This is a genomic window from Rhizobium sp. M10 (genome assembly GCF_002531955.1).
Taxonomy (GTDB): Bacteria; Pseudomonadota; Alphaproteobacteria; order Rhizobiales; family Rhizobiaceae; genus Rhizobium; species Rhizobium etli_C.
The window spans coordinates 114,542-172,212 of sequence record NZ_NWTA01000017.1 but is presented as its reverse complement, the minus strand read 5'-3'; the positions used below and the strand labels follow the sequence as shown (position 1 = coordinate 172,212).

The following is a 57,671-nucleotide window of genomic DNA, read 5'->3' as shown; positions in this document are numbered from 1 at the left end:
ACCGCGTCGATCGACAGGACACGGATAGCGTTCGCGAGATCGCGGATCGAAACTGCTGCTGTCAATTCTTCCTCCCTCATAAACCGCGACTAATGTGGCGCACTTTTCTGGATATCACAATATCGAAACACAAAATAACGTACTATATACGGCCAACATAACAATATCACATTCCGCTGCAAAAAGTCTGCCCGTCGACATCATACCTCATACCTTATACCTCTCTATTTGCGCAATAGCTTTTATTTGACTACCGCGTCGATCGGGAGCCGTAAGGATCGTTCCGGGTCGATTTCATGGGGGCGGTCTGGCTCGATCCGTTTGGTGGCAAACGGACAAGACGACCACCGTGATGACTACCGCGTTGGGCACTCACGGTGGTTGAAGCCATCCCAAATGCGGGATGCTCAATTCGGCTCGCCGATGTTTCCCGACATTTCTTCAGTTGACAGCTTTTACAAATGCATTAACGTATACGTTATTGAATTCGAGGAACTCAATAGGCCTTAAAGGGAGGAACCGAAATGCCTATGACGATGCGCAAGTCCCTACAGATGATCGCCCTTGCCACTGCCCTCGGCGGCAGCGCTGCCTATGCGCCGAGCGCCTTCGCGATCGATGTCGATAAGCAGATCAAGGATATTGAAAGTCACCCGGCAAGCGGGCCCAACGGCGAAAAAGCGACCCTCGCGAGCGACCTGAAGCTATCCGCCGAAGAGATCGAAAAGATCAAGGCGAAGCATGCCAAAGCGGCCATTGTGATGCACTACACGGCGTCTGACTGGGCCAAGGCCCAGATGGCCGGGCAAAAGAAGGCCCTGGAAGAGCTCGGCGTCGAAATCGTTGCGACGACTGATGCTGGATATCGCGCGGAGCAGCAAGTTTCAGACATCGAAAGCGTCATGGCGCTCAAACCTGACGTCATGATCACCGTTCCCGCCGAGCAGTCAGCCACGGCCGCAGCATACAAGAAAGCTGCTGCCGCTGGCATTAAGATCATCTTCCTTGACCAGACCGGCGCCGGGATGAAGGCTGGCAAAGACTATGTGAGCCTCGTCTCTTCCGACAACCGCGGGATGGGAAAGGTCGCCGCACTGCTCATGGCCAAGGCGCTCGACGGCAAGGGCGAAATCGGTCTCATCCCGCATGCGTCCGACCTTTTTGCCACCAAAGAACGCGTGGTCGGCTTCAAGGAAGCGATCAAGGATTATCCGGATATCAAGATCGTCCAGGAGACCGGTGTCGGAGGCCCTGATTTCTCAAGCGAATCCGAGCGCGTCGCCTCCGCAATGCTGACGGCCCACCCCAACCTCAATGGCATCTGGGCCGTGTGGGACGTTCCAACAGAAGGCGTCCTGTCAGCGGCGCGCGCAGCGGGCGCGTCCAAGAGCCTCGTCATCACCACTTGCGACCTTGGCGTCAACATCTCGATCGACATGGCTAAGAAGGGTTACGTCAAGGGAACCGGATCCCAGCGTCCGTACGGCGCCGGTTATGCCGAGGGCATCCTTGCCGGATACGCCCTACTCGGAAAGGACGCACCTCCCTACGTCGTGCTCCCGGCCCTTGCGGTGACCCGCGATAACCTGATCGAGGCGTGGCCGCAGTCGAACGGCGACCAGGCACCGAAGATTCTCACCGACGCAATGAACTAACGGTGCGCGGGAGCGGCTCCGGCCGCTCCCCGTCCCCAGCGGCGGACAACGACCATGAACACTCAAGCAGTCACCGAAACCCTCGCCGCCGTCAGGATGCGCGACGTGAGGAAATCGTTTGGCGGCGTGCACGCATTGCGCGGTGTCAGCCTGACGATCCAACCCGGGACAATCCATGCGCTGGTCGGCGAAAATGGCGCCGGCAAGTCTACGCTGTTGAAGATCCTGCAGGGCGTGGTCACACCCACGGAGGGATCCATCGAGGTTTTTGGCGAACACATGTCGTCAAGCTCTCCGGAGAATTCCCGCAGGCTCGGCATTGAGATGATCTTCCAGGACCTCAGCCTGATCCCCACCCTCACGGTCGCCCAGAACATTTTCCTCAACCGGGAGCCCCGCCGCCTGTCGATCTTGGTCGACGAGCGCAGGGAAATCGCACAGGCAGCCGAGATCATCGGCCAACTCAACCTCAGGGTTGATCCGAGGACGCCTGTTTTTGAACTCAGCCCCGGCCAGGCCCAGCTGACCGAGATCGCCAAGGCCATCCACCAGGACGCCAGGATCCTTATCCTTGACGAACCAACCTCGTCGCTGAGCGCACAGGAAGCCGACACTCTGTTCGGCATGTTGAAGAAGCTCACTGCGGCGGGAACAGCCGTGATCTACGTTTCCCATCGCATGACCGAGATCATGACGATCGCCGACGAGATTACAATTCTGCGTGACGGTCAGAACGTGACCTCCGGGAAGACATCCGAATTCACGCTCGACTCGATCGTGCAGCACATGGTCGGCAAGCGTGTCACCGGTTTCCAATACCAGGCGCGCGCCATTGATCGCAGCGGCAAACCCGCGCTGAGCGTACGTGGCCTTTCGGGCCCTTCGGGAAAACCCAGCGATGTCAGCTTCGACGTTCACAGGGGCGAGATTGTGGGAATAGCAGGCCTCATGGGCGCTGGCCGGAGCGAGCTTGCCCGCCTTCTTTTCGGCGTCGATAAGAAAACTGCGGGAACCGTAGAACTCGGCGACACTGCCGTTGAGTTCAAGTCACCTTCGGATGCGATCAAGGCTGGCATTGTGCTTGTTCCGGAGAGCCGCCACGAGGAAGGTCTGGTTGTCGAGCACAGCGTCGGCGACAATCTTGGACTGCCGCAGATCGGTCAGCTCGTCCGCGGTCCCTTCATCGACCGTCGACGCGAGGGAACACTGACCTCCGATCTCATCAAGCAACTGAGGATCAAGACGCCGTCCGCTGACAACAAGGTCAGGAACCTTTCCGGCGGCAACCAGCAGAAGATCGTTATTGCCAAATGGCTAGCGATTGATCCTTCGGTTGTCATTCTCGACGAACCAACAGCAGGCGTAGACATCGGTTCAAAGGCCGAGATCGTTGAACTCATTCGGAGCGTCGCCTCCTCCGGAAAGTCCGTCATCGTCATCTCGTCGGAACCAGCCGAGCTTCTGGCAACAAGCGACCGCATCCTGGTCATGAACAACGGACGTCTCGCGCGCGAAATCGAGCGCGACGAAATCGAAAGCTGGGCCACGATTGCCGGCGACGAAACTCAATCTCCGCTGATCCGCACCGAACTCGGTCTGCAGGTCGCGATTCAGAAGGCAACCCAAAATGTCCACTGAAGCCAAGACATTGAACACAGAGACGGATGCAACCCACATGCGGCCGTGGCACAGCAACTGGCGCGACTACGTCGTCTACATCGGCTTCGTCGTCATCTTCATCGTCTTCGCGATCCTGCTGCAGGATCGCGGATTCCTATCTTCAAACAACCTGCTCAACATCCTGCGGCAGACTGCGATCGTCGCTATCGTTTCCATGGCAATGTCGTTCGTACTCTCGGCGGGCGAGATCGACCTCTCGGTCGGAGCCATAGCCGGACTGTCGTCGGTGGTCGCTGGCCTGGTGCTGAGCAAGTACGGTCTATTCCCCGGCATTCTCGCGGGCTTGACCCTCGGGCTGCTGGTAGGCGCCGTAAACGGCGGCCTGACTGCCTATCTCAACATCCCGTCGTTCTTGGTGACACTCGGCATGATGGGGATCGCGCGAGGGGTCGGAATGTGGGTAAGCGGCACTTCGCCTGTTCCAATTATCAACGATACGTTCATTTTCGTCTTTGGTTCCGGTAACATCGGCCCTGTTCCTGTCCTCGTTGTCTGGGTCGCCGTTCTGGGCACGATCGCCCATATCGCGCTCCGAAAGACACCGTTCGGCCGCAAGGTCATGTCGGCAGGCGGAAACTCGGTCGCAGCTCGCTACAGCGGCGTCGATGTCCGGAAAATCAAGTTCCAGGTGCTGCTACTGACGGGGATGGCCGCTGCGATCGCTGGCATGCTCTATGCTGGACGCCTGCAGTCTGGACGCTTCCAGCTTGGCGAAGGCGATGAGCTGTCTGTCATTGCAGCCGTGGTTCTCGGCGGTACCAGCCTATTCGGCGGACGCGGCACCGTGATCGGTTCCATCGTCGGTGCCCTGCTCATCGGTGTCATCAACAACGGTCTTATTCTTGGCGGCCTCGACTACAGCCAGCAGCTCATCGCGCGCGGAATGCTCATCATCCTGGCTGTGGCGGTCGGCCGAAGCCGCTAACCTGGAAGGTTCTACGGAGGTATTACGATATGAGAGTTTTAGTCACAGGCGGCAGCGGCAAACTGGGTAGAGCCACGATCAAGCATCTGGTTGAGAGCGGCCACGACGTCATCAACGCGGATACGATCGCTCCGCCAGAAAACCTCTGCCCCTTCGTCAGGGTCGATTTCGAGGATATGCGCGCCACGATCGAGGCGATCAGTGGCTTTGATTGGGACCACAATCGCAACACTGAAGCCGTCGTCCATCTGGCCGCTGTGCCGATGCCGGGGCGCGTTGCTCCTGCGGATGTTTTCCGGGTCAACACCATTTCGACGTTCAATGTTTTCGAGTCATGCCGCTTGCTCGGCATCAAGAACATCGTGTGGGCGTCGAGCGAGACCCTGCTCGGCATTCCTTACGAGATCAAGCCTGACTATCTGCCCGCGGACGAGAATTATCAGTCGCGCCCGGAAACCTCCTATTCCCTCTCGAAGCATCTCGGCGAGGAGATGGCAAAGCAGTATTGCCGCTGGGACAGCGAGCTCAAGATCGTTTGCCTACGCTTCTCCAACGTTATGGACGAGAGCGAGTATGCGGACTTCCCGGCCTTCGAGCAGAACCCGGGTAGCAGACGCTTCAACCTTTGGACCTATATCGACGCCCGCGACGGGGCACAGGCGATCCGTCGCTCGCTCGAGTGGAGCGGCAAAGGTGCCGAGGTGTTCATCATCGCAAACGACGATGGGGTCATGACCACCTCCAACGAGGAACTCGTCAGGAGGTGGTATCCGGGGGTCCCGTTCAAGAAGCAGATCGGGAACAACGAAACCTTGCTGTCGATCGACAAAGCAAAGAGCGTTCTCGGATACCAGCCTGAACATAGCTGGCGAAAATATGTAGGCTCCTGAGAAATCAGCCAGCTTGAAGGGAAAGAAAATGCCGACCAGGAAACAGACAGCACCGGTCTCAGAGATCAAAGAGGACGCCTTCGCGAAAACAATGACCGCGACAGCGCACCTTCGGTTGCGCCAGCTCATCCTGGATAACAAGTGGGCGCCCGGTTACCAGGCGACCGAACAGGAAGTCGCGTCCCAGTTGGGGATGAGCCGGACGCCCGTAAGGGAGGCGCTCATGCGCCTCCAGCAGGACGGACTTGTCTCGGTGATCCCGAGGCACGGAATGCGGGTTCTGCCGATTTCTATTTCTGACATGAAGGAAATTTACGAAATCCTGACGTCGCTCGAGAGTACGGCTGCAGAGCTTGCCGCCAGCCGCCAGCTTTCCGAGGATCAACTCCGGGGTCTCGAAAAGGCGACGGCCGACATGGACCATGCGCTTTCACAAGATAATTTGGAGCGCTGGGCGCAGGCGGACGCAAGATTTCATGAGCAACTGCTCGACCTTGGCGGCAACCAGATGCTCAAGTCGGTTGTCCTCAATTTCATCGACCGCGCACATCGCGTCAGGATGGTGACGCTGAAGATGCGTCCCAAGCCGGTTAACTCAACCCGCGAACATGCAGAACTCGTGCAAGCAATCCGCGAAGGCGACCGCGAAAAAGCAAGAAACATTCACAAGGCGCACCGCGAGCGGGCAGGCAAGGAACTGCTCGACCTTCTCGAGCGCCTCGGCCTCAACCACCTCTAGGACAGGTTTCAAATGTCATCGTTGTACAACACTCTCAAGATCGCAGTCCTTCCCGGCGACGGGATCGGCAGGGAAGTCATGCCTGCCTGCCTGGAATTGATCGACGCCGCCGTCAGCCAGGCGGGCGCGCCACCGCTCGTGTTCGAGACGCATCAGGCCGGTGCCCAGCACTACGCGGAGACCGGCGAGGCCCTGCCCGCCGCCGCGCTCGAGGCCTGCCGGACATCCGACGCAATCCTCTTCGGCGCGATGGGCTGGCCCGACATCCGCTTCCCGGACGGGACGGAAATCATTCCGCAGCTCGACCTGCGCATGGAGTTCGGCCTGTTTGCAGGTGTCCGTCCGATCCGGTGGTTTCCCGGCCTTCCGAAAGTGCTGTCCGATCCTCGCGCCGAAGGAATCGACTTCGTGTTGGTCCGCGAGCAGACAGAAGGACTGTTTTATGCGCGTGGCCGTGGCGAAGTGCTAAACGACCAAGAGGCCTACGACACGATGCAGATCACGCGGGCCGGCACCGAGCGCGTTACCGAATTCGCTTTCCAGCTGGCCGCCCAGCGCAAACGTCGCGGCAAGACCGGCACGGTGACCTGCGTCGACAAGGCGAATGTCTTCAGTTCGATGGCTTTCTTCCGGAAGGTTTTCGATGAGATCGCCGCCAAGCACCCCGAGTTGCAGAAGGACTATGCCTATGTCGACGCGCTGGCGCTCAACATGGTGAAGAAGCCTTGGACGCTTGACGTGCTGGTGACCGAGAACATGTTTGGCGACATCCTTTCCGACCTTGCGGCCGGTCTGATCGGCGGCATGGGTATGGCCCCTTCGGCGGACATCGGCGATACGCACGGCCTCTTCCAGCCGGCACACGGGACCGCTCCCGATATCGCGGGCAAGGGCGTCGCCAATCCGGGCGCAATGTTCCTGTCGGGAGCGATGATGCTCGACTGGCTGGCGGTGAAGCACGGGGATCAGCGGCTTGCTGACGCCGCCGGGCTGATCGAGGCCGCGGTCGAGCACACCTTGTCGACCAAGATCGCGGTTCCAATGGAGTATGGCGGAAGCGCCAATTGCGCGGAGATGACGCGCAGCGTGATCGGCGCTCTGGGTGCCGTCCGCAAGGAGGTCGCATGAGTTCGGCATCCACAGGCTTTGTCGTGGTCGTAGAGTTCGTCGTTCGAAACCAGTTCGCCGATAATTTCGATGCGGCGATAATCGAGAATGCGGCGACGTCGCTGCGCGACGAACCGAACTGCGAAGTGTTCGATGTCTGCCGCGATCCTGAGCGGCCCGAGCGAATCTACCTCTATGAAGTCTATGGCTCAAGAGCCGATTTCGACTTCCACCTGAAGACGCCGCACTTCACGAGCTTTGATGCGATGGTTCGAGATTGGGTGGCCGAAAAGCGAGTGGAAACGTTCGAGCGCATTTCGTCCCACAAGAAGGAGGGCGCAAGATGACCAGCAGCGTCAAGGCGATTGTCTTCGACACGTTCGGCACTGTCGTCGACTGGCGGGGTTCGATCATCCGCGATCTCACCGCCTGGGGCGCGGCGGAGGGCCTGCAGATCGACTGGACCGGTCTCGTCGACCGCTGGCGAGACCATTACAATCCCCAGAAAGCGCGGGTGCGCAGCGGCGAGTTGCCGTGGACGAACCTGGACGAACTTCACTTCGATGCCTTGAAGGCAGTGTTCGCAGAGATGGGGCTGGCCGAACTAGACCACGACCGGATGATGCACGTCAACAAGGTCTGGCATCGCCTGGACGGCTGGCCCGACACATCGCGCGGGCTACACCGGCTGAAGTCGAAGTTTATCATCGGCCCTCTGTCCAACGCCAATGTCGCGATTCTCGTCAATATGGCAAAGCATGCCGACTTGCCGTGGGACAACGTGTTCTCCTGCGAGCTTTTCCAGCACTACAAGCCCGATCCTGAGACCTACCTCGGGGTCTGCAAACTCCTTTATCTGGAGCCCGGGGCCGTCATGATGTGCGCTGCCCACAACTACGATCTTGCCGCCGCGCGCAGCCTTGGCCTTAAAACCGCATTCATCGCACGACCCACCGAATACGGCGAGGGCCAGACGACCGACCTCACAGCCGAGCAGCGCTGGGATTACGTCGCCGACGACCTCGAAGACCTCGCCCGACAACTCGGATGCTAGAAGAGAGAAAGACAATGCAGACATACAAGATGTTCATCGACGGCAAGTGGGAAGACGCTGCCAACGGAGATACGTTCGAGACGAAGAACCCTTTCAACGGGCAGACCTGGGCCGCTATTCCGAAGGGCGGCAGGGAAGATGCGGAACGAGCAGTCGAGGCTGCGCACCGCGCCTTCACGAGCGGTCCGTGGCCGAAGCTCACCGCGAGCGCCCGCGGACACCTTCTTCGGCGTCTTGGCGACCTGATCGCCGAGAATGCGGAGCATCTCGCGACGATCGAGGTTACGGACAACGGCAAGCTCATCAACGAGATGCTGTTTCAGCTCAAATACATCCCGCAGTGGTACTACTACTTCGGCGGGCTTGCGGACAAGATCGAAGGAGCGGTCATCCCGATCGATAAGGCGGACACCTTCAACTTCACTCGTAATGAGCCGCTCGGCGTCTGCGTCGGGATTACGCCGTGGAACTCCCCTCTCCTGCTGCTCGCCTACAAGCTGGCACCGGCACTCGCCGCAGGGAACACATTCGTGGCAAAGCCCTCGGAGTTCACGTCTGCTTCGACCCTTGAGTTCGCAAAGCTCGTCGAGCAGGCTGGCTTTCCCGCCGGCGTCTTCAACGTCGTCACAGGGTTCGGCGCAGATGTCGGCGAGACGCTGACGACCCACAAGTACGTCGCCAAGATCGCTTTCACGGGAAGTGAAGGCACCGGGCGCAAGATCGGCGAGCTTGCAGCGCGCAACTTCAAGAAGGTTACGCTTGAACTCGGCGGCAAGAGCCCGCACATCGTCTTCGACGATGCGGAGATCGACAATGCCGTCAACGGGGTGATCTCCGGCATCTTCGCTGCCACCGGACAGACATGTATTGCGGGCTCACGATTGCTCGTGCAGCGAAAGATCCACGACCAGTTTCTCGAGAAGATCGTCAACCTCGCAAAAACGGCGAGAATGGGCGATCCGCTCTTGACGTCGACGCAGGTTGGCCCCGTGACGACGCCGCCGCAACTCGAGAAGATCCTCGGCTATATCAACATCGCAAAAGGCGAAGGCGCCGAATGCGTTCTCGGTGGGGGGCGGCCGGACAATGCCGAGCTCTCCAGGGGCTGGTTCGTCGAACCTACGATTTTCTCCGGGGTCCGAAACGACATGCGCATCGCGCAGGAGGAGGTCTTCGGCCCGGTTCTGGCGGTCATCCCCTTCGACAGCGATGAGGAAGCCGTGCATATTGCCAATGACACCAATTACGGGCTGGCCGCGGGCTTCTGGACCCAGGACATGCGTCGTATCCTGAAGGTTTCGGCCGCTATCCAGGCTGGCACCATCTGGGTCAACACTTACCGCGTCATCAGCTATATGTCGCCGCTGGGAGGCTACAAGCACTCCGGCATCGGTCGCGAGAATGGCATCGCCTCGATCCAGAACTACATGCAGACGAAGAGCGTGATGATCTCGACCGCTGAAGACGTCGCCAACCCCTTCATCATGAGGTGATTCATGGTGGCCGCCGGAAAGTTGCTGGTCGGCTGCGTCGCCGACGATTTCACGGGAGCGACCGACGTCGCGAACATCTTCGCGCGCGCCGGCCTCAAAACGACGGTGCTGATCGGCGTTCCTGAAGACGACAGGGACATTGACGCCGACGTAATCGTTGTCGCCCTCAAGACTCGAACGACACCTCCGCAAATGGCGGTCGAGGAGTCCTTGGCCGCGCTGCGATGGCTGCGTGGCTGTGGCGCGCAGAAGTACTACTTCAAGTACTGCTCGACGTTCGATTCCACGGCGAAGGGCAACATCGGCCCGGTCGCCGACGCGATGCTTGCGGAGCTTGGCCAATCCATAACGATCGCCTGCCCCGCCTTCCCTGCCAACGGCCGGACGGTTTACAAGGGCAACCTGTTCGTCGGCGACGTGCCGCTGGACGAGTCCGGCATGCGCAATCATCCGTTGACGCCGATGACAGACGCGAACCTGCTGCGGGTGCTCGGGCCGCAGTCGCGGGCCGAAATCACCGGATGCTATTACGAGACGGTGAAGCAAGGGGCGTCCGCCATCGCCGAATGGGCCGCCCCCATTCACGGCGACGGCACGCGTATTGTCGTCATCGACGCCCTGGCTGACGAGGACCTTGTCGAGATTGCCCAGGCATTCAAGGATCTCGTGCTGTTCACCGGTGCGTCGGGCCTGGCATATGGGCTGGCTCGTGTTCTTCTTGCCGGCGGGAACAGCCGCGACGCTGCCGTTACGACTGACTTGGAAGAAGGCTACAGAGCCGTCGTCTCCGGTAGCTGCTCGGTCGCAACCAACGGACAGGTAGAGGCGATGCTCGCAGACCACGAGGGTTTCCGCGTCGACCTCTCAAAGCTGGCGGACGGCGGCGATGTCGTCGGCGAGGCCGTCGAGTGGGCCTCGTCCCGTCTGGGCCGCAAGCCTGTTCTCATCTATGCGACGGCTCTGCCCGACGAGGTGAAGGAAAACCAACGCAAGTTGGGCGCCGCGCAGTCCGGCGAGATGGTCGAGGCCGCCCTCTCCTCAATCGCGCGAAGGCTCGTCGAGAAGGGTGTGAGCGATCTCATCGTCGCCGGCGGCGAGACGTCGGGAGCGGTGGTGAAGTCGCTCGGCGTCGACCAGCTCTCGATTGGCAACGAAATCGCCCCCGGAGTGCCGTGGGTACACGCAAAGAGCCAGGGGCGATCTCTGTCGCTCGCGTTGAAGTCCGGCAACTTCGGCGAACGGGACTTCTTCATGAACGCTTGGGACCGGCTACGATGATAGGCTCCATATCTGAAGAGACGAAGGTCCGCGACGAGATAGTCGAGGTCGGTCGCTCGCTCTTCGACCGCGGGCTGACCGCAGGATCGACCGGCAACATCAGCGTCCGTCTGTCGGACGGTCGAATTTTGATGACGCCCACCAACGCTTCGCTGGGCGTGCTCGATCCAGCACGGCTGTCCTGCTTTTCGGCGGAAGGCGTGCATGTCGGAGGTGACAAGCCCACCAAGGAGGCGTTCCTCCACAAGTGCATGTATTGCGGTAAGGACAATCGCCGAGCCGTCGTCCACCTGCATTCAACCTATTCGGTTGCCGTCAGCTTGTTGAAGCAGGTCAACGAGCGCGACGTTCTGCCGCCCCTGACCGCCTACTATGTCATGCGTATCGGTTTCCTGCCGCTCGTGCCGTATTTTCCTCCCGGAGACGAAGCGCTGGCGGCGGCGGTGGGAGCCGCCGCCGCGAACCATCATGCGGTGTTGATGGCAAACCATGGACCTGTCGTCGCGGGCAAGTCCCTAAAGGACGCCCAGTACGCGACAGAGGAGTTGGAGGAAACGGCGAAGCTCTTCTTGCTCTTGCAGAACCACGAGGTCCGGCCGCTCACCGCCGAGGAAAGGGCCACCTTGATCAATCTCTCGAGGTGACAAGAGCGCGTTACGAACCAGGAGGAACCCAGCGGTCTGGGTGCCGTAACCTGCACTCTCGTTCGTGCCATTGTGCGGCCCGTAAAGGGGAAATGCCATGAAACTTCTGGTCACTGGAAGCAGCGGACGAATCGGGCGCGCGGGGATTGAACGCCTTCTCGAAGAGGGGCACGAGGTCATCGGAATCGACGAGGTGCCGTCATCCGACATGAGGTGCCCGTTCGCCCGCGTCGATATGCGGGACTATGGCCAGGTCCTTGATGCGGTCGCCGATATCGAATCCGGGATTGATGGGATCGTCCATCTTGCTGCGATAGTAGGCGCGAAAGTCGCTGCGAGCACGCACATATTTCACACCAATACCGCCATCAGCTACAATGTTTTCCAATCTGCAAGGATCGCGGGCATAAAGAACATTGTTTCTGCGAGCAGTGAGACCTTGCTGGGCGTCCCGTTTGACGATCCACCTGCCTATTTTCCGGTCGATGACAAGCTGACCTCGAAGCCTGAGAGTAGCTACGCGCTTTCCAAACTTGTAGACGAATCCGTCGCAGCCGAATTCTGCCGCTGGGATCCCGCGCTCAAAATGATCGGCCCGCGGTTTTCTTGGGTAAAAGAGCCCCACCAATATGATGCAATGAAAGCTTGCGAAGATAATCCCGGCGTTCAGAAATGGAACCTGTGGTCCTATGTTGACAGACGGGACTGTGCCCAGGCCATTTCGCTTGCGCTCAACGCAAGCCTCAATGGTTTCCATCACTTCGTGATAGCAGCAGATGATACCGTGTTGGCGCGGCCCACACGTGCCCTTAGGGCTGCTTATTATCCCAATGTACCGCTACAAGGACAACGTGCTGAACATGGCAGTCTTGTCTCAAGCCTAGTGGCCCCGAGACGTTCTATGATATCGCCCGAAGTACAGCTGGCGTGACATACCAGCGGGGGTCTCCTAGCTTCTTAGGCTGCTGTGACCTTTCAAAAGAAGGTCGAACGCGGATCAGCAGATTTATCATATCCGGGCGGGCTTCCAAGTTGCTTGCATTCGCTTCATAAGGTTCGCCGATGTTTGCACTTCTGAAAATGGGGAACACAGACGTGATTTCGAAGGGTGCGGAAGAAGCAGCGTCGGCAACGACGTCTCCTTGTGTACAGATCTCTCGTCCAACTGCTTTCAAACAGCAGACGGCAGACTTCAACTCCGAGCTTCACGCTCGACCGTCGATCTATTTCACCGGTCCGGCAATTGTTGAGCACGTTGCTTTCATGCCCATAGACGGTGTGATCAAGGAGTTCCACGACAGTCTCGAAGCTGATGGCACGATTTCGGTTAGAGTCGAAAGGCACACTGAATTCGTGACGGTTACGCGCGTCCGGAAACTTGACAGCGAGCCAGGGGGCTGGCCGGAATCTGACCTCCTTGAAAGTGATTTTGCCGAGCTCGCAGGATTGAACTCACCGCTGCTCGTTTGTCACGTCAGCATCCTTGTCCTCGGGAACCCTCCTGACAAGCTGGGACCGGTGCTGGAAACCTTCGGCTTCGGTGATACCGCCGCCTCATTGATCGGTGGGGGCGCGGCGCAGGTTTGCTCCGATTTTCGTGTTCGAGGGGACAATTCAAGTAGAATTATCCTGTTCAACAAGGACCTGAACGCACACCGCCTGGGGCGCATGGTACGCCGCATCTTCGAGATCGAAACCTACAGATCCATGGCGCTTCTCGGATTGCCGGAAGCGCGTCGTCTCGCCCCGCTTCTCGGCGGATATGACACGGAGTTGGTTCAACTGACCAATCGCAATCTTCGTACGCCCGCACATCAGCACAAGCAATTGCTCGAGGAGATTACCGCTCTCTCATCCCATGTCATTTCGGCCACCGCCGAGACCAGAAACAGGTTCGGCGCAACCGCAGCCTACGCCAAGATCGTTGAGGAGAGGATCGCGCTTTTACGGGAAACGCACGTCGTCGGCTTTCAACGCTTCGGTACCTTCGTGGAGCGGCGGTTCAAGCCAGCGGTGCGTACCTGTGAAGCGACCGCCTTGAGGCTTGAGCAACTATCGAGGGCCGCGATGCACTTGCTCGACTTGTTGCAAACCCGAATTCAGGTCGAGATCGAATTCCAGAACGCGACACAGATCCAGGCCATGGCTGATCGCGCCGCGACGCAGGTCAAGATCCAGCGCGCGGTCGAAGGCTTTTCGATCATTGCAATAAGCTACTATTTGTTGAGCTTGCTGAAGTTCGTGTATGAAACGGCAGACCACGCTGGGTTCCATTTCGATCCAATGATCATGCTCGTCGCTGCTCCGGTCGTTGTGGGATCTGTTGTGATCACTATTCTGCGCGTCAAGCATGCGCTGAAAGCAGAGAGCTAGCGGCGCGCAACCTCGCCTCAACAAGCTCGATCAATCAAGCAGCTCTTGAGTATCTCCACGAGGCGGTTCAGCGGAGGCGGTCATCTCTTCTTCAGGTAATGGCTCGCTCGGGGACTGCGTTTTGAATCTAAGATTTGGCAGGCATTCTCGCCACCACGACGTCGGCGACAATCAATAATGCCAGAGACGACGCACTTTTAGCTTTGCCGAAAATTCCGATGGGAGCTTTGATCCGGTTGATCGGCCTACGCAATAGCCGTCGTCGGCCAGAGCCTTGATCCGCTCGCCAGCCGGCTGAGGGTTCTTTCGATCGTATCCTGCATTGGCCTTTGCGCCCTTCAATTTCGGTTAAGGTATTACGTATAAGGTTATACCTCATACGGAGTTCAAAAGGTTTGCTCGGGCGGAGGGGAAATAATGTGGAGGATTCGGAAATTTGGCGTGGCGATACGTTTGTCTATCGCATTCGGGTTGCTGTTGTGCGCAATGGGAGTTCTGTCTCTTTCGTCAATCAGCCAGGTCGACGAGATCAACGGGAAGCTCAGCCTCATAAATGGCAGTAATAGCCAAAAATTTCGGAATGGCATCGATATGCTGGGCTCGGTCCGCGATCGAGCGGTAGCATTGCGCGACATCGTTTTGACTGACTCGAATACGGATCAAGCCACGACAATCGTGATGATGAGAAAGCTACAGGCATCCTACGCTTCCAACTTCGCGGAGTTGCAAAAGGCCGTTAATTCCGACGTCGCCAGCACCCCCGCAGAGCGTCGCCTCGCTGAGGGTCTGACGGCTTTTCAGAATGACGCCGAGCCTTTGATTGCCGACGTCACCAAGTTGACGCTCGACGGAAAAAGAGACGAGGCAAAGCCGCTGCTCTTAAATGAACTGAGACCCAAGTTGACGGCATGGATTGGTGCTCTGAACAAGTTGATCGATTACGAGCAAGCTCTAAACCAAGGCGTTGGTGGCAAAGTTAAAGCAGCTTCTGATGAATTTAAATTTCTGACGCTAGCTGCGCTCGGCATAGCTGCCTTGTTCGGAGTAACCGCGGCATCGCTCACTATCCGCTCCATCATCGTGCCTCTGGCGAAACTACAGCAGTCAGTCCTGCAAATGATCGCCGGCGACATGGAAATTGACCAAATACTCGAGCGACGGAAGGATGAAATCGGTCAGCTCGCGCGGCAGATATCCGGCCTTAAGAATCATCTTTCAGAAAAAGCGGAGCGCGATGCGGTCGCCGAGCATCATCGACAGGAGGCCGAGCGGCAGCGTTTGGAGAACGAAGGAGAGGACCGCCAGCGGGCTGCCGAACAGACCAGTTCCGCCGTCGAGCAAGTTGCCGATGCACTGAGGCAGTTATCGAAAGGTAACCTTCACATTCAGCTTGATCGGCCGTTCACGGGAGCTCTTGAGCCGCTCAGATTGGACTTCAATTCAGCGATTAGCCAGCTTCGCGATGCAATGTCCGAAGTAAACGACAATGCGCAGGCGATTGCTGCGGGGGCTGAAGAAATCCGTACTTCCTCGAACGAACTCGCGGTGAGAACGGAGCAGCAAGCTGTAGTCGTCGAGCAAACGGCCTCTGTCCTCGCAGACATGACAAGGCAGGTGGTGGACGCCAGCCATAAAGCTCACGCAGCAGGGATCCTCGTCGGCGAGACCAAGGAACATGCCGAGAGGTCAGGCACCATAATGCGCGAGACTGTTGAGGCCATGACAAACATTCGGTCTTCTTCGGTCGAAATAGGCAATATTATCGGTGTCATCGATGAAATCGCATCTCAGACAAACCTATTGGCTTTGAACGCAGGCATTGAGGCGGCTCGGGCCGGGGAAACTGGCCGAGGGTTCGCGGTAGTAGCACAGGAGGTCAGAGACCTGGCGCAAAGGTCTGCGGCGGCGGCGAAAGAAATCAAGACTCTGATCAAAATATCCAACCTGCATATCAATGATGGGGTCCAGCGCGTGCAACAGGCGGGCAACGCTTTGGGCCAAATCGTTGTTCAGGTGCAGAGCGTCAATCAGAACGTCGACGCCATTGCTCAGGTTTCTCGCGTTCAAGCCGACGGGCTCAAGGAAATCAATTTCTCAGTCGGTAAGATCGAATCAGCGACACAGCAGAACACAGCTATGGTGGAAGAGTCGACTGCTGCCGTGAACAATCTCGCGAAGGAGACCGCATCGCTTTTCGAAATGCTGTCCAGGTTCCAAATTGCCGATGGGCCTGCAAAGACGAACCGCGCAGCGGAGCCAACGCTTCATTTAGCGGTGGCATAGCGGAGCCGATGCAAAGCAGGACTTTCAAGTCCAGTGTGACGTCCCTCCCCCCAGAGGGACTAGCATCTGCCGAGGACCGGAACCTGACGACGCAGCAATCTACGGAGGGAGATTGGCGCCGCTGGAAACTCAGAGGGCCGCTGACCTGCGGTAAGCGGCCGGAATTTTTGAGACGCCTTTTTATTAACCGGAAGGTCAAGAAGGCGGCCCGGCGTTTTAAGCCGGCAAGGCACGTTCTCGGCTTAAGACGCGCCAGGTTCGCCGCTCTCGAAGGACTAGGGACGGAATAGTGCGATATCGAACCGGCACAAGCATTCGGTCGCCGTTTTTGGGAGTCGAGTTGCGACGGCGCGATGAATAGGATGCGGCTTGCCCTGGTCGCCAAACAGGACTCGTCGGCTCCAAGATCTCCTGACATTTGTGCACACAAGGCAGTGGAACCTCGATGTGGTCGAGGGCAATTCTCGGCGATCTCGATTCAGTGGCCGATCGATGCCTTGACGGAGGCCGTACTCGTTGCCCTTCAAGACTCCACCAGCCGGCAGAAAAAGCACTTGCCATATTGGGTATGACATCATACCTTATACCTACGCGCAGAGGAGCACAGTGCGCGGAATTCGTGGGAACGCACTTTAGAGAACACTCCGGAACCTTGACCGGCTTTTCCGGCAGGAGCAGTGCGCCCGCGCGAGCGTGGGAGGACAGGTTTTGAGAAATACCCGACAGCGTTGCACCCGCACGCAAACGATCAGGCCTTACCGAATGGGGAGGCCACTATGACTGTTCACGGAGTCATCGAAGATGTTGCAAGGACCTCGAGCCTGGCAGCAATGGCACGCAAGATTGAACATGCCTTGGTAAGGTGCCTGGAGATACCGGTAGCACTTCTGGTGCTTTGCGAAATTCTTCTGCTGTTTTCGGCCGTCGTCGCTCGGTACGTATTCCACATCCCGCTGGTTTGGTCGGACGAACTGGCGTCAATCTTGTTCCTCTGGCTTGCTATGCTTGGCTCGGCCGTCGCTTTTCAGCGGCAGGAACACATGCGCATGACGGCGGTGGTCACCGCATTGAAGGGCGATACACGCCGCTTCGTTGAACTGGTTTCGGTCGCCGCGGCACTTGCCTTTCTCGTACTGATCCTGCCCGCATCTCTGGAATATGCCACCGAAGAGTCCTACGTCTGGACGCCCGCGATGAATATTCAGAACTCATGGCGCGCCTCGGCGTTGCCGACGAGCTTCGCTTTGATGCTTGTTTTCGCGGTGTTGCGGCTTCTGCAGAGCTCGAATCTCCGTCTCGCGCTCGGTGCGATTGCTGCCGTGGCAGCGGTCTTCTGCTTGTTTTGGGCGCTGAAGCCGGTCTTCGTCGGTCTCGGAAACCTCAATCTTCTCGTCTTCTTCGTCGGCGGCGTCGCGGCGTGTGTTTTCGGCGGCGTGCCGATCGCCTTTTCATTCGCGATCGCTACATTCGGCTACCTTACATTGACCACCAGAACGCCGCCTCTGATCATTGTCGGCAGGATCGATGAAGGTGTCAGCCATCTGATCCTTCTTGCGATCCCTCTGTTTGTGTTTCTCGGCCAACTTATCCAGATGACGGGCATGGCGCGGGCGATGGTTGCGTTCCTCGCCAGCCTTCTTGGCCATGTGCGCGGCGGGCTTCACTACGTGCTGGTGGCTGCGATGTATCTTGTATCTGGGATTTCAGGATCGAAGGCCGCCGACATGGCCGCCGTCGCGCCCGTGTTGTTTCCGGAGATGAAGGAGCGCGGCGCAGACGAAGGCGATCTTGTCGCACTTCTCTCCGCGACGGGCGCCCAGACTGAGACAATCCCGCCTAGCATCGTCTTAATTACAGTGGGATCCGCAACCGGGGTATCGATCGCCGCGCTGTTCACCGGCGGTCTTCTCCCCGGCCTTATTCTGGCGGTAACCCTTTGCTTCTTGGTCCGCTGGCGCTGCCGCAACGATGACCCCAGCCACGTCAAGAGGGCAAGTCGACGGCAGATCGGCAAGCTGCTTCTCGCTGCACTGCCAGCCCTTGCACTTCCGTTCGTTATCCGCTCAGCCGTAATCGAAGGTGTCGCCACGGCGACAGAAGTTTCGACAATCGGCATTGCTTACTCGGTTGTGGCGGGTCTGGTGTTCTATCGCCAGTTTGACTGGCGCCGGCTCAAGCCGATGCTTGTCGAGACGGCGAGCCTGTCCGGGTCTATCCTTCTGATTATCGGCGCGGCCACAGCGATGGCTTGGGGCCTGACGCAGTCGGGCTTCTCGACGGCCCTGGCTCAAAATCTCTCAACGCTTCCGGGCGGTGCGGTCACCTTCATGATCGTCTCGATCATCATATTCATCATCCTCGGCAGTGTGCTCGAGGGGATACCCGCAATCGTACTGTTCGCACCGCTGCTGTTCCCGGTTGCTCAGCAGTTGGGCATCCATCAGGTGCACTACGCCATGGTTGTCGTGTTGGCGATGGGTATCGGCCTCTTCGCTCCACCTTTCGGTGTTGGCTATTACGCTGCCTGTGCAATCACCCGAGTCAGCCCCGACGCCGGCATGAAACCGATCGTCGGCTACATCGTCGCCATGGCCATTGGTCTTGCAGTGGTTGCCGCGGTTCCGTGGCTCTCGATCGGCTTCCTGTAGTCCGACCTCGACCAACCAAAATTCACAGAGCTTATTTGGAGGAGAACGAAATGGTAAATCTGACAAGACGCGCATTCACGATGACGACGACGCTTGGTCTCAGCGCCACGGCGCTCGGATTTTCGATGAAGCGAGCGGCCGCAGCCGAGTATTCCCTGAAGTTCGCGTTCAATCTGGCCGAAACCCATCCGATCACCACGCGCGCAAGGGAGGCGGCAGCACGCATCCAACACGAGACAAACGGGCGGGTGGAACTGCAGGTCTACCCGAACAACCAGCTTGGTAGCGACACTGATATGCTGTCGCAGGTGAGAGCAGGCGGCATCGATCTGTTCCTGAACTCTGGTATCAATGTACTGTCCACGATGGTTCCGGCGGCCTCGATATATGGTCTCGGTTTCATTTTCCCGGACTATGATACGGTTTGGAAAACGATGGACGGCGAACTCGGAGTCGCTCTGCATAAGCTCATCGAAAAGGTCAATCTTCTCCCGATGGAAAAGATGTGGGACAACGGGTTCCGGCACATCACCACCAGCACGCATCCAGTCAACTCGCCCGCGGATCTCGCCGGTATGAAAATCCGCGTTCCAGTCGGAGCGCTGTGGACTTCTATGTTCCAGACGTTTGGGGCAGCGCCGGCGTCCATCAATTTCAATGAACTCTATTCTGCGCTTCAGACGAAGGTCGTCGACGGACAGGAAAATTCGCTGGCCAACATCAAGACCGCAAATATTGTCGAGGTTCAGAAATTCTGCGCGTTAACCCGGCACATGTGGGACGCGTTCTTCTGCGTTGCCAATAAGCGCAACTGGGAAGGCCTGCCGGCGGATGTGCAGGAGGTCGTGAGCCGCAACATCAATCAAGCCGCGCTCGATGAGCGCCAAGATATGGCCAAGTTGTCGGAGTCCCTCAAAGACGTCCTGGCCAAACAGGGTCTAGTATTCAATCAACCCGACACCGAGGCGTTCAGGCAGAAACTTCGCGACGGCGGCTTCTATACCAGCTGGCGCGACAAATATGGCGAGGAATTGTGGGCGGTTCTCGAAAAGACGGTCGGAAAGCTCACCTAGCCCCTAAGACGGCAAATGTTCTCCCAGAGGCCGGTTGTCCGGCTGACTTCCGGGTCTCGTGAGGAACATCACGGGACCCGGCTTTTTTCGTGACTTTGTGGCAATCGCGTGCAGCGGGTGGCGCCGGCGGATCATGCTCGGGCGCCTTGAACCAATACGGACCTACGCCCGTTATTCCGTCCCATGTATCAATGAAAATTCCTGCTCTTCACCTTCAGCGTATCGATATGAAGGTCAGGCACGAATATGTCGCGCGGGCTTACAACCGGCTTCGGCTTATCCCGTGGATCTGGACCACCACCATGGGCAAACTCATCACCCCGCCCCGTCGGCAGTTTGAACTCTTGATCACGATCTGCAAGGCCCACCAGGTCGCCAGACAGGTCGAACAGCTGCTGGGCAACAAGATGGACGACCTCACCTTCCCTCTGGATCCGGCCATTGATTGCCATCATCGAGGATCCGAGGACGACCCGGCGGCGTTTTTCAAAGAGTGTCGGCCAGACGACGAGGTTGGCCGGCCCGGTCTCGTCTTCGATGGTGATAAACATGACACCCTTGGCCGATCCCGGCTTTTGCCGCACCAGGACAAGCCCAGCGGTGTAGACCCATCGTCCATCTCGCGAATTCATCGCCTCGGCACAGGTTATGATATTGCGCGCCGAGAGATCATTGCGCAGGAAGGCGATCGGATGCTGCCGTAGTGTCAGCCCGGTATGGCTATAATCTTCGATGACGTTATGGCCGTCCGTCATCTGTCGAAGCGCGACCTCCGGCTCCTGCTGCTCGGCGATCGCAGCCATTTCCCGGTCGGCCGCGGCTGCAAACAAGGGCAGCGGTTCGTCGCGCAGCGCCTTGATCGCCCAGAGCGCATCCCGTCGCTCAAGCTTCAGCGACGGCAGAAACGCATCCGCCTTGGCAAGCTGGACAAGCGCCTCCGTCGGCACGCTGGACCGGCGCCACATGTCATCGACGGATAAGAAAGGACTATTCATGCGTGCCGTCACGATCCGCGCTGCGTCAGCGACAGCCAGTCCCTTCACCTGCCGAAATCCAAGCCGGACAGCATGCCGATCGGTGCTACCGATCTTTTCCAGCGTGCAGTCCCAGCGCGAGCGGTTGACGCACACAGGTCGCACCTCGACGCCATGCTTGATCGCATCACCGACGATCTGGGCTGGAGCATAAAAACCCATCGGCTGACTGTTGAGAAGGGCGGCACAAAAGACATCCGGATAATGGCATTTGATGTAGTTCGATGCATAGGCGATCAGCGCGAAAGATGCTGCGTGACTTTCAGGAAAGCCGTAGGAGCCAAAACCTTCGAGCTGGGAGAAGGTCTTTTCGGCGAACTCGGGTGAGTAGCCGTTCTTGACCATGCCGGAGACGAGTTTTTCCTTGAAGCGTGAGACCCCTCCGGTGAACTTGAAGGTCGCCATCGACTTGCGCAGCTGGTCGGCCTCGCCACCAGTAAAACCGGCGCAGACCATCGCCACCCGCATGGCGCTCTCCTGGAACAATGGCACGCCGAGCGTCTTGCCAAGCACCGCCTCAAGTTCCGGCGTCGGATATTCGACCGGTTCCTTCCCCTCACGCCTCCGCAGATAGGGATGCACCATGTCGCCTTGGATCGGTCCGGGCCGGACGATCGCAACCTGCACGACGAGATCGTAAAAGGTACGGGGTTTTAGACGCGGGAGCATTGCCATCTGCGCGCGGCTTTCGATCTGAAAGGTGCCGAGCGTGTCTGCTCTGCGGATCATCGCATAAGTGGCCGGATCCTCCTGCGGGATTTTCGCCAGATCGAGATCATCGTCCTTATGATCGCGGATGAGATCGAACGCTTTCGCCATACAAGTCAGCATGCCGAGCGCCAGCACATCGACCTTCATGAACTTCAGCGCTTCAACATCGTCCTTGTCCCATTCGATGATCTGCCGGTCCTTCATCGTCGCCGGCTCGATCGGCACCAGATCATCGAGCCGATCGTGGGTGAGGACAAAACCGCCCGGATGCTGTCCGAGATGGCGCGGCGCGCAAATCAGTTGCTGCGCCAGTTTCAGGGTCAGCACAAGACGGCGATCGTCGGGATTGAGATTGAGTTCGCGGACGTTGCGATCACAAACCTCCTCCGACCAGGACCACATGCCCGACGACAAGGCCTTGATCACGTCCTCCGGCAGGCCGAGCGCCTTGCCGACATCGCGGATCGCGCCGCGGGCGCGGTAGCGGGTGACGGTCGCACAGAGTGCTGCCTTTTCTCGGCTGTAGGTCTGATAGATCCATTGAATGACCTCCTCGCGCCGCTCGTGCTCGAAGTCGACATCGATATCCGGCGGCTCGTCGCGTTCCTGGCTGACAAAACGTTCGAACAGAAGATCGTTGGTCGAGGGGTCAATGCTGGTGATGCCAAGAATATAGCAGACGGCACTATTGGCCGCAGAACCCCTGCCCTGGCAGAGAATGCCTTGGGAGCGCGCATAGCGCACGATCGAGAAGACGGTGAGAAAATAGGGCGCGTATTTCATGGTACGGATGAGATCAAGCTCGTGCCGCACGACCTTCAACACATCGGGCGGTAGTCCCTCAGGATAGCAATCGGGCACGCATTGCCAGACATAATGCTCCAGCGAAGCCTGGGCGTCCTTGCCCGGCACGATCGCCTCCTCCGGATATTGATAGGTGAGTTCCTCGAGGGAGAATTTGCAGCGGTGGACGATCTCCATTGTCCGTGCGAGCGCCTCCCGGTAGCGCGGAAACAGCCGCTCCATTTCTTCCGGCGGCTTCAGGTATCGATCGGCATGGCGCTCGCGCTCGAAACCGACGTCGTCGATTGTCGTGTGGGTGCGGATGCAGGTCACGATGTCCTGCAACTGCCGACGGCCCGGCTCATGGAAGAGGACATCATTGGTGACGACCGTCTTCACCTTGAAGCGCGCCGCCAGATTGGAGATCTCATGCAGCCGCAGCTGGTCGTTCTGCCGACGCCGCAGACAAAGCGAGACATAAGCGCGATCGCCAAACACCTCGGCCATCTTGCGCAGCTGCACCGCGCAGGCGTCATCCGGCAGATCCGGCACCAGGATGCCGATCATGCCTTCGGCATAGGCGACAACGTCGTCCCAGTGCAGGACACAGTTGTTCTTGCCGCCGCGCGACTTGCCGAGCGTAATCAGCCGCGTGAGCCTGGAGTAGGTAGCGCGATCTGTCGGGTAGACCAGCATGGACATGCCATCGGCCAGATCGAGCCGGCAACCGATAACGAGGCGTAATCCCGTGGCGCGGGATGCTTCAAGCGCCCGCACAATCCCGGCCAGCGAATTGCGGTCGACAACGCCGAGGGCTTCGATGCCGAGAGCCTTGGCAGTTTCGAAGAGTTCCTGCGCCGAGCTTGCTCCGCGTAGGAAGGAAAAATGGGTCGTGACCTGCAGCTCGGCATAGCTCATGCGAAGATCCCGTGCATGAACCAGCGATGGCTTCCGGTTTCGGGATCGATGCCGTCACCGGAGCGAAACACCCAGAGACGCTCGCCGGCCTCGTCCTCGATGACGAAGTAATCGCGCACCGCCTCCATCTCGGCATCGCGCTGCCACCACTCGCCAAAAATCCGCTCAGGGCCATCGGCCCGCTTGACCTTGCGGCGCTTGCCACGCCAGGTGATCGAGACCGGCGGGCGGTCCGGCAGCAAGGCGATGGCCTCGATCAGTTCCGGACGCGCCAGCAACCGGACCGGCCGGCGCCAATGGCTGACCCAGGCAATGCCCATCGGCTCAGCGACGGGGCTGATCCGCTGGACGGAACGTTCGGGTACATCGGAGGCAACGGGCGCCACCCGATAAACACGCTGGCCACGGTTGCCGTAGATATCGATCAGCGGTGTGACGTCCTTTACATCGTCCTCGACCAGTGACGAGGATTTCTGGCGCTCCTCCAGCGGCTCGGTCATCACAGCGACCAGGGTGAGCTTCTCGATCCCGAAGCCGGGCTCGATCCTTTCCGTCCGATCTCGAAACAGCTTCGTCAGCCAGGCAACATCGCGCACCGGCTTCACCGTGCCGGCGCGGATCGCCTGCCGCGTTCCGTCGACCTTCTCGACGATCAGATCTGCGCGGCGAACGCCAAGGCCGCGCTTTTGCAGTTCCTCCATCAGTTGCACGACCAGGCGGCCGACATATTTGTTGATCGTTTCGGCAGCACCGATCGCTTCGGCAAAGGCGCGGCTGACCCCGACGAGCTCGGCGGTGCGGATCGGATCGATCGGTTCGGACAAGCGGCCGAACATCTGGTCCAGCCGCCGGCCGATCTCCGGACCGAAACGAAGCGTCAGTGGCGCGCGCGGCGTGTGGGCCAGCTCGCCGATCGTCCGGAAGCCGAGCATGCGAAGGTCGCTGGCGACCGTCCCCGGAAGGCGCAGCAGCGATATCGGCAGTTTCTCGACGGCGCGCACGGTCTCACCGATCGGGACGATGATCGTCTCACGGCTGATGGCACGCGCGCAGGCATGAGCAGCACCCCAGGTGTCGGCGACAGCAACGCGGGGCGTGAGCTTTCTGGCCAGGAACTGGTTGGCGATCTTCGTCACCATCGGCAGTTCGCCGCCTTGCAGGTGATCGGCGCCTTCGGTATCCATGACAATGCCATCGATCCCATCGACCGCGACGATCGGCGAATAGAGCGTCAGCGCCCAAAGGGTAATGCGTTCGAGTGCTGCGGCATCCTTTACAGGATCCGCATCGACCAGCATCAGGCCGCGGAACAGCGCCTGTGCTTTCGCCGCCGGCATGCCGACATGCACACCGGCTTTTCGGGCGGCGGCGTCGGCCGCCGATACCCAGCGTTTCGAGCCGCTCCTGGCGATCACGGCGATCGCCTGTTCAGGCGGAATGGATGGATCGGCGCGACGAATACGATCCGTCGGCAGATCCGGAAGATAGATCGAGACGACCCTTGTCATCGCACGCCCTCACGAGAAACTCAGCACATTCACCCGCTTTCACGCGCATCAGTTCCAGCAACCATTGGGCCCTCCCCACACCCGGCACTGGCAATTCCTCCGACGGCATGACGCTGACCCGCCACCTTGTGGTCGACGCCGTCGGCTGCCCGAAATCATTCGCCTCCGTCTGCCTGCGCCAGCGCCGGACCGCGAGCGCCATTGTCCCCGTCCGCTCGGCCGCCAGCTGCAGCCGGCGCGAGCTGACCATCGGCAGGCGAACGAGTTCACCGACGACGGCGCCGAGCCCACCGAAGGAAAGCCCCTCCTCCATATTGGCAAGCACGTCCTCTTCCTTGTCGGACTCGACGAAGATCACCCGGTCGGCATGCAGGCCGACCTCAGCAAGTGCCGGAAAGAAGAGATCGGGACGCGTCAGGCACCAGACGATCGGGCCTGTTGTCCGCGCTGCGATCCCCGCTGCACACAGGGCTGCCGCCGCGCCATCCACCGTGCCCGACCCGCCGCCGGCGAATTCGTGCAGGGCGCCATAGGCAAGGCCACCGCCGGGCAGGACCGCATCGATCTCCGGCACCCCAAAGGACAGACAGCCAACCTTTCTGGCTGACACGCCCTCCAGCGAAGCGATGCGCTCGCGCAGATCGGAAATCACCCGTTCGCGGGCAGCAGTCATCGTTCACGGCTCCCTTCAAGGTCGTGTTGGCGGCCGACATCATGTCGATCAAAATGCGGATGTTCTCTATCTGTTCCAGAACAACGGTAGAGTCAAGCAACCGGAGGGATGGGAATATTATCCTGAACATTAGGAATCAGCAGAATATCGAAAGGAATCAGCCCTATAGCGCCCTGCGGATTTTTTTCCGAGCGGTTGCGAGCGCTAATCCCTTTGTGTGAATTGCGGGGACAAGTCGGCGTCGTCACAGTGTCTTTAAGATTTTTCTGCTGAACTGTCGGCATGACGAAGCCTCCGAGACCAAAACCCCTCCTTCGTGATACCGAGGCTCCGATCCGCTCAAAGCCGCGCAAGAAGCGCGATCCGGCTCAACCACAGTTGCCTTTCGATCCCATGCCAGACCGCGTCGAGCCTGCGCTGGCGCAACTGAAGTCCCGTCCCCCACAGGGAGACGAGTGGAGCTGGGAGCTGAAATGGGACGGCTATCGCCTCGCTGTTCACATCGGGCCTCAAGGGATAAGGATTCTCACCCGCGGCGGCCATGACTGGACGCACCGGTTTCCGGCGATCGTAGAGGCCGCCCGAGCGCTTGGGCCGGCGACGATGATCATCGAGGGCGAGGCCGTGGTTCTTGACCCCGAGGGCCGGCCGGATTTCGGGCTGCTGCAGCAATCGCTCGGCGCATCCGGCAGACAAGCCGGTAACCGGGCCTCTGACGCCATCTTCTACGCCTTCGATCTCATCTATTTCGACGGACACGATCTGCGTGGTGTCGAATACCGTTCGCGCCGGCATCTCCTCGATGATACGTTGAACGGCAAAGTCGGCGCTATCAGGCTGTCGGAAACATTCGACACTGAGCCAGCCGTCCTGCTCGAGCATGTCTGCCGCCTCGGCCTCGAAGGCATCGTCGGCAAGAACCTCGATCGCCCCTATCGTTCCGGCCGAACCGGGGATTGGGTTAAGATCAAATGCATCCAGAGCGAAGCTTTCTTCATCGTCGGCTATGAGAAGTCAGCGGCGTCCCCTGCCGGCTTCGGCTCGTTGGTGCTTGCTGCCTATCGCGGAGCCGATCTCGTCCACGTCGGGAGTGTCGGCACGGGCTTCAGTCAAGCCGAGGTCATCAGGTTGCGGAAGATGTTCGACAAGCTGCGCTGGAAGCGAAAGCGGCCGCCCCTGCCCTATTCCGGAAGTGCCGATATTGTCTGGGTCGAACCGACCCTGATCGCCGAGATCGAGTTTCGTGCCTGGACGACAGACGGCAAACTACGTCATCCATCCTACAAGGGCTTGCGCGAACGGCAGGACAATGCCGACGTCTTCCGGCTCGACTAGCGAAATCAGCGCCATCCGCTAGATTGTCATCCATTCGATCGCGGCGGAGTAGATATCCAGCATGTGCAACCTTTATCGCATGGAAGACAAGGACTGGGTCGCGAAATGGGCCCAGGACGCCGAAAGCCTGATCAACCTGATGCCGGCCTACCAGATGAACCCCGATCAGATGGGGCCGATCGTCCGCAATACGGCCGACGGGAAGAAACAACTGGTCCATGCGCGCTGGGGACTCCCCTCGCCGCGCTTCGCGCTCGAGAAGGCGGCCAAAGCCAAGGCCGAGAAACTTGCGGCCAAGGGCAAGCCATTCGATCTGGAAGAACTGATCCGCATGGAGGCCGACCGCGGCACGACCAACGTGCGCAAGCTCAATTTTCCGCATTGGAAGCGGTGGTTCGGTGTCGAAAACAGATGCCTCGTCCCGGTCACCAGTTTCGCCGAGCCGGATCCGGCGAGCCAGGAGGAAGGCGGCAACGTACCGAATGCCTGGTTTGCCCGTGACGCAACCAAACCGCTGATGTTCTTTGCCGGCATCCATGTACCGCAATGGCAGAGTGTCCGAAAGGTCAGGGACGGCCTGACGACGGACGACCTCTACGGGTTTTTGACCACCGATCCCAACGACCTGGTGAAGCCAATCCATGGAAAAGCGATGCCCGTCCTTTTGCTGACGAAGGAAGAGACGGTCGTCTGGATGCGGGCGCCATGGGAAGAGGCCAAGGAACTGGCCCGCCCCTTACCAAATGACGCGCTGATCATCTCGTCCCGCGAACCGTACGGATCCACGATCGTTTCGAAATCCGGAGAGCTGGTGGAACAGGGCAGTCTGCTTTGACGCCTGAATTCCGGGCTTGTATCGAAAACGAAAAAGCCTGCCGCGGGAGGAGGTGCGGCAGGCTTTTTCAAAGAATTGAACAACGGCTGGGAGGATGAGTGCCGCTGTTCCGTCAGGCTCCCCTGGGAGGAGGAGTGGGTGGCCTGAAACACGAAGCTCTGCGGGAGGAGGTGCATTGCTTCGATGACTCCAACATACCAGAGGCTGCCCCGATCGCGAGCGTTCAGATCGCAGGGCAGCCATGCGCATGTTGCAATGCAATATAAATCCTGTGCTTATTTTTCGACCATTACGGTCAAGACGCGGCTTTCGCTGTTCTGCGAAACATTCCCTATTCCGCTAGAGACCGACGCAAGGTAAATAGCCTTTGTAGGCACCGCCCTGCTGATTCAAACAACAAAGCGCACCAAATCGACCAGCACCGTCTGGAGATGGGATCGCGACTTTGCAATCAGAGGCTCTGCGATGAACGATATCACCGGTCACGCTGTCCGTTTTGGGCGAATTGCTGCCACGCTTCCCGTCAGGGATATGGGCAAGTCCCATGATTTTTATACCAAGATTCTCGGCTTCCAGAAGATTTTCGAGAACGGCAATCCGGTCGGTTTCATGATCCTGAAACGCGATCAGGCTGAATTGCACCTGACGTTGCAGCCGGCCCACAAAGCTGCGGATTTCAATGTTGCGCACCTGATGGTAGATGACATTGATGCTCTGCACGCTATTTGCCAGCGACATGGGGCAAGGATAATCAAAAGCCTTCAGGATAAGGACTACGGCCTGCGAGCATTTGTATTCGAGGACCCTGACGGAAATCGTATCGATGTAGGCCAGGTGATCTAAGGCCGATCCCCGAAGCCGGGCGGATGAATGACGTCTGCCCGGCTTTCGCAGAAATCCTGATTTTTGCTACAGCGGCGGCAAGCGTCGTTTGACGGACGTCCCCTTGATAACGGCGGTGCTGGTGACGGCATGTTCCGAGAGCGCTTCGAGGACGTCGTCCATCTGCTCGATCGTATGGACCACGAGGCGAGCAAGGAAGGGATCATCGCCGGTGATCTTGTCGCATTCAACAAACTCCGGCCGCTCCTGAATGAGCCGTTCGACGAGGTGGAGTTTGCCGGGGAGCGGCCGGATGCGCACCATCGCCCTGATCTGGTAGCCGATGGCGCGCGTGTCCACATCGACGGTGAAGCCTCGGATGACGCCGCCGGCTTCAAGCCGGCGAACACGCTCCGACACGCTGGGTGCGGACATGCCGACAAGGCGGGCAAGCTCGCTCATCGACAAGCGCGCATCGAAATCGAGTGCACCAAGAATCCGGGCGTCCGTCGCGTCCAACGTTGATTTCGCAATTTGAAGGTTCTGAGGGGTTTTTGCCTTCGACATAACAGGAAAACTACAGGAATTGCCCGTGCTACTCCATATAAATCGGATGGATCGCGTTGCATGATGACTCCAACAGGAGAACATCATGCTGCTCGGCATCATCGCTGGCCTCACCACCTGCGCCCTTTGGGGCCTCACCTTCGTCGCCCCGCGCGCCGTCACGCCATTCACGGCCTGGGATTTGACGATTGCCCGCTATTGCATCTTCGGCCTGGCCTGCCTGATGCTCATGGCTGATCGACGGTTCCGGCCCGTCGGCATTGCTCGCCCGAGACTTCTGATCGGCCTGTTGCTCGGCGGCGCAGGATATGTCGGGTATTTCATCAGCGTGGCCTTTGCCGTCCAGCTCGCCGGGGCTGCCGTGCCGCCTGTCATCATCGGCACCATGCCGGTGTTCCTGGCGATCATCGCCAACATCAGGGACCGCTCCGCACCATGGAAAGCTCTCGCGCTGCCCTTGGCACTGATCGCGATCGGCGTGGCGATCGTGAACGCCGCGACGCTCAGCGCGGCCGACGTTGCGGATACAGAGTCAATTTTGCTCGGCGTTCTCGCCAGCTCAGCTGCACTGGCGATCTGGATTGCTTATGGTCTGGCGAATGCGGCTGTCATGCGGTCAGCGACCGCGCCGAACGGTCTGCAATGGACAGGACTGCAAGGCATCGGCGCGGCAATCGGAAGCCTTCTCCTGTTGCCCTTGGCCTCGTTCGACCTCGCAGATACCGCTTCCAGTTCAGAAGCCACTCGCTTTGTCGTATGGGCGCTGGTGATGGGACTGGCCGGCTCCTGGTTCGCGACCTGGTGCTGGGTCGTCGCTTCCCGTCGCTTGCCGCTGGCCCTCGCGGCTCAGCTCATCGTTGCCGAAACGGTGTTTGGCCTGGCCTATGGATTCATGTTCGAGGGCCGGCCCCCATTTCCCGCCGAGGCGATCGGAGCGACCATGCAGGTCGCCGGCGTCTGCTCCGCCATCGCAGTTTTCAGCAAGCCGCGTGCGCCGTCCAGTTTGTCGCAAAAGTCAGCCGCGCAAGTTTGACTTCTGCGACACTCGCTCGCGACTGGCAAGATGCGCTGCGGCCTTCCAAATTCTCTTGGCTTGGAGGCTCCGCCTCGGAGCGGGCATATATGAGGCGCCGGCGCCTCGCACCAGGAGGTGACGTCTTGTTTCTCTTTCGCACCTATCAGCAAGATTAGTCGCGAGCTGAACCGGCCGGCAACAAGTCTCTACCAGCCGTCGCCGCGCTCGATCGCCTCGATGAACTCCTCGAAAGAGCGGCCGAGAACGCGCACTTCATTGAGCCAGTTTCCAGCAAAGACGAAGGGAATGTGAGTCCTCCGCTCAAGTCTGGATCAGATCAGCGCCCGCTCTCCAATGACAACGCAGGGTGCTATCGTATTTCTGACAGCGCTCTCTGCAGCAGTTGCACGAGCACCGCCGACTCCGCCGAGGCCCCAACGCCCATAATAATCGCATGCAATATTATGCGTTATGTGCATGCGAATTGAGCAACAATCCGTTTCACCGCTCCATGTTTGTGCAATGCCCAAGCACTCGCAGAAAGCCGATTGGGTTGCGCCGCTCTGAAAACATTACGCTTCTACAAATCCACCAAACTGGCACGCCCTTTGCATAGTCATAATCGCACGCACTTGATGCATACGATTTAAACAAGCTGAAGGGAACAGAAAATGCGCATCCCATCTCTTATGTCCCGCGACATCAGCCGACGCGGCTTCCTGAAGGCTGGCGCTGCAGGCGTCGCCTTTGCTGCTTCCAATCCATGGTCCAACGCATACGCAGACGATCCGAATGTCCTCAACTACCTTTCTTGGCCCGGCAATGCCGATCCTTATCTGATTGCCGATTTCGAGAAAGAGAACAACGTAAAGGTTCGGATCAAGGAATATGTCGGCGGTGACCAGATGCTCGCCGTCATCAATCAGTCACCTCCCGGCTCATTTGATGTTGTTCTGGCCGATGCAGAATACATGCACTTGCTGCATGCATCTGACTTCATCGAGCCGCTTGATCCAGACGATTATCCAATCAAGGATTTTTGGCCGGAGTTTCAGAAATTCCCGCTGCATTGGTTCGACGGAAAACTCTACGGCGTCATGACCGATTTCGGCTATCTCGGCCTGTCATACAATACCAATACCTTCAAGCCGGAAGAGGTTAGGTCCTACGCGTCCATGTGGAGCGAAAAGGCAAAGGGCAAGGTCGGTTTCTTCGACTGGTATCTGCCATCGATGGGCTCGATCAGCCTCTCCAACGGCAACCTTCCGCCGTTCGATATCTCCGAAGAGAAATTCGAAGCCGTCAAGGAGAAGCTCTTTACCCTGAAGCCCCAGGCCTCTGGCTTCTACACCATCGCCGACATCTTCTCTTCCCTGACCAACGGACAGGCCCAGCTCGTCCCGGGTATCGGCGAATGGATCACGCTTGGCCTGCGGCTCAGCGGCGTCCCGGTCGACACGATTATTCCGGACGAAGGTGGCCTGCAGTGGACGGAGTCGCTTTCCATCGTCAAGGGAACGCCCAAGAAGGACCTTGCCCGCAAGTTCATCCAGTACACCACCTCTCCGCAGGGCCAGGTCAAGATGGCGACAAAGGTCGACAACAAGAAGTCGATCCCGTCAATCGCCGGCTGGAAGCTCCTCAACGAGACGATGCCGAAGGATGCCGAAATCCTTCGCATGAAGCTCGATCAGCCGAACGTCATGGATGAATACAAGGCCAAGAAAATCCAGTTCCGCCAGTTGCCATCGGAACAGTCCATTGAGGACTGGAATGACGTGTGGAGCGAATTCAAGAGCCTCTGATCGGAACGCTTGAGCCTGGAGAACCTGGGATGACAGACATCGATGCATCAATGCTGAAGGCTAGCAAGGGGGCCGGGCGCGGTTCATTCCGTGCCCGCACCGCTGCTTCGCCTGCAACCATGCCTGCCATTCTGGGGCTCCCGGTTCTGCTTTGGCAAATCGTGTTCTTCGCAGCCCCGCTGATCTTCCTGATCGTCGTCACTTTCTGGCGCGTCAGGTCTTTCCGGCTGGAGCCCGACTTCTCGCTGGATAACTGGTCGAGAATATTGTTCTCCACCCCTTTTCAGAGGGCCTTGGTCTACACGGGCGAAGTTGCGGTTACCTGCACTGTTCTGACGCTGGTGATCGCGCTTCCCGCCGCCTACACCATCGCCTTCCGGCTCACCCAGAAAATGCGCGATCTTGCGGTCACATTTCTCATCATACCGGTCTTCTCAAGCTACATGTTGCGCATCTACGCGTGGCAGATTGTTTTGAGCCCCGACGGCGTATTCAACAGCATCGTCAAGTCCGCAGGTTTTACGGGCTTGCCGTTGCTCGGTGGTCAATTCTCGCTTCAGGTTGGCCTGCTGACCCTCACCCTTCCCGTAGCGACCCTGATACTGGTTCTGGCCTTCTCCGGCGTTGATCGCACGCTGGTGGAGGCGTCCGAGAACCTCGGCTGCCGCCGCAGCAAGGTCATTCTGCATGTCCTGCTTCCGTCGATACGCAATGCAATTTTCCTGGCGGGATCGACGGCCTTCCTGATGTCGTTCGGCGATTATATCAGTCCGTTGTTCATGACCGGCAGCAAGCCGCCGACACTCTCCATCCTGATCGTCGATACCGTCAAGTCGGGGTCGCAGTGGCCGCGCGCTTCCGTCATCGGTGTTACCATGCTGGCTATCCTGGCGATTGTATTCCTGGCAGCGGGCTTCCTCGGCCACGACCGCCGAACCCGGAAGGGAGGCCATTGATGTCCCAGCCGCTTATCACCCGCCTGTCGCGCTTTCTGCAATTCGGCCTGATCGGGGCAATTGCTCTCTTTATCGCAACCCCGATGCTGGTCATCGCGGTTTTCTCGTTCGATGCCAATCGCTTTCCGACGATCCCTTGGGGAGGTTTCAGCCTGCAATGGCACCAGGCGGTTCTCGCCGACAGCATGATCCGCGACGCCTTCCTCAACAGCCTGATTGTCGGCTTCGGGACTGCGGTCATCGCCACCGTTCTCGGCTTTGCTGCCGCTTACATCGACTACCGTTACATGTTTCGCGGAAAGAGCTTGTTCGGGCTCCTCGTCGCTATCCCGCCAGCCGTTCCCGTCAGCATCATGGGGATGGCAATGCTGGCATTCCTGTCGCGCATCGGCCTGTTCGGCAGCGTCGAAGCCATCATCGCCTGCCACGTCGCCATCGCCACGTCCTTTGCCATGGCAATTATCCGGCTTCGCCTTGGCGAGTTTTCTCGGGACCTGGAGCCCGCCGCCTGGAACCTCGGCGCGTCACCGTTTGCAACACTCTTCACGGTCGTCCTGCCATTTTGCAAACCGTCTCTGATCGCGTCGTTCTTCCTCTCAGCGGCAGTCTCCTTCGACGAGTTCCTGATCGCCTGGTTCGTCGGCGGCGTCAACGAGACGCTGCCGGTGCGCATCCTCAACCTTCTCCAGGGGCAGGTGAACCCGAAGATCAATGCCATCGGCACTATCGTCCTCATCATCAGCATCGTTCTTGTCCTTGTGGCGCAACGCTTCATAGGCGTTCGTGCAGGCAAGACCGCTTCGTCCAATCCTTGAAAGGCAGAAGACATGTCGAATGCATTCGTGACCTTGGAAAACCTCGACAAACGCTACGCAACCCACCACGCGGTGAAGGCAATCAACCTTGAGATCCAAGGCGGCGAGTTCATCGCCCTGATGGGGCCATCGGGCTGCGGCAAGTCCACGACCCTTCGGCTCCTGGCCGGACTGGACCAGCCGACCGGCGGCGACATCCGGATCGGTGGGCAAAGCATGCGCGGCATCCCGGCGTTCCAGAGGGACACGCCGATGGTCTGGCAGAGCCTGGCTCTGTTTCCGTTTCTCTCCGTTGTTGAGAACGTGGAGTTTCCACTTCGGATGAAGAAAATCGGCAAGCAGGAGCGGCGCAGACGGGCGATGGAATGGCTCGAACGTCTCGGGCTGGGCAGTATGGCTGAGCGCAACATCGCTCAACTGTCCGGCGGGCAGCGCCAGCGCGTGGCAATAGCACGGTCGCTGGTGACACAGCCTTCGATCCTCCTGCTCGATGAGCCACTCAGCGCGCTCGATGCCCATCTCCGGGTCCGGATGCAGACCGAACTCTCCCGCCTCCACAAGGAACTCGGCATCACCTTCGTCTACGTGACACATGCACAGTCGGAAGCCTTCGCTCTGGCTGACCGGATCGTCCTGATGAACGATGGGGCGATACAGCAGATCGGCCGACCACAGGACGTCTACCGCGAACCTGCCAACGCTTTCGTGGCTGAATTCATGGGCATGAACAACATTGTCAGCGGGAAAGTGTCTGGACATGACGAAGGCAAAGTGCGGATCGACGGTCCGCTTGGGACGTTCACGGTGCCGATGAAGACAAATAGTGCCGAGCAGGACAAGGCGAGCTTCGTCATCGCAGCCGATCGCATCAGCCTGTCCTCAACAGGCGGCACGGCGGGAGAAGGCGTGACAGGCAGTGTCATCGGCATCGAATTCGTGGGATCAACCCAGACGATCTTCTTCGACGTGAAAGGCAAGGAATTCCGTGTCCAGAAGCAACAGCACGAGATCGATGCACTCGACCTGACGCCGGGCAAGGAACTGACGTTGAACTGGCAGCCCCAGCATGCCTGGCTTCTGCCAGAAGCGGCATGACAAACATCCAAGGAAGGAGACCCAATGACCTACAATGAAGACTTCATGCAACGCGCCGTGGAATTGTCGCGCCAGGCGCTGACGAAACCCGGTACCGAGCCTTTCGGTGCGGTCGTCGTTCTGAACGGAAAAATCGTCGGGGAAGGTTTGAACCACTCCCTGGCAAACTTCGATCCGACATCACATGGTGAAGTCGAAGCAATGCGCGATGCCTGCCGTCGGTTGGAATGCGTCGATCTGACCGGGGCCGATATGTACACCTCCTGCGAACCCTGTGCCATGTGTGTGGCAACCATGGAGGTCGCCGGCATATCACGCCTGTTTTATGCGGCCTCGATGGATCAGGCCGGGAAAGCATTCGAGGGGTTGACGAAGAAAGAACGGCATCCCATCGATGTCGACAAGGTCCGCAAAGCCGCGGGTGCGTTGGTCAACGAACGCTCGATGCCCAGTGCGCAAAGCATGGATAGGGAAGCCACGGATATTCTCAATACTTGGGTGGAAATGAAGAAGGCAGGGAAATGATCACTCGCAATGCACAGAGCGGTGGGACGGCTCGTTCGGTGAACGACCCGACCGCCAAGGGCAAAGGCCCGCCCGCCAACGACGGGACCGCAGCAGTTCGAACAGCCGCACCCACCTCGCGAACGGAAGCCGTCCAGGACGCTCTTCGCCAGGCGATCATGGAACGGAAATTACAGCCAGGCGCACGTCTGCCCGAAGATGCAATCGGGGAAACGTTCGGAACCAGCCGCACCATTGCACGGGAGGCGCTGGGACGCCTTGCCGTGGAAGGATTGGTTGAATTGAAACCGAACAAAGGCGCTTACGTCGCAAATCCATCGCTGGAGGAAGCTCTCGATACCTTCATGGTTCGAAGAGGCCTCGAATGCACCGTCACTGGTCTTCTTGCCGGAAAGCTGAAACCAGGCGAGATCGACGCGCTGAACAGCTTCATCGAGAAGGAACACAGCGTTTCCGGCGTCGATGATCGGGAGTCGATCCGGCTTGCGGGCGAGTTTCATTTGCTGCTTGCGCGGATGACCGGGAACCAGCTTCTCATCCGATATGTCACGGAAGTGGTATCGCGGTGCTCGTTGATCCTGGCCATGTATGGCCGACCCCATTCGGCCGATTGCGGAGTGGACGAACATCGTCAAATCGTCCAGGCGCTGGTCAATGGTGATGCCTCGCGCGCCAACGAGTTGATGGACCACCATCTCGCGTCGGTCGCAGGAAGAGCCATGCTCGAAGCAAGGCAGGAACGCGACATCCGCGATCTTCTGGCACCCTATGCCGCTCGGATAAAAGGTCTCTGACAATGACAGCACAGATTGCTGAAGCCCCTGCAAACAGCGGGGTGACTTCATTCGACTTCACCACGCTTGACCCCCGCGAACGCTACAAGCTCATGATCGGAACGATCATTCCTCGTCCGATAGCCCTCGTCACCACCGTCGATGAAGATGGCCGTATCAATGCCGCACCGTTCAGCTTTTTCAATTGCCTGTCGGCCGATCCGCCTATCCTGGCGCTGGGTGTCGAAAACAATCCGGACATGTCCTTCAAGGACACCGGCCACAATATTCGAATGACCGAGGTCTTTACCGTCAACATCGTCTCCGTGGCCATCGCGGAGGCCATGCATACCTGCGCGGCGAAGTTCCCTCGCGGCATCGACGAGCTTAAAGAGGCGGGACTGACGGCCATGCCGGGTGTGAAGGTCGCTTCGCCCTGGATTGCCGAAGCTCCTGCATCGTTCGAATGCCGCCGCCACATCACGCTTGAACTCGGCAAGTCACGGCAGATTATCATGGGCGAGATTATCTATGCCCATTATCGCGAAGGTGCGGTCGATGAACGGCTCCGGGTCGATCCCGATGCAATTGATGCCGTCGCCCGTCTTGGCGGCGACACCTGCTCCACCATTCGGGACCGGTTCGAAATGCTGACACCTAAGCTTTGATTGGACGGGTAACACGTGATTTCCGCTTGGGATCAGAAAAGGAAATATGACCCTTTGCCTTGATGGGATTCGAACCGTCGACATGTGCTCAAATTTCGCTACATCTTTGAAATATAAGGTAATTCGCTAGAGCTCGACATTACCTCGGACGTGCGGAACGTATCGGGCGACGTGGAGCGCCGTCAGCAACCAGCTGCCGCGTTAGACTTGCATCAGCGATCTTGCCTTTTCGAAGATGTCGATGAGCGTGACGTTCAGCGTAATGGGAAGCTTTGTTTGCTTCACGTCTGGCAGGTTGTCCGCGTGAACCTCCACCTCAAGAACGCCCGACACATTGACGTCGGATTGCGCGTCAACTTCAACAATTAGGATTTCGGTAGGTGTTCCGTGGCGCCACTGCGCGCATTCAAGCTCATATTGAGACACAAGTTGAAGCGGCCGATCCGTTTTGTAGTCAAAGGCGTTCGCATCTCTCGCCAGTGCCGAAATCGTGGGCTGCCAGTCGATCGAGTCAAACCCACTTAGAGTATCGCTTTGATGAGTCCGAGCTTTCTCCAGCAACCGATTGACAATGTATCCTGAGGTTTCCCAACGGCCCGCCGGCGTCTGCGGGGGCGGCGGGATTTTCAGTTGCCCACCAAAGAGCCGACGGGGGTGTATGGCCCCCTCGTCGTCGCCGGGATCGCCCTCGTTGGGCAGAGGAGGGCGTATTGCCAGTCGACCTCTTGCGCGGATCACCACCATTGCGTCGCGTGCGGGCTGGCTACCCTTATTGCTAAGGCCGACATGCACTCGCGGCAGGTCATCATAATCCGACAAGATCAGATGTAGATATTCGAAGAACTGCCGCACCTGGCCGAGCCATTCTGGATAGTCTCGCTCCGTATACTGCTTTTTCTCGGCGGCGCTGGCTGGTGTAAAGACCTCCTTCCGTGAGTGCGGCGGGTTAGGCATGTTGATAAAGTTTCGCTCTACTGGACCGGTTGGTCCAAAGTCGGTCGCGATCGGAAACACACTCTGAAGCTCCTGCATGAGCTCTTCGATCTGTTCGCTGGCTAGGGGACGGTAATGGGAAACGTCGAAATGAGGCTTATCCAACACGGAGCCGTCCGGTGCGAAAAACGACACATCAACGACCGGGCCGAGAGACTGTAGCCTCTGCACTTGAGCCTGAAGTTTCTGGATGGTCTTTTCCTGGTCAGTCGTTTCGGGCGCAAGTAGCCAACTCGAGGGAACCGCAATCCACCGAACGCCGACGGCCTTCGCGCTGAGGATTGGACCTGTATCTGTGGTGAGTACAGCGACATCAGCGAGTGTAAAGGATTGAGTATACGAAGAAGCTATGCCGACGAGCTGATCGTCACGTTCGGAGTAATCGAGGGTGTCCCGTAACGAGGCGTCAGGTTTCATGCGGTTCTCTAGCAGGATCGTGACTCGCGGGTTCCTCTCGCGGATCACCATGTTGTTATCCTCAGACTCTGCAATTTCACGGAAGAGGCTCGACGCCTTTCGTGCGCGCTGACCCAGCCGGTCAGAACCTTTGTTCTTCTGCCTGTCGATTTCGACCTGAACAGGCCTGCTGACGATCAGGCGTATGTGTTCGTAGTCTCCCAGGGTTGACCAGTCGAGCTCGGATAAAGACTTGCACTGCACGAAAAGGTTCGTGTCGGGCAGCAATAGGAGATCAGCCATCAAAGGAGTCACCCCCTGATCCACGTGGAAGCACGGTGGGTAGGTCGACTAGAACCCTTCTTGGGATTTTGAATAAATCGCCTTGCACACTCATCCCCACGTTGTACGAGTAGAAGTACATTCAAGGGGGAGAAGATGTCGAGTCGTAAGTCAAAGCCCGGATATCTGTCAGAATACACGCTTGACGACAAATATCTTCTCAAGCCAGATCGAAAACAGGGCCGAGCGGGAATTGACGCAGCGCGGACACGCGATTCTCGAGAGGTGCTTATTAAAACGTGGCCCCGCACCAAGGGAGTTGACGATCAGGATCTGGAAATAATCTGGCGAAGCGAAATCCGTCAACTACAGCGTCTCTCCGCTGTCCCACGTGCCGACGACCTATTTGTTCCGATGGTGGCGAGCGGCAAGGACAAGGTGGGATTCTACCTGGTCTTGGATCCCGGCCAAGGAAGTCCTCTCAATGTTTTGATCAATGCCAGTCGAAAGCCGCCGCTGCTGGCACAAGCCCGGCAGCCGCGCACGCGTCGTCTACTCTGGGCAAACATTCTGCGGCTCGCAAATGGTGTCGAGCTCCTGCACTCTCAGGGTACTATCCACAGGAACATTGATCCTTGGTCGGTCGTAACCGCGCTCAGTGAAGAACCAGACTTTAGACTGACAGGTTTCGAATGGTCTATGCGGATCGTCGCGATTGATGCCAGCGACGGCAAAAAAGGAAAGGCGCCCCGCGAGGAGCGAACCTTTTCCTTCGCTCACGACTGGCGTGATCTGGCCCATCTAGCTGCGGTCGTCCTCGACATACCTCTCGGGCCACTCAACGATCTCAGAATCGTCGCATCGCGTGTTGCCGAGCATGTCCCAGCGGCGGAGGTGAGGCTCCTGAGAGCGATGTTGGGCCTTGAATATGTAGAGCGGCTGGACGGAAACTATATTGCAAGTCGGATACAGGCAATCGTCGACGATATTGCCGCGGAGGTCGCCGGAAAGGATGCAGCACTTTGTCTCGCTGTAAGGTTGGGTTCTGGAAGTACCCTTTCGGAGGCTATCAGAAAAGCCTCCAATAGTGAGATCGAAATCGCAGATGACATACAGCAGCTGCGTTTCCTGCGTGACGATCTCGGTGAGCAGGTCCAGTTGATTGCCATTCGAGACGGTGGATCAGCAAGGTATGTCCTTCTTGGTCAACATCTAACGTATAGGCTAACACCCTATCGCCGTCCGAATTCGCCTGATGCGGCAAGCTGGGAATTTGCGTTTTCGGAGAGGGTCGATCTCGATCCACCGCCAAAGTCACTGATCATCGGCGAGACGCTCATCAACGCTGCAGCTCTGGATCTTGTCAAAACCGGTGATGCACTTCAATCGTTTCCACGCAGGAGAGGAAAGGTTCAGCATTGGGAAGATTATATAAGCCGCACGGTTGAGCACGCAGCGCAGAAATCGGACGTAGGGCGAATGCATCAGGCTTTTGCCCTGCTGCTAATTTTGGAAATGGCATATGCGGCAGCCGACATATTTCCGATCGAGATAATCTCAAAGCGGAGCGGTGACAGCGTGGATCAAAAGATCATGCACGTTGTTTCTCGCGTCGACAAAGATCGCGCCGAACTTTCCTCGCACCTCGGGTTGGAGGCGCCTGCGATCAGATTGCGTAAGCTGCTGAGTTCCGAAACACCTCGAGACGAGGGTGGGTGGATGTTCTCTGAGCCGGGCACACTTGGTGACCGCTCCCCGACGAGCACGGCTTGGCGCTTTCTCGATTTTGAGGAATTGAACGACGTAGAGTGCATGAAGTTTGAGGGCCCATTATTTCCTCATGCGCGCTCGTTTGGATTTCTTGTTCCTGCCGATATGGCGGGCCGAATCGCACAGTTCAAGCGTCGCCTGAAGGCTTTGGCAGCTCTTAAGAACCATGGCGAACTGCTGCGAATGTTCGTTGATCCCCGTCTTCGGATCGATGACAGCCAGGACCCCCTCGATGAAGACGCAGAGGCCTTCAAAAAGCTTGATAGATCGAAGCAAAGCGCGCTGCGCGAGATTCTCTCGACCATCCCGCTCTTTCTTCTGCAGGGCCCGCCGGGTGTTGGAAAGACTTATCTAGTTGGTGATCTTGTGACGCGCCGCATGGACGAAGATCCGACTGCGCGTGTCCTGCTCTCGGCACAAAGTAATTCCGCAATTGATCACCTAATGAAGGAAGTGCAAACGACCTTCAAATCATCTGATGAAGAAAGCGGACCATTAATGGTGCGTGCGCGGGCCGCGGATGACGATGAAGCCGCCGGTGAATTGGAGATCGACATCCAGGCCGACAAGCTTCTGCAAGATCTGGCGACAAGCCCGTTGATGCACGAGGCCGCACCGCGACTTGCGGCAAGGGTGAACGCTCTTGCATCCGCAAAAACAACGGGTGGAGTGCGACGAACCGGCGTGAACGGGGCTGGTAGGCGGATAGCTGCCGAGCTTAGAGCGTTCGAAGGAATGATACTCAGAGCTGCCAATCTGGTATTTGCAACCACAAATTCGGCCGCAGTAGAGCGATTGATCGAGGAGCAAGGCCTTTTCGACTGGACCGTGGTCGAGGAAGCAGGCAAGGCGACCGGCGGGGAGCTCCTGTCCCCCCTTCTACTTTCGCACCGGCGCTTAATGATCGGGGATCACAAGCAGCTCCCGCCATTCGATGTCGATAAAATAGCAAAACTGTTGTCTTCGACTGTTGCAGTTCAGGATGTCGTCAAGCTGGCAGATAGTTTGGTCTCGAGATACTTGAAAGATCCCGGCATCGACGAAACCTTCGACGAAGTATCAAAGGCGGGTGACGATTTCGGCAGCACATGCGCCGAGGCTTTGTCCTTGCTCACGCTGTTTGAGACATTCGTCGAGCGGGAACTTTCGCGCCAGAAAAAGAAGGACATCGGCCCTCGCATCGCGCGACGTCTGACCGAGCAGTATCGAATGCATCCCGCTATCGCGCGCATCGTTTCGAAATGCTTTTACGAGCGGGAACTGGAAACAAATGCCAAACAGGCGGCAAAATTCGCGACCGAACCATCTCCCGTGAAAAGCATCAATCCGGCTCTCCTACCGGATAAACCGATTGTCTTCATTGACATGCCTTACGCGCAGGAGGAGGGACCAGGCGGCCGAGGAGGCGAGAGAGCCCCGCCCTGGTCAAACCCAGATGAAGCAGCGGCCGTCATCGAGGCGCTCAAGCATCTTGCGCCAAATGGATCTGGGAAGAGCCCATCACTCGCCGTGCTTTCTCCTTATTGGCAGCAGGTTCGGCGAATAGAGCGGTTGATTGATCAAAGCCGATCTGCCTCGCTCATAAATCTGTCCGGGTTCACGCCCGCTGTTGAAGGAATCGGCTTCTGCGGTACCGTCGATTCCTTCCAGGGTGGTGAGGCCGATGCCGTCATTGTTTCTATGGTACGCAACAACCATCACGCGACACCCGCGAGAGCTCTCGGGTTCTTGCGGGATAATCGGAGAATGAATGTTATTCTCAGCCGCGCAAAATGGCGCCTGGTCATAGTTGGCAGTCTCTCTTTCTATCGGCATGTCGTCTCAGTTGCGCAAAGTCTATCCGAGCAGGACATAGGATTCCTGTCAGACTTCCTCGCCGCCCTCGACGAGGAGAAGTCCGCGGGGAACGCATCAATCGTTCCGTGGCACGTGTTGAAGGGAGCGAAGAAATGACTTCTGTCCAAGTGACTTTTCCCGTGTTGAAGGGCAGCAGACGATTCATAATCGAGCGCGGCCGAAAGTGGAGCATTATCGAACATCTGCTTCTCGACGCAGTTTCGCGCGGAGCGGCGTCAGCGGCAGACCTGGCCGAGCGTTCAACTCTGCCCCGACGCGTGGTGGTCGAGGCATTCATTCGGTTGATGCGTGCAGGATGGGTGGAGATCGTGGCAACGTCCAAAGGTTCGCTATTTCAAATTACGCCATCCGGTGCATCTCGGGTTCATCAGGAGCAACTGCCTTCCGCAACTGTAACGGAACCTCGCTGGCGAGCATTCACAGTGGAGCAGGTAACCGGAAGCGTCTATCGTGGCAGGGAGCTTGAGATTTACCACAAAAATCAACTTCCCTCCCATACTGATGAAAACCCTGTCGTCCATCTCAGCGCGTCGCCCACGCATCTCCTTGAGGATATGAGTGAAGTTTTCACGGCTATCGAGGGTGAGGATGAACTAATCGTCGGCGTGGATCGGGGCTCAGAAAAATTGGCCGAGCGATATGCAGTTGTAACTGTTCGAGAGGGCACGATTGAGGGCCTGCCTGCACGTGCGCCGGTATTGTTGCGGCACACGATTTTGCACGCCGCCCTAGAAATTTTGGGAAGAGATACGCCTGACCGGTCTGAAACAGCTGGGTCCACGATAGTGATAAAGGAGACCACCGACGAACCTCCGAAGTCAACGGCCGCCGCCTATGATCCATCAGATGTGATTCTTGACGGAGAGGAGCATTGGCGCTCATTCGAGCGCATCATCACTGCGGCAACCGAGAGAGTCATCATCCATTCAACGTTCATCAGCGACGACCGGGCAACGGCCGTTTTACCGTTGCTTTTCCGAGCCGCCGAGCGAGGCGTTAAGGTGGATGTCCTTTGGGGACAGGATGATCTCGGTTCGTCGACGCGTTCATCACAATTCGCCGCAGCCAAGATGCAAACCGCTGTCGACTCGGCTGGGAGAACAGGTGCAATCACCGTCCATCCGTTTTCCACCAATTCCCATGCGAAGGTGATTTTCGCCGATTCCGCGAAAGGATGGAATGCGCTGATCGGTTCCTGCAACTGGCTTGCTTCAGAGTACACAAGCTTCGAAACGTCGCTGCGGCTGCGAGAACCATACTTGATCGGACAACTTATCCGTAAGCTTGCCGGCCTCGCACAGGGACGGCCGGGCGTCTGGAATGACCTTTCAGTAGAATTGGCGGTGCTCGGACGTCGGGTAATGGATACACCTGGTCCTCGCGGGCGAACCGTTCCGATGCGGCTCGTTTATGGTGCAGATCATGCAAAGCTGGTTCTGGAAGCGCGCGACTCGGCAACGAAGCGAATTTTCGCTCTCAGTCATCGCATCGGAATCGCCGCCGAATCTCTCGCGCTGTTTCCCGCCCTTGCGGCGGTGAAAGCGCGCAATATTGATGCGTCATTTTTCTATGGAAGGACAACAGGGCCACTTTCAGGAGAGGCTGGCGCAGAACTTGTCCGGACATTCGCGAAGGCCGGCCTACAAGTGAAGCCGGTTCATCGCCCGCGAATTCACGCCAAAGTCCTCGGATGGGATGACGACCACTTAGCGATTTCGAGCCTCAATTGGTTGTCTGCAGACCCGTCCGAGGCAATGCCGTTTCGCGAAATAGGAGTTCTCGTGAATGCTCCAAAGATCGCGGATAACTTCATGCGCCGATTCGATTCGGCGATGATTGCCTAGCCAACGAGTCAGTCCATGGCCATATCGGAAATTCCCTTTGATGACTTAACCTTGCAACATATTCGGGACCTAGTAGATGGTGGGGTCCCGGAAGGCCGACGGCTTGAATTCAAGCGAGACCACTACGGCCGAACGGACGATGCGAAAAAGGAGTTTGCTGCTGACGTGTCCGCATTGGCAAACTCCAGCGGTGGTGACCTAATCATCGGAGTCTCCGAGGAACGAGGCCTTGCATCAGGACTTCCGGGTGTCGAAGTGAAGAATTCCGATGCGCTGATATTGGCGATTTCAGAGTCTCTTCGGTCTTCGGTTGAGCCACATATATTTGGTCTGCGTGTTCGTTGGCTCGAAATTGGCCCCGAACATGGGGTCATTATTATTCGCGTACCAAGAAGCTGGGCAGCCCCGCACCGCGTCACAGTCGCAAAAGACAGTCGCTTCTTCATTCGCGACGAAAACGGGAAACATGCGATGAGTGTCGATGAGCTAAGGCGAGCTTTTCTCTACGCTACCGACATAGAGAACAGAATTCGAGAATTCCGCGGTCAAAGGCTTAACGCTCTTGTGGCGAACGAAGGCCCGCTTGCCCTGGATAACGATACCCCATGTCTAGTTGTGCACATTATTCCTCTAGCAGGGTTTTCAGAGGGATTGCAGATTGAGTTTGACGACAATAGGGCCGGCGTGCCTCCAATTGGCGCGGGTGGGTGGAACTCGATGTACTCAATTGATGGACTGGTTTCTTATTCGGGGCCGGAGGAATCTGCTGGAAGTGTACGGGCGTTTACGACATTTTTCCGAAATGGCGTGGTTGAAGCGGTTGCGCGGTTACATACTGCAGAGGCCAGTGGGACACGAGCGATCCATCTTGAACCGATTGAAGAGGAAGTTGTTTCTATTGTTGCCAGGGCGTTTCGGGAGCTGGACTTTTACCGAGTACCGGCGCCATTTTACATTTTAGTTTCGATCTTGGGAGCCAAGGGTATTACGGCTCCCAAGGATCATTGGCGGCAACCTGTTGCTTACCCTTATCGCTCCGAGAAAATCCTACTGCCAGATTTGAGGATTGAAAACGCGCTCCCTGAGCAGTTGGACACGCTAATGCGCCCATTGTTCGATCTGTTGTGGAATGCGTTCGGCCACAGGCGGTCGCCAAGCTACGATGAAGCGGGGATTCGACGGCGTCGTCGCTGAACCAGCTTAATTGCGTGGTTGCCGTAGGTCGCATCAGCTAATTATATGGATCAGGACGAAGGTGAGAGACGACTTTTCCAAAGAAACGATTTCGCAACTCGCCCGGGGCGTCGGCTTTCGATGCTCAAATCCCGAGTGCCGCAAACCGACCGTCGCCGCTGATATGAATCAGCAGGGTATCGTCACGATCGGCGTGGCAGCTCACATATGTGCCGCGTCGATGGGCGGGCCCCGCTATGATCTCGCGCAGTCTAAAGAAGAGCGCCGCGGAAAAGAAAACGGAATATGGCTCTGCCAAAACTGCGGAAGGCTTATTGACGCCGATCCGCTTCAGTTCTCGAAGGAGAGACTTCATGAGTGGAAACGCAGCGCCCAGGAGCGGGCTTTGCGCGACCTGCTGGGAGGCGTTTTACCCCAGTCAACGCCCGTCGATGCCGAAAATTCAACGGCCACAGGCGCGATAGACCAAAGATTTGCACGTCTGCGAGACGCCGCGCGAAGCGATATTCGGGGGTACAGTGGCGACCTTATTTTGTCCGGTAGCTTGGTAGAGCTGACGCTCACACTATGGGATCGACAGGAGAAGCTATCCTTCAATATCAGCAAGCTGCCCTCAGCCCTGGAGATTGAGCGAGAGGTTGCAATCATAGCTCCACCGGGGACGGGCAAGACAACGACGCTCCTACAGCTTGCCGACCATGCCTTGGCAGAAAACGATCTCATTCCACTCTACTTTGCGCTTGGGGATTGGTCGGCGAGTTCTTTGAAGCTCTTAGACAGTCTCCGAGGACGCCTTTCCTACAAGGACGTTCTCGAAGACGATATTCGTTTCGCGGCTCAACGGGGAAAGCTGTTGCTGTTGCTGGATGGTTGGAATGAGCTTGAGCCAACGGCGCGAAAGACGCTGCGTGCGGAACTGAAGGAGATTCGCGGCCACTATCCATCCATCCGCATGGTCGTTGCTACGCGTCAGCACGCCCTCGATGTACCGATTTCAGGCGTCCGCGTTGTCGTCGAACAATTATCGGCTGATCAACAAATGGAAATCGCTCGCGCTCGATCGGGCATGGCCGGCGAGAAAATAGTAGATGACGCGTGGCGCACCCCCGGAGTGCGCGAACTGATTGCCATTCCACTCTACCTGGCCGCACTCTTATCGGCTGGCTCTCAGATCTCCGCCATCTCAAACAAAGAGAGCGTTCTGCGGCTGTTTGTCCAAGAGCATGAAAATGCAAATCAGCATGCCGAAGCTCTCCATGCGATGCTCTTCGGCTGCCATTCTGCTATTCTCCAGTCTTTTGCATCTTACCTAAATTCGTCGAGAGCAAGCGCTGCCACCAATCATGACGCTCGTCGGATCATTGGCCGCGCCCTCGAACGACTTCGAAGCGACCAGCAGTTGGTAGGTCCCATCGAACCGGGCGCCGTGCTTGATCTGTTAGTGAGCCACCACGTCCTGATGCGGCATGGAGGCAGCGATGGTTCCGTCGCGTTTCAGCATCAGCAGTTTCAAGAATGGTATGCAAGCCATGATGTCGTCGATCTGATCCGCGCTAGCGCCAAGAACGACGTTGATGCCCGCAAAATGCTGCGCGTTGAAATTTTGGATCAACCAGCCTGGGAAGAATCAGTTCTTTTCGCAATCGATCGACTCTCGATAGACCGCAAGGATGCTCACGCAACTGCACATGCTGTGCGCGTGGCCCTGCCGATCGACCCCATGCTGGCGGGTGAAATGATTTATCGCGCATCGTCAGATGCGTGGAACATCGTCAGCGTCGACATATTGGCGTTCGTCGATCGGTGGCACGTTCCTGGCTCAGTCGATCGTGCCGTTCGCTTCATGATCGTGACTGGCAAGCCAGATTTTGCGACGTTAATTTGGCCTCTGGCCACCAGCTCTGACCCACAGATCCAGTTACCCACTTTGCGTTCGGCGCCAAGATTCCGCCCCGCAGTCCTTGGCGAAGGCATTGCTGCGCATGTGGCACGCCTTTCAGAACCCGTCCGCGAACACCTGCTCTCGTTGATAGCCTCCGAGAGTGGCGTCGATGGAATGGATCTTGCAACAGCGCTTGCGGCAAAGGATCCAAGTCCACAGGTTCAGGCCGACGTCCTTCAACACCTTGATTTCCGTGGGGCGGACAGACATGTAGCGATGCTTTTAGGCAAAGCAAATGAAGAAGTATGGGATCTGGTAGCGCGGCGAGGTTTTGTCACCCAAGTTCGCGACCCTTCATTGGCAGCTATGCTGGAGCGCGCAAGGCAAAGAGTCTTGGAGGCAGCGACCAGTCCGGTTGCGCGCCTTGACCATTTCGTCGAGCATCCTGATACCTCTTTAAGCCGGGACGTTGAGATCGCCAATACTATCGCTGATCCTGGTTTTCCCGTGAGAGACCACGTTCGTTCATTTTATGAGGCGCAACAGATTGCGCCAGCGGCAGTTCTAAACGGTCTACGCCGCCGTCTTGAAGGCGGGTTGGATTTGCCTATTGGCTCCGATGACGTTCTCATTGGCGCCGAACTTGTGGATGAAGGCCCACTTGTTGACGCCGTCCTGAGCGACGACGAGGTCCCGAATGAAGGCGCTATCGCACATCTTGTGGGATCCAAAACGATCGGACTCCTCATCGAAAAATATACTGATTGCAGGAGTGCGTTGGAGGCCACAACCGAATCCAAAGCAATGCGCGACCGTTACAACCGACTACACAGTCGCCTGTTAAGAACCGACGCATCCGCGTTCGTCTCGGCGGTCATTTCGCACGAGCTCGCGCGTGACAGCGCGTCCATTTCAATGCTCTCCTCCCTGATTTCGCTGCATGGGGGCGGCGGCTCCAACAGACCTCTCATTCCGGTTGGCCCGACCGTTCAATCTCAAGTAATCTCGTTACTCGCAGATTGGACGAGGAAAATCATTGAATCTGCCGACGCCACACGCGGTGATCTCTGCAATGTCGCCAATGCAATTGGACGGTTTGGCTTTCCAGAGCTCCTGCCTCAGCTGCAGCGGCTTTTGGACGAAGATTTGGCGCGCCTGACGACGGCCAAAGCCGGATTTCGGTCGGCGCGGCAGCGTGGCGACATTCGGGCGGCATCGGATGCCAGCATGCGATATGGAAATCAGTATCGGGTTGCGTTCGCCAACTTGGGAACTGATGAAGCTGCAAGGATCGTCGCGACCTACCTTAAGGATCACGACTTTGGCTTTGACGCTTCTCTCGTCCTGAAGTCGATCAGCGATAGCCGCCGAAATCGTCCATTGAAGGGACAATTCGCGCGCTGGCCATGGTTGGAGGATATCGCAGAAGCACGCAAGAGTCGCGCCACACGGCCAGCTCAACCTACCGAGGACAACCTAGCAGAGGCGATTTTCGATGCGATCGAAAATCTTACCCAAGAGGTAGACCCTGACGCACATTCGCTGGCGATCCAACTTACTCGGATCGCCCTTTCAATGCCCCATTGCAATCACGACGATCTGGTGGCGCGTGTTGTGTCTCTTCCAAAGGAAATTTCCACGAAATGCGAGCTGTTGGCAGCGATGGCGCTGGATGGACAGGTGCTCGATGCAAGCCTCCTGCTGCAAGGCATAGCAGCTTGGCGCGAAAAGGCGGAGAGAGACGCCTGGCAGAGCCGGCAAAATACGTGGGCGATCGAACCGTGGTTAGAACTGCTGCCGTTTTCCGAGAGGCCTGAACTCATTGTCCCGGCTCTCGTTGATGTCAGGGCATTTTATGGAACCTATCGGCATAGCTTCGAACGCGTTTTGTTTGCCGTCCGCGAAGTTCCCGGCCAGAAGGGTGATGACTTATTGAGGGAGCTCGCCCGCTCACATCCCGACATTGCAAATGGCTACGATTGGATGAAGACAATGTTCGGAAGGGGGCCTTCGGGGATCATGTTGTTTTTAGATCTATTTGCCGATGGCGCCTTCGAAGCCAGCGCTCGGGATCTTAGCCCCTGGAACATTGCTCGCGAGTTTTCGGAGGTCTCGAAAAAATTTCCAGTCGTGAAAGCAGAAATTCGGCGTCGTTACGTTGGAGCTCAAGGGCTTGAAAGGAAAGTCTACGAACAGATTTTTGCCGAAATAGGCGAAAGCGATGATCTTATGGCTATGGTCCGAAGCTACGCTGAGCGAAGCAAGCCATTCGACGATACCATACGAAGAGTCGTCCATTCAGTTGGGTTACGACATCAACCGATTGATGGGAGCTCAACCCATTTCGAGATATTTCCCATCTCAGTCGCCGGCGTTCGAGCATTCTTGTTTGGGATCGCCACCGACTCTACAGAGAGTTCGGCTCTCGCCAAACATTGTCTCGTTGAGCTAGACGAACTGCGAGATGAGCATGGATTCGCGGACGAGGACCCGCGGCATCCGGATATCGCCTCAGATTTGCCTTGGCCACCCGAGGCCAGACTGTATTCCTGACTGGTGAACCGAAACCGATTTGCCGGGAGCGTATCGTGAGGATCTCTCAAGCCATAATCTTCAACGAACTGAAACGGGAACTGGTCGAGCCCCTGGATAGCGATTGGGTTGCCCCGACGACGTTTGCGGCTACACTGGAGGCACACGGGCTTTACAATACGAAGCAGTTCGTTTTGCGATTGAGTCCGCGTGTTCACGAGCTGGTTGATGCACTTAGCAGTGGTGACTTCGAAAGCCATGACCCGGCAGACCTTATTCAGGCCTACTCGACCTATATCCATGAAACCATACATTGGTGGCAGCATGTCGGCTCGACCGCAGGCTTAATTTACAGCTTGTGCTATCCAGCGCAGTTTTCAAGCAGCCTCGAACATCTTCAAAAGGCGATTGGGCAAATAGGGCCGAAGAAATCCTTGAAACGATGGGCCGATGACGCTTTGAGAAATGGTTCTGCTCCGTCACCGGAGGCGTTGGCCGAAGCCAACATCGCGGTCAACAACGCTCTGGATATCGAATTCTACAAAGTTCTCGCATCAAGCCCGAACCGCGCCGTCAAATTGAGAAGCAACCAGCATTTTGAGAGTGTTGGCCATTCCTACCGGATTGCCTACGGTAACACCCTGATGGCCCTTGTTGAATCATGTGATTTGGATGTAGGTAGCGTGCCAAATCCCGAAAAATGGCAACAGGCTTTCGATCGACTTATGCTCTCGCGCCACGAGGGCTTTTACCATGGCTCACCAATTACACAGAGCGAGGTTGGGCTTCACGCGATATTTGAGGGTCAAGCGCGATTCATCCAGCTCCAATTCCTGGCAGCTTCAGGCGGACCCACGAGCTGTGCAGCCTACGCCAAAGACGGTTATTTCAGCGGCATCTATGTGGCAGCCTTCGCGGAATTCCTCAAATTAAGCGAATCCGACTGGCCAGAGACAATTGATAGCCCCCTTATCGGACTCTTTCTCCTAATTTGCGATCTCGCGATAAATCCGACACGCGGATTTCCGCTCGAAATTGTCTACTTCGAAGACTTTATCTCAGATGTCGATCCAGGCGCTCGATTTTCCCTGCTTTGCCAAGCGGCTCGGGAGCACCCTGAACTGAAGCAGGCGATCCACACCTATTCCAATGATGAATACGCGTTCGTATCACGGGTGCTTACCCAGCGTTGCGGATATGATGAGCCTTCCACTTCTCTCCGAGCTATTGTCGATCTTTCTCAGACTGCGGCCGGAGGGAAGTTGATGAGCGAATGGGCCAGCTTCGAATTCGGCCTCAGTAACTTACCCATCCGTGTGATCACCTCTCATTTCATGGACTTTTGCCGGAGCAAGCTCGCAAATCCGCATTTCTTTTGTTGGGCAGGGCGCTTCCTTGCCATGGGGAGTGCCACCGATAGTTCGCGAGAGACGTTCAGTCGCCACGTCTCACTTTTTACGGACCGGGCGGACACCGAGCAAATTTTCGTTCGGGCGTTCACGGGCCGCGACGGCGATGCATTAAAACGCACGCTTGATACCTTCATGGGATCAACCATCCTCTACGACCTAACCCTTCAGTGGATTCTAGACGATGGACCGTTTCGATACGACTACCGCTCGATCACCAGCGTAGACCGTGCCGATGCAATGAAGGAATGGGCAAAGCACGGGTTCAAAAGGGTCTTCGGCTATCATCCCGATGAATTCGAACAACTGGTTCCCCCTAGCGCGCCCGCGTCCTCATCATAGGATACCCCACGCCCGAAACCTCCCCCTCCCCGTCATCTCGCGAAGCCCGAGCTCCGTCACGATCCGCCGCGCCGCTTGGGGCGTGACGTCGAGCGTCTTCGCCACCACCCCGGCCGACACCAGCGGCTTTGCCATGACCAGCTCGACCAGTTCTGGCAGTTTCGAAGATGTCCGGCGCCCCTCCAGCTTCCGCTCCATCAGCGTTCTGGCCAGCAGCAGCCGGTCATGCTCTTTCATACCGATCTCGGCCGCGGCCAAAAGCCCGTGGGCGATGGCCAGCAGCCGCGTCTCTCGGTCCCGATGGCGGCGCCGGTCGACGGGAATGGTTTTGAGGCCGAGATTGATGGCGGCGAGATGGGCACCCGTGGTGACACCGGCCTGGCGCAGGATCGAAGCGGCCAGCAACCGGGCGAGCCACGGCGCATGTTGCAGCACCGAAATTCCGTTCCAGGCATCGAGGGCGACGATCGCCTGCAGCACCGCCGGCAGATTTTCGAGTTGGCGCAACACAGCACGCCATTCGTCGAGCCGGGCATCCTCGTCCCAATCGAGATCGTAGATCATCGGATCCTTTTCGGCCGAACGGTTACCGCCGCCGCGCCCAGGCCGTGTGGCGCTCTCGATCGCCGCCTCTGATCGGGCGAGCACCGCATCGATAGCTGCATAGTCCACGCCGGGCAGATTTCCCGTTTCGTCATCATCATCCCCTTCCCCTTCCGCATCCACGGCGACGGCGGGCCGGATGACGCCGGCCGCATTTACGCTCTCAGCGTTGGCCGACGTGATGTCCGATGTTTGTCGCAAGGTTCGGATACCCTCTGGGGATAGGGCCCACTCGGGTGACTGGTCTGAGATGCGCCGGCGGGTGCGCAACACGTCGCGGGCGATGGTGAGTTCGCGGGTTGGGGTGCGGGTATCGCGAAAAGCGTCGTGGAGGACGAGGTCTTCGAGATGGACGAGTTCGCCATCGATCCACAGCGAGGCACACGCGTCGGCGAAATGAGTACGCTCGATCCAGCCGTGCCCGACCGGCGAACGGGCGACGCGTTCGTCGAGGCGGGTCAGAGCGACACCCGCGTCGAAAGCCGGCCGCATCAGGGCTGTCATGCTGATTTTCGCGAGATCATAAGCCATTGAAATCATGGTAAATGATTTGCTAAACGAAATCTATCTCGACATTATGGTTCGCCACTGGATATGTTGCCCTAGGCCACGCCTAGCCAGCGATAAGTAATGCGTATCGGGGGTGTAAGACAGGCCGCAGCCTAGGTTGGCGCCTCCCTTCTCGCCGGCACTACGCCAACGGCACTCTTGCCGCCAATTCGCTTCCCCTCCCCTCCTCAACTTCCCTTGCTTTCCGGCGTTTCCGCCAAGGAAGCCCGCTGGCGCACGTTTGTCGCTGCGGACGCTCCGATACCCATGCGCAGCCGCATTTCGAGTCTGGTGGGCCAACACGCTTGCAACTGAACGATTTCTCACGCATTCCTTATCTGTACAAATCACTTCGAACGGCCCGATAAATGTGCGATGGCGAAGCGACAAACAGTTAACGTCCAACAGCGTGTAAAGCGGCTGATCGGCTACGCCCGCGTCTCGACGGACGACCAGGTCCACGATGCCCAGATGGACGAGTTGCAGGCCGCCGGCTGCGATCGGATCTATCAGGAGCATGGCTCCGGAGCATCGCGCGCTCGACCAGTCTTAACCCGGCTGCTCGGCGAGTTGACCGCGGGTGACATCCTCGTGGTGGTCCGCCTCGATCGTCTGGCTCGATCGGTGAGTCACCTCTTGTCCGTGATCGAGGACCTCGAGCAACGCGGCGTTCATTTTCGATCGATCCGCGATCCAATCGACACGTCGACTCCGCAGGGCATGTTTTCCCTCCAGGTTCTCGGTGCCGTCGCGCAGCTCGAGAGAGCGCTGATCGCCGAACGAACCAAAGCCGGGATCAAGGCAGCAAAAGCTCGTGGCAAGCTACCGGGCAACCCTGGTCTTCGCGAACGGCGGCCAGAAGCGATCAAGGCGGTGTCGAAGGCTCGGGAAAAACTCTATCTCGACGAGCTGATCTTATCTGCCCAAACCTGGCTTCCAACCGTCCGGCAACTTCGCCCGCAGCACAGCTGGGACAATGTCACGCGAGTCCTTAATCGCCGCGGCCATGACTGGACCGTGGAGAGGCTGCGCCGCGCCGTGCATCGTATGGTCCGCGAGAAACTGGCCGAACCCGAGCTCCTGACCCGCTCGCCTCGCCGCGCGCCAGAAGATCACCTCATGAAGCTCGTCGCGGCGATTGCTATTGCCGATCCCGATCTATCGCTTCGCGATATTGCCGCACAACTGGATCAGATGGGAGAGCGGCCGGCGCGCGGTGGGCGAAAATGGCAACCGTCCTCTGTTCGTCATCTGCTGGATGAGGCGCATCGGTTCGGTCTCATCCGTCATTGAGCGCGGGGAGCATCATCTGGCCCCTGCCGCGATTTCTTGCCCGCCCTGATTTCGGCGGGCGGCGAGCTGTCGGTATGCGGTTTCAGGGTTAAGCTCCGGGACGGACGTCACCTGCATCGGTAGAAGGGCATGAGACTTTGGGGTGGTTGGTTCAAGCTCGGACGACTCTTGGTGACGGACTTGAGGTCGATATGGCGTTGCCGTTTCAGAGGGCCCTTGGGCGACACGGCTTCTTAGAGCTACTGGTGATCTTGTTTCCAAAAGTCCACGAACGCGCGGAGCTTGGGCAACATCTGTTTCCTGTTGGGGAAGTAGATAAAGAACCCGGGACTTTCAGGCATGAAGCCTTCCAGGCACGGCTCGAGCAGTCCCTGCCGGACCAGGGGCTCAACAACCGAGGCAATGTTATAGGTGAGGCCGACGCCCGCCACCGCGGCGGACGTGCATGTCGCCGGCCCGTTGACGGTCAGCGGGCCCTTTACGTCCATAGCAAAGGTTCGCGGTTCACCGCGTCCGAATCGCTCCGTGAACATCCATCGGTAGAGTGCTCCCCCGAACAGCCGAACGTTGATGCAAGCATGCTCACTGAGCTGCTCCGGACGTAGCGGTTTACCTCTCCGGGCGAAATATGCAGGAGATCCGACGACCGTCAGCGGCGATGGCTTCGTGAGCCTTACCGCGATCATGTCCTGTGCGATCATCTCGCCGATCCGGATGCCCGCGTCATAGCCCTCCGCCACGATATCGACGAAACGGTCTTCAAACACCAGCTCCAGCTCGACGGCAGGATACGCAGCGGCAAAGCCGTCCAGCACCGGCTCGATCAGCGTCTGGGCCACGTAAGGGACGCTGAGGCGTAGCAGCCCTGCGGGATTGACACCCATTCGCTGGGCGGCCTCAATGGCCGCCTCGACATTGGCCACGCTGGCCAGCGCCTGCTGAAGGAACAGTTCACCGGCTTCGGTCAGTCCCACCGACCGCGTTGTGCGGGTCAGTAGCGAGGTGCCGACACGGGCCTCAAGCCGCTTGATACTCCAACTCACCGCCGCCGTTGTGACCCCGAGTTCCACGGCTGCAGCGGTGAAGCTGCGCTTCTCAGCGACGCGCGTGAAAATGACAATCCCGTCTAACAGATCGGCCCGCATTATCAAATCCTACTTAATAGGGCGTCAAATGGATCGCCGATTGTTAAGTTCAGCGCATAGCTTAAATTCTTATCAAACTCAATGAGGATGCTCTTATGACCACCACATCGATCTCGCGCCGGATGTTCGGCTTTGCCGTTGGGGCAACAGCCGTCCTCCTCAATACAGGAGCCTTTGCCATGGCAGAATCACTGACTGAACGGAGCCAGCCCAAGTCGCACAAGGTCAGCTTTCTGAGCGGTGATGGTTTCGTCGTGGGAAACCTTTACCTGCCCGAAGGCCATGACCCTTCCCGGCAGTATCCCGCTGTGGCCGTCGCAGGCTCACTGAGTTCGGTTAAGGAACAGATGGGCGGTAACTATGCCGGTGAGCTCGCCAGGCGTGGGGTCATTGCACTTGCGATCGATTACCGGAACTATGGGGAGAGCGGTGGCGCCCTGCGCCAGTACGAGGACCAGTCCTCCAAGGCCGAGGACCTGTCGGCTGCACTACGATTCCTGAAAGCAAGACCGGACGTGAAAGCAACCGGCCTTCTAGGCATTTGCACGAGCGGTGGCACTGCACTGTACACGGCGGCCAAGGACGCCAACGTTCAAGCTCTCACAACTGTCGCCGGGTTCTTTTCCGAACCGGACTTCGCGGCCAAAATCTTCGGCGGACAAGAGGGAGTGGATCACCGGATTGCGGCGAGCCGTACTGCCCGCAAGCGCTACGAGGAAACTGGCGTCATCGACACCATACTGACTTATAATCCCGGCGATAAGACCGCCGTGAGCGCGAGCCCAAGCGAATATTACTTTGACAAGACCCGCGGCGGCGGTGTCCGATCGTGGCGGAACGAGTTTGCGGTGATGGGCTGGGAGCCTTGGATCGCCTTCAATCCGGTAGCGCAGGCTTCAAAGGTCAAGGCGCCGGCGCTGATGATCCATTCGGACGGCGCGGCGTTCCCCGACCAGGCACGCAAGGTCTACAATCAGCTAGCGGGCCCGAAGGAACTGCATTGGACGGTGGGTAAGCATTTCGACTTCTACGACCAGGCCGACACCGTGCGGCAGGCCGCCGACCGGGTTGCTGCCCACTTCCACAGCAAGCTGGTTTGACATACGACCCAGCTTTGGCGCGAGATATTCAGACCAGAGCTCGCCGGTTTGCTCTTATCCGCCACTGAGGGCACGGTTCATCAGGCGACCGATCACGCGTTCTTCCTGCCGCTGTTCACCGGCATAGCCTTCGCCAGACGACGGTAATCGCCATCGGAACGCAGTGTCAGTTCAGCGCATTCATCCTCGGCCGCGGCGGCGGGTTCTTCCGCCTGCACGCCCTCCCCTCTCTGGATCTTCCTAAAGACCTCATGCACGAAGACTGGGGTGGATCCAAGTTCACGAGACTCGACCAGACCCGCAAGCTCAGCCATGGCTCCGATCGAAAGGAGCCCCCGCCTGACCTGTGAGCGGAATCGGGCTCGCCGTATGATCGATGAATATCTCGGCCTTCTTCACCGACTTCATTCAGCTGCCGACGGCATAGCCGTGCGACGCAACCCAGGAACCTATCTTGCGGCGCAGATAGGGCTCGACCTGCTCCTTGTAGCCATCCCTGATAGTCTTTGTAAAAGCAGCCCTGGACGCCCCCTTGGTCGCCTTGGACTCCGCCAGGGCAACGAACAGATCCTCGCTGCGGCGGGCAGTCCCCAGCAAAGCAAAACGATCATTCTTGTCGTCGACGTGCCGCGCGATGAGATGGCGGCACATCTGAACCTGAGCCCTCGCCGCACGCTGGTCCATCTTTGCCCTGCTGGAGCATTGCGCCATTGCGCCGTAGAGTTCGGCGGGCGTGAACAGCATTTCGGTGTTCTCAGGCGCACGACCGATGATCAGGGGATGGGGTTTCGCGTTATGACCATTGATCTGCTCGACCGCCAGCTGTTTCTGCTTTGCCTTCCACATTGTTGCAGGTCCTCGCAGGAATTCGATGGTCAACGCTGATAACTACCTGTATTGCCATAGCAAATAACTTAAAAAAACGGCTGACAAGTTTTGATGCGCCAGCGCCAGAAGCGGATCGCGTTTTGCCCGTCGTTAATGGCGCAGTCCCGTGTCAGGCCGACCTTCGATGTCCACCGTCATTTGCCTTCATGAGCGCCATCAGCATCGGCCCGAGCGAAAACTCCCCGCGCTCCGAGCGTCTGGTCAAATCCCGCAGATATCCGCCGGCAGATGTTATGAAATTCGACCGCTCCAGAATGCAGGCAACCGCAACTGCCGCATTCTCCGGCCCCATGGCATTGCAGGCCTCCTCGTAGGCTGAGGGGCTGACGCCGAGCATTGATCGCACGACGACGGCCGCTTTCATGAGCTCGCGCCAGTGCTCGATGCGCCCGCCGGGACCGTAATCAGCGATCTGCGGGCAGGCACGCAGGACCATTCCGAGTGGGAATGCCTTGATCGGCTCAGGTTTCGTCTTCGGTCGTTCGTTCGGCTCATTCTTGGTCAGAGGTCCATCCGCCAAGCCATCGCCCTGCTCTTTTCTAGAGCTAGGTTCAAGTTCATTTATGGATTCGGTATTTGAATTCTGTATGTGGCAGGCATTGTGAATGGCATTGCCATGCATATCTTCAGTTTTTAGCTGTGTTTCCAGGATGTTGAGGACCTCTTCCCGCAAGAGCTCCATCTCGTCGAGCGTAATCTCGACCTGTGCGCGGTTCGGATAGCGCGGGAGGCGGGCGAGAATACTGACATACTCAGATTCCACGCGTTCCCAGTTCCCTGTAGCGCCCTCTTCCACGGCAGCCGAGATCAGCTTGCGCACATCGCGACGGCAGATCGTGAGGGCTTCCTTTGCGCGGCGGAAACGAGCGCGTTCGGCGGCGACGTCCTGCGCCATCAGGGCGAGCTCCATGG

The 57,671-nt window shown here is 58.0% G+C and carries 46 protein-coding genes (2 of these 46 running past the window's edge); 34 read left to right on the top strand and 12 right to left on the bottom strand.

The window, feature by feature from the left end:
- Positions 1-80 carry the start of a transketolase gene (gene tkt, locus CO671_RS23290; RefSeq protein ID WP_051264138.1) on the bottom strand. Its footprint begins 1,930 nt before the window's first position, so the window shows 80 of its 2,010 coding nt (coding positions 1-80); its start codon is at positions 78-80; its stop codon lies beyond the left edge, outside the window.
- Between the two features lie 474 nt (positions 81-554).
- Between tkt and CO671_RS23285 the strand changes: the two genes are divergently transcribed.
- The 16 genes from CO671_RS23285 (at position 555) to CO671_RS23210 (ending at position 19,842) form a co-directional block, all read left to right on the top strand.
- The gene (locus CO671_RS23285) at positions 555-1,655 is read left to right on the top strand and encodes a substrate-binding domain-containing protein (protein WP_245425022.1); all 1,101 of its coding nucleotides are present in this window, start codon (positions 555-557) and stop codon (positions 1,653-1,655) included.
- A gap of 54 nt (positions 1,656-1,709) precedes the next feature.
- A complete protein-coding gene (locus CO671_RS23280) occupies positions 1,710-3,293 on the top strand; it encodes a sugar ABC transporter ATP-binding protein (RefSeq protein WP_013984663.1) in 1,584 nt (527 codons plus the stop codon).
- Entirely contained in the window at positions 3,283-4,260 is a 978-nt protein-coding gene (locus CO671_RS23275; RefSeq protein WP_004129795.1) for an ABC transporter permease, read from the top strand. Before CO671_RS23280 ends, CO671_RS23275 begins: the two co-directional genes overlap by 11 nt.
- A 29-nt stretch (positions 4,261-4,289) precedes the next feature.
- Positions 4,290-5,150, top strand: coding sequence for an NAD(P)-dependent oxidoreductase (locus tag CO671_RS23270; protein WP_004129798.1), 861 nt, complete (start codon positions 4,290-4,292; stop codon positions 5,148-5,150).
- 28 nt (positions 5,151-5,178) lie between these two features.
- A complete protein-coding gene (locus tag CO671_RS23265; protein ID WP_004129802.1) occupies positions 5,179-5,889 on the top strand; it encodes a GntR family transcriptional regulator in 711 nt (236 codons plus the stop codon).
- 12 nt (positions 5,890-5,901) lie between these two features.
- Positions 5,902-7,017, top strand: coding sequence for an isocitrate/isopropylmalate dehydrogenase family protein (locus tag CO671_RS23260; RefSeq protein WP_097607894.1), 1,116 nt, complete (start codon positions 5,902-5,904; stop codon positions 7,015-7,017).
- Complete coding sequence (locus tag CO671_RS23255; RefSeq protein ID WP_028753516.1) at positions 7,014-7,343, top strand: putative quinol monooxygenase; 330 nt, start codon at positions 7,014-7,016, stop codon at positions 7,341-7,343. Before CO671_RS23260 ends, CO671_RS23255 begins: the two co-directional genes overlap by 4 nt.
- Entirely contained in the window at positions 7,340-8,050 is a 711-nt protein-coding gene (locus tag CO671_RS23250; protein WP_004129810.1) for a haloacid dehalogenase type II, read from the top strand. Before CO671_RS23255 ends, CO671_RS23250 begins: the two co-directional genes overlap by 4 nt.
- 14 nt (positions 8,051-8,064) lie before the next feature.
- Positions 8,065-9,543: an aldehyde dehydrogenase gene (locus tag CO671_RS23245; RefSeq protein ID WP_028753517.1), complete on the top strand. Its 1,479-nt coding sequence runs from the start codon at positions 8,065-8,067 to the stop codon at positions 9,541-9,543.
- A 3-nt stretch (positions 9,544-9,546) separates the two neighbouring features.
- Positions 9,547-10,821, top strand: coding sequence for a 3-oxo-tetronate kinase (otnK, locus tag CO671_RS23240; protein WP_004129826.1), 1,275 nt, complete (start codon positions 9,547-9,549; stop codon positions 10,819-10,821).
- Positions 10,818-11,465, top strand: a complete 648-nt coding sequence (gene otnC / locus CO671_RS23235; RefSeq protein WP_004129830.1) for a 3-oxo-tetronate 4-phosphate decarboxylase — start codon at positions 10,818-10,820, stop codon at positions 11,463-11,465. The genes otnK and otnC overlap by 4 nt, the downstream gene beginning before the upstream one ends.
- Before the next feature lie 97 nt (positions 11,466-11,562).
- A complete protein-coding gene (locus CO671_RS23230; RefSeq protein ID WP_097607893.1) occupies positions 11,563-12,396 on the top strand; it encodes an NAD(P)-dependent oxidoreductase in 834 nt (277 codons plus the stop codon).
- Positions 12,397-12,560: 164 nt separating this feature from the next.
- Positions 12,561-13,838 carry a DUF3422 domain-containing protein gene (locus CO671_RS23225; protein WP_097607906.1) on the top strand — a complete coding sequence of 426 codons (1,278 nt, stop codon included), beginning with the start codon at positions 12,561-12,563 and terminating at the stop codon, positions 13,836-13,838.
- A gap of 441 nt (positions 13,839-14,279) precedes the next feature.
- Complete coding sequence (locus CO671_RS23220; protein WP_245425021.1) at positions 14,280-16,121, top strand: methyl-accepting chemotaxis protein; 1,842 nt, start codon at positions 14,280-14,282, stop codon at positions 16,119-16,121.
- Between the two features lie 830 nt (positions 16,122-16,951).
- Complete coding sequence (locus CO671_RS23215) at positions 16,952-18,769, top strand: TRAP transporter large permease subunit (protein WP_210201919.1); 1,818 nt, start codon at positions 16,952-16,954, stop codon at positions 18,767-18,769.
- Positions 18,770-18,849: 80 nt separating this feature from the next.
- On the top strand, positions 18,850-19,842 hold the full coding sequence (locus tag CO671_RS23210; RefSeq protein WP_170965041.1) for a TRAP transporter substrate-binding protein: 993 nt from the start codon (positions 18,850-18,852) through the stop codon (positions 19,840-19,842).
- A 188-nt stretch (positions 19,843-20,030) separates the two neighbouring features.
- On the opposite strand, the gene CO671_RS23205 is transcribed toward CO671_RS23210, so the two are convergent.
- From CO671_RS23205 to CO671_RS23190, 4 genes are all read right to left on the bottom strand, one after another.
- Positions 20,031-23,288 (bottom strand): error-prone DNA polymerase, encoded by a 3,258-nt coding sequence (locus tag CO671_RS23205; RefSeq protein ID WP_097607889.1) that lies wholly within the window; start codon positions 23,286-23,288, stop codon positions 20,031-20,033.
- Entirely contained in the window at positions 23,285-24,796 is a 1,512-nt protein-coding gene (locus CO671_RS23200; protein ID WP_170965039.1) for a DNA polymerase Y family protein, read from the bottom strand. Before CO671_RS23200 ends, CO671_RS23205 begins: the two co-directional genes overlap by 4 nt.
- Positions 24,717-25,469, bottom strand: a complete 753-nt coding sequence (locus CO671_RS23195; RefSeq protein ID WP_097607888.1) for an ImuA family protein — start codon at positions 25,467-25,469, stop codon at positions 24,717-24,719. Before CO671_RS23195 ends, CO671_RS23200 begins: the two co-directional genes overlap by 80 nt.
- Before the next feature lie 92 nt (positions 25,470-25,561).
- Positions 25,562-25,753 (bottom strand): hypothetical protein, encoded by a 192-nt coding sequence (locus tag CO671_RS23190; RefSeq protein WP_097607887.1) that lies wholly within the window; start codon positions 25,751-25,753, stop codon positions 25,562-25,564.
- Here CO671_RS23190 and ligD point away from each other — a divergent pair.
- The 3 genes from ligD (at position 25,752) to CO671_RS23175 (ending at position 28,482) form a co-directional block, all read left to right on the top strand.
- Positions 25,752-26,804 (top strand): non-homologous end-joining DNA ligase, encoded by a 1,053-nt coding sequence (gene ligD / locus CO671_RS23185; RefSeq protein WP_097607886.1) that lies wholly within the window; start codon positions 25,752-25,754, stop codon positions 26,802-26,804. The genes CO671_RS23190 and ligD overlap by 2 nt on opposite strands.
- A gap of 61 nt (positions 26,805-26,865) precedes the next feature.
- Positions 26,866-27,639 (top strand): SOS response-associated peptidase, encoded by a 774-nt coding sequence (locus CO671_RS23180; protein ID WP_097607885.1) that lies wholly within the window; start codon positions 26,866-26,868, stop codon positions 27,637-27,639.
- Between the two features lie 465 nt (positions 27,640-28,104).
- A complete protein-coding gene (locus CO671_RS23175; RefSeq protein WP_097607884.1) occupies positions 28,105-28,482 on the top strand; it encodes a VOC family protein in 378 nt (125 codons plus the stop codon).
- A 66-nt stretch (positions 28,483-28,548) separates the two neighbouring features.
- On the opposite strand, the gene CO671_RS23170 is transcribed toward CO671_RS23175, so the two are convergent.
- The gene (locus CO671_RS23170) at positions 28,549-29,028 is read right to left on the bottom strand and encodes an Lrp/AsnC family transcriptional regulator (protein WP_097607883.1); all 480 of its coding nucleotides are present in this window, start codon (positions 29,026-29,028) and stop codon (positions 28,549-28,551) included.
- 85 nt (positions 29,029-29,113) lie between these two features.
- Between CO671_RS23170 and CO671_RS23165 the strand changes: the two genes are divergently transcribed.
- From CO671_RS23165 to CO671_RS23125, 8 genes are all read left to right on the top strand, one after another.
- A complete protein-coding gene (locus CO671_RS23165) occupies positions 29,114-30,061 on the top strand; it encodes a DMT family transporter (RefSeq protein WP_097607882.1) in 948 nt (315 codons plus the stop codon).
- 653 nt (positions 30,062-30,714) lie between these two features.
- Positions 30,715-31,848 (top strand): spermidine/putrescine ABC transporter substrate-binding protein, encoded by a 1,134-nt coding sequence (locus tag CO671_RS23155; protein ID WP_097607881.1) that lies wholly within the window; start codon positions 30,715-30,717, stop codon positions 31,846-31,848.
- Between the two features lie 29 nt (positions 31,849-31,877).
- Entirely contained in the window at positions 31,878-32,804 is a 927-nt protein-coding gene (locus tag CO671_RS23150; protein ID WP_097607880.1) for an ABC transporter permease, read from the top strand.
- A complete protein-coding gene (locus CO671_RS23145) occupies positions 32,804-33,619 on the top strand; it encodes an ABC transporter permease (RefSeq protein WP_097607879.1) in 816 nt (271 codons plus the stop codon). Before CO671_RS23150 ends, CO671_RS23145 begins: the two co-directional genes overlap by 1 nt.
- Before the next feature lie 12 nt (positions 33,620-33,631).
- On the top strand, positions 33,632-34,714 hold the full coding sequence (locus tag CO671_RS23140) for an ABC transporter ATP-binding protein (RefSeq protein WP_097607878.1): 1,083 nt from the start codon (positions 33,632-33,634) through the stop codon (positions 34,712-34,714).
- Positions 34,715-34,738: 24 nt separating this feature from the next.
- Entirely contained in the window at positions 34,739-35,239 is a 501-nt protein-coding gene (locus tag CO671_RS23135) for a nucleoside deaminase (protein WP_064647491.1), read from the top strand.
- Entirely contained in the window at positions 35,236-36,033 is a 798-nt protein-coding gene (locus tag CO671_RS23130; RefSeq protein ID WP_097607877.1) for a GntR family transcriptional regulator, read from the top strand. The genes CO671_RS23135 and CO671_RS23130 overlap by 4 nt, the downstream gene beginning before the upstream one ends.
- Before the next feature lie 92 nt (positions 36,034-36,125).
- Positions 36,126-36,680 carry a flavin reductase family protein gene (locus CO671_RS23125; RefSeq protein WP_097607904.1) on the top strand — a complete coding sequence of 185 codons (555 nt, stop codon included), beginning with the start codon at positions 36,126-36,128 and terminating at the stop codon, positions 36,678-36,680.
- A 201-nt stretch (positions 36,681-36,881) separates the two neighbouring features.
- Here CO671_RS23125 and CO671_RS23120 read toward each other — a convergent pair whose 3' ends face one another.
- Positions 36,882-38,372 (bottom strand): PIN domain-containing protein, encoded by a 1,491-nt coding sequence (locus CO671_RS23120; RefSeq protein ID WP_097607876.1) that lies wholly within the window; start codon positions 38,370-38,372, stop codon positions 36,882-36,884.
- 135 nt (positions 38,373-38,507) lie between these two features.
- On the opposite strand from CO671_RS23120, the gene CO671_RS23115 reads away from it, so the two are divergent.
- From CO671_RS23115 to CO671_RS23095, 5 genes are all read left to right on the top strand, one after another.
- Entirely contained in the window at positions 38,508-42,074 is a 3,567-nt protein-coding gene (locus CO671_RS23115) for an AAA domain-containing protein (RefSeq protein WP_097607875.1), read from the top strand.
- A complete protein-coding gene (locus CO671_RS23110; RefSeq protein ID WP_097607874.1) occupies positions 42,071-43,822 on the top strand; it encodes a phospholipase D-like domain-containing protein in 1,752 nt (583 codons plus the stop codon). Before CO671_RS23115 ends, CO671_RS23110 begins: the two co-directional genes overlap by 4 nt.
- A gap of 15 nt (positions 43,823-43,837) precedes the next feature.
- A complete protein-coding gene (locus CO671_RS23105; RefSeq protein WP_097607873.1) occupies positions 43,838-45,016 on the top strand; it encodes an ATP-binding protein in 1,179 nt (392 codons plus the stop codon).
- A gap of 61 nt (positions 45,017-45,077) precedes the next feature.
- Positions 45,078-49,451, top strand: a complete 4,374-nt coding sequence (locus tag CO671_RS23100) for a hypothetical protein (protein WP_141514484.1) — start codon at positions 45,078-45,080, stop codon at positions 49,449-49,451.
- Between the two features lie 35 nt (positions 49,452-49,486).
- Positions 49,487-51,181 carry a hypothetical protein gene (locus CO671_RS23095; protein ID WP_097607871.1) on the top strand — a complete coding sequence of 565 codons (1,695 nt, stop codon included), beginning with the start codon at positions 49,487-49,489 and terminating at the stop codon, positions 51,179-51,181.
- Here CO671_RS23095 and CO671_RS23090 read toward each other — a convergent pair.
- Positions 51,176-52,324: an RHE_PE00001 family protein gene (locus CO671_RS23090; RefSeq protein ID WP_097607870.1), complete on the bottom strand. Its 1,149-nt coding sequence runs from the start codon at positions 52,322-52,324 to the stop codon at positions 51,176-51,178. The genes CO671_RS23095 and CO671_RS23090 overlap by 6 nt on opposite strands.
- A gap of 384 nt (positions 52,325-52,708) precedes the next feature.
- On the opposite strand from CO671_RS23090, the gene CO671_RS23085 reads away from it, so the two are divergent.
- A complete protein-coding gene (locus CO671_RS23085) occupies positions 52,709-53,626 on the top strand; it encodes a recombinase family protein (protein WP_097607869.1) in 918 nt (305 codons plus the stop codon).
- Positions 53,627-53,865: 239 nt separating this feature from the next.
- Here CO671_RS23085 and CO671_RS23080 read toward each other — a convergent pair whose 3' ends face one another.
- The gene (locus CO671_RS23080) at positions 53,866-54,771 is read right to left on the bottom strand and encodes a LysR family transcriptional regulator (RefSeq protein WP_097607868.1); all 906 of its coding nucleotides are present in this window, start codon (positions 54,769-54,771) and stop codon (positions 53,866-53,868) included.
- A gap of 95 nt (positions 54,772-54,866) precedes the next feature.
- Between CO671_RS23080 and CO671_RS23075 the strand changes: the two genes are divergently transcribed.
- On the top strand, positions 54,867-55,871 hold the full coding sequence (locus CO671_RS23075) for an alpha/beta hydrolase (RefSeq protein ID WP_097607867.1): 1,005 nt from the start codon (positions 54,867-54,869) through the stop codon (positions 55,869-55,871).
- Between the two features lie 92 nt (positions 55,872-55,963).
- Here CO671_RS23075 and CO671_RS23070 read toward each other — a convergent pair whose 3' ends face one another.
- The 3 genes from CO671_RS23070 to repC form a co-directional block, all read right to left on the bottom strand.
- Entirely contained in the window at positions 55,964-56,185 is a 222-nt protein-coding gene (locus CO671_RS23070) for a hypothetical protein (RefSeq protein WP_097607866.1), read from the bottom strand.
- Between the two features lie 94 nt (positions 56,186-56,279).
- A complete protein-coding gene (locus CO671_RS23065) occupies positions 56,280-56,750 on the bottom strand; it encodes a hypothetical protein (protein ID WP_210201918.1) in 471 nt (156 codons plus the stop codon).
- A 118-nt stretch (positions 56,751-56,868) separates the two neighbouring features.
- On the bottom strand, positions 56,869-57,671 hold the 3' portion of the coding sequence (repC, locus tag CO671_RS23060) for a plasmid replication protein RepC (RefSeq protein ID WP_097607865.1). The gene runs 442 nt beyond the window's last position; the window shows 803 of its 1,245 coding nt (coding positions 443-1,245); its start codon lies off the right edge, out of view — the gene reads right to left on this strand; the stop codon is at positions 56,869-56,871.

Bases quoted from the DNA above. Each gene is read 5' to 3' on its own strand.
- CO671_RS23085 (WP_097607869.1), top strand. From the start codon at position 52,709: ATGGCGAAGCGACAAACAGTTAACGTCCAACAGCGTGTAAAGCGGCTG.
- CO671_RS23165 (WP_097607882.1), top strand. From the start codon at position 29,114: ATGCTGCTCGGCATCATCGCTGGCCTCACCACCTGCGCCCTTTGGGGC.
- ligD (WP_097607886.1), top strand. From the start codon at position 25,752: ATGACGAAGCCTCCGAGACCAAAACCCCTCCTTCGTGATACCGAGGCT.
- CO671_RS23270 (WP_004129798.1), top strand. From the start codon at position 4,290: ATGAGAGTTTTAGTCACAGGCGGCAGCGGCAAACTGGGTAGAGCCACG.
- CO671_RS23110 (WP_097607874.1), top strand. From the start codon at position 42,071: ATGACTTCTGTCCAAGTGACTTTTCCCGTGTTGAAGGGCAGCAGACGA.
- CO671_RS23115 (WP_097607875.1), top strand. From the start codon at position 38,508: ATGTCGAGTCGTAAGTCAAAGCCCGGATATCTGTCAGAATACACGCTT.
- CO671_RS23210 (WP_170965041.1), top strand. From the start codon at position 18,850: ATGACGACGACGCTTGGTCTCAGCGCCACGGCGCTCGGATTTTCGATG.
- CO671_RS23215 (WP_210201919.1), top strand. From the start codon at position 16,952: ATGGCACGCAAGATTGAACATGCCTTGGTAAGGTGCCTGGAGATACCG.
- CO671_RS23175 (WP_097607884.1), top strand. From the start codon at position 28,105: ATGAACGATATCACCGGTCACGCTGTCCGTTTTGGGCGAATTGCTGCC.
- otnK (WP_004129826.1), top strand. From the start codon at position 9,547: ATGGTGGCCGCCGGAAAGTTGCTGGTCGGCTGCGTCGCCGACGATTTC.
- CO671_RS23180 (WP_097607885.1), top strand. From the start codon at position 26,866: ATGTGCAACCTTTATCGCATGGAAGACAAGGACTGGGTCGCGAAATGG.
- CO671_RS23200 (WP_170965039.1), bottom strand. From the start codon at position 24,796: ATGACAAGGGTCGTCTCGATCTATCTTCCGGATCTGCCGACGGATCGT.
- CO671_RS23265 (WP_004129802.1), top strand. From the start codon at position 5,179: ATGCCGACCAGGAAACAGACAGCACCGGTCTCAGAGATCAAAGAGGAC.
- CO671_RS23145 (WP_097607879.1), top strand. From the start codon at position 32,804: ATGTCCCAGCCGCTTATCACCCGCCTGTCGCGCTTTCTGCAATTCGGC.
- CO671_RS23070 (WP_097607866.1), bottom strand. From the start codon at position 56,185: ATGGCTGAGCTTGCGGGTCTGGTCGAGTCTCGTGAACTTGGATCCACC.
- CO671_RS23155 (WP_097607881.1), top strand. From the start codon at position 30,715: ATGCGCATCCCATCTCTTATGTCCCGCGACATCAGCCGACGCGGCTTC.
- CO671_RS23275 (WP_004129795.1), top strand. From the start codon at position 3,283: ATGTCCACTGAAGCCAAGACATTGAACACAGAGACGGATGCAACCCAC.
- CO671_RS23205 (WP_097607889.1), bottom strand. From the start codon at position 23,288: ATGAGCTATGCCGAGCTGCAGGTCACGACCCATTTTTCCTTCCTACGC.
- CO671_RS23075 (WP_097607867.1), top strand. From the start codon at position 54,867: ATGACCACCACATCGATCTCGCGCCGGATGTTCGGCTTTGCCGTTGGG.
- CO671_RS23195 (WP_097607888.1), bottom strand. From the start codon at position 25,469: ATGACTGCTGCCCGCGAACGGGTGATTTCCGATCTGCGCGAGCGCATC.
- CO671_RS23255 (WP_028753516.1), top strand. From the start codon at position 7,014: ATGAGTTCGGCATCCACAGGCTTTGTCGTGGTCGTAGAGTTCGTCGTT.
- CO671_RS23230 (WP_097607893.1), top strand. From the start codon at position 11,563: ATGAAACTTCTGGTCACTGGAAGCAGCGGACGAATCGGGCGCGCGGGG.
- CO671_RS23140 (WP_097607878.1), top strand. From the start codon at position 33,632: ATGTCGAATGCATTCGTGACCTTGGAAAACCTCGACAAACGCTACGCA.
- CO671_RS23120 (WP_097607876.1), bottom strand. From the start codon at position 38,372: ATGGCTGATCTCCTATTGCTGCCCGACACGAACCTTTTCGTGCAGTGC.
- CO671_RS23130 (WP_097607877.1), top strand. From the start codon at position 35,236: ATGATCACTCGCAATGCACAGAGCGGTGGGACGGCTCGTTCGGTGAAC.
- CO671_RS23080 (WP_097607868.1), bottom strand. From the start codon at position 54,771: ATGCGGGCCGATCTGTTAGACGGGATTGTCATTTTCACGCGCGTCGCT.
- CO671_RS23135 (WP_064647491.1), top strand. From the start codon at position 34,739: ATGACCTACAATGAAGACTTCATGCAACGCGCCGTGGAATTGTCGCGC.
- CO671_RS23245 (WP_028753517.1), top strand. From the start codon at position 8,065: ATGCAGACATACAAGATGTTCATCGACGGCAAGTGGGAAGACGCTGCC.
- CO671_RS23190 (WP_097607887.1), bottom strand. From the start codon at position 25,753: ATGCCGACAGTTCAGCAGAAAAATCTTAAAGACACTGTGACGACGCCG.
- CO671_RS23280 (WP_013984663.1), top strand. From the start codon at position 1,710: ATGAACACTCAAGCAGTCACCGAAACCCTCGCCGCCGTCAGGATGCGC.
- CO671_RS23090 (WP_097607870.1), bottom strand. From the start codon at position 52,324: ATGATTTCAATGGCTTATGATCTCGCGAAAATCAGCATGACAGCCCTG.
- CO671_RS23105 (WP_097607873.1), top strand. From the start codon at position 43,838: ATGGCCATATCGGAAATTCCCTTTGATGACTTAACCTTGCAACATATT.
- CO671_RS23285 (WP_245425022.1), top strand. From the start codon at position 555: ATGATCGCCCTTGCCACTGCCCTCGGCGGCAGCGCTGCCTATGCGCCG.
- otnC (WP_004129830.1), top strand. From the start codon at position 10,818: ATGATAGGCTCCATATCTGAAGAGACGAAGGTCCGCGACGAGATAGTC.
- CO671_RS23250 (WP_004129810.1), top strand. From the start codon at position 7,340: ATGACCAGCAGCGTCAAGGCGATTGTCTTCGACACGTTCGGCACTGTC.
- CO671_RS23125 (WP_097607904.1), top strand. From the start codon at position 36,126: ATGATCGGAACGATCATTCCTCGTCCGATAGCCCTCGTCACCACCGTC.
- CO671_RS23150 (WP_097607880.1), top strand. From the start codon at position 31,878: ATGACAGACATCGATGCATCAATGCTGAAGGCTAGCAAGGGGGCCGGG.
- CO671_RS23260 (WP_097607894.1), top strand. From the start codon at position 5,902: ATGTCATCGTTGTACAACACTCTCAAGATCGCAGTCCTTCCCGGCGAC.
- CO671_RS23170 (WP_097607883.1), bottom strand. From the start codon at position 29,028: ATGTCGAAGGCAAAAACCCCTCAGAACCTTCAAATTGCGAAATCAACG.